The sequence below is a fragment of the Sphingopyxis sp. LK2115 genome, assembly GCF_014595975.1.
Lineage (GTDB): Bacteria > Pseudomonadota > Alphaproteobacteria > Sphingomonadales > Sphingomonadaceae > Sphingopyxis.
In genome coordinates, this window is sequence record NZ_JABWGQ010000051.1 from 1 (window position 1) to 57671 (window position 57671).

49 protein-coding genes and 1 pseudogene (1 of these 50 running past the window's edge) are annotated in these 57671 nt (G+C 66.1%); 33 read left to right on the forward strand and 17 right to left on the reverse strand.

Translation table 11 applies throughout. From position 1 onward, the window contains the following. A pseudogene (locus HUW43_RS11625) lies at positions 1–521 on the reverse strand (class I poly(R)-hydroxyalkanoic acid synthase); the annotation flags it as partial. Positions 522–637: 116 nt separating this feature from the next. On the opposite strand from HUW43_RS11625, the gene HUW43_RS11630 reads away from it, so the two are divergent. Genes HUW43_RS11630 through HUW43_RS11640 form a run of 3 tightly spaced genes read left to right on the forward strand, consistent with a single transcriptional unit; the run spans position 638 to position 2738 of the window. After that, positions 638–1846: an LL-diaminopimelate aminotransferase gene (locus tag HUW43_RS11630; protein ID WP_188237569.1), complete on the forward strand. Its 1209-nt coding sequence runs from the start codon at positions 638–640 to the stop codon at positions 1844–1846. Beyond that, the gene (locus tag HUW43_RS11635; protein WP_188237570.1) at positions 1846–2256 is read left to right on the forward strand and encodes a DUF4345 family protein; all 411 of its coding nucleotides are present in this window, start codon (positions 1846–1848) and stop codon (positions 2254–2256) included. The genes HUW43_RS11630 and HUW43_RS11635 overlap by 1 nt, the downstream gene beginning before the upstream one ends. Further along, positions 2253–2738 carry a DUF2721 domain-containing protein gene (locus tag HUW43_RS11640; protein ID WP_223181491.1) on the forward strand — a complete coding sequence of 162 codons (486 nt, stop codon included), beginning with the start codon at positions 2253–2255 and terminating at the stop codon, positions 2736–2738. The genes HUW43_RS11635 and HUW43_RS11640 overlap by 4 nt, the downstream gene beginning before the upstream one ends. A gap of 184 nt (positions 2739–2922) precedes the next feature. Here HUW43_RS11640 and HUW43_RS11645 read toward each other — a convergent pair whose 3' ends face one another. From HUW43_RS11645 to HUW43_RS11655, 3 genes are all read right to left on the reverse strand, one after another. Then, a complete protein-coding gene (locus HUW43_RS11645) occupies positions 2923–4425 on the reverse strand; it encodes an MFS transporter (RefSeq protein ID WP_188237571.1) in 1503 nt (500 codons plus the stop codon). A gap of 191 nt (positions 4426–4616) precedes the next feature. Continuing rightward, positions 4617–5651 (reverse strand): LacI family DNA-binding transcriptional regulator, encoded by a 1035-nt coding sequence (locus HUW43_RS11650; RefSeq protein ID WP_188237572.1) that lies wholly within the window; start codon positions 5649–5651, stop codon positions 4617–4619. A 191-nt stretch (positions 5652–5842) separates the two neighbouring features. Beyond that, positions 5843–6586 carry a class I SAM-dependent methyltransferase gene (locus HUW43_RS11655; RefSeq protein WP_188237573.1) on the reverse strand — a complete coding sequence of 248 codons (744 nt, stop codon included), beginning with the start codon at positions 6584–6586 and terminating at the stop codon, positions 5843–5845. A 123-nt stretch (positions 6587–6709) separates the two neighbouring features. Between HUW43_RS11655 and HUW43_RS11660 the strand changes: the two genes are divergently transcribed. Beyond that, on the forward strand, positions 6710–8449 hold the full coding sequence (locus HUW43_RS11660) for an N-acyl-D-amino-acid deacylase family protein (protein ID WP_188237574.1): 1740 nt from the start codon (positions 6710–6712) through the stop codon (positions 8447–8449). 121 nt (positions 8450–8570) lie between these two features. On the opposite strand, the gene HUW43_RS11665 is transcribed toward HUW43_RS11660, so the two are convergent. Next, complete coding sequence (locus HUW43_RS11665) at positions 8571–9899, reverse strand: hypothetical protein (protein WP_223181492.1); 1329 nt, start codon at positions 9897–9899, stop codon at positions 8571–8573. Between the two features lie 34 nt (positions 9900–9933). Beyond that, a complete protein-coding gene (gene nhaA / locus HUW43_RS11670; protein WP_188237576.1) occupies positions 9934–11208 on the reverse strand; it encodes a Na+/H+ antiporter NhaA in 1275 nt (424 codons plus the stop codon). Positions 11209–11316: 108 nt separating this feature from the next. Here nhaA and HUW43_RS11675 point away from each other — a divergent pair, with 108 nt between their 5' ends. From HUW43_RS11675 to HUW43_RS11695, 5 genes are all read left to right on the forward strand, one after another. Next, positions 11317–12771 carry a glycosyl transferase family protein gene (locus HUW43_RS11675; protein WP_188237577.1) on the forward strand — a complete coding sequence of 485 codons (1455 nt, stop codon included), beginning with the start codon at positions 11317–11319 and terminating at the stop codon, positions 12769–12771. Beyond that, on the forward strand, positions 12768–13895 hold the full coding sequence (locus HUW43_RS11680; RefSeq protein ID WP_188237578.1) for a hypothetical protein: 1128 nt from the start codon (positions 12768–12770) through the stop codon (positions 13893–13895). The genes HUW43_RS11675 and HUW43_RS11680 overlap by 4 nt, the downstream gene beginning before the upstream one ends. 108 nt (positions 13896–14003) lie before the next feature. Further along, positions 14004–14912, forward strand: coding sequence for a sulfite exporter TauE/SafE family protein (locus tag HUW43_RS11685; protein ID WP_188237579.1), 909 nt, complete (start codon positions 14004–14006; stop codon positions 14910–14912). Further along, entirely contained in the window at positions 14909–15682 is a 774-nt protein-coding gene (locus tag HUW43_RS11690) for a TIGR02186 family protein (RefSeq protein ID WP_188237580.1), read from the forward strand. Before HUW43_RS11685 ends, HUW43_RS11690 begins: the two co-directional genes overlap by 4 nt. A 72-nt stretch (positions 15683–15754) precedes the next feature. After that, positions 15755–17464: an ATP-binding protein gene (locus HUW43_RS11695; RefSeq protein ID WP_188237581.1), complete on the forward strand. Its 1710-nt coding sequence runs from the start codon at positions 15755–15757 to the stop codon at positions 17462–17464. 148 nt (positions 17465–17612) lie between these two features. Here HUW43_RS11695 and HUW43_RS11700 read toward each other — a convergent pair whose 3' ends face one another. The 4 genes from HUW43_RS11700 to HUW43_RS11715 form a co-directional block, all read right to left on the reverse strand. Further along, on the reverse strand, positions 17613–17999 hold the full coding sequence (locus HUW43_RS11700) for a VOC family protein (RefSeq protein WP_188237582.1): 387 nt from the start codon (positions 17997–17999) through the stop codon (positions 17613–17615). Positions 18000–18044: 45 nt separating this feature from the next. Then, positions 18045–19172, reverse strand: coding sequence for a cell wall hydrolase (locus HUW43_RS11705; RefSeq protein ID WP_188237583.1), 1128 nt, complete (start codon positions 19170–19172; stop codon positions 18045–18047). Positions 19173–19260: 88 nt separating this feature from the next. Beyond that, positions 19261–19746 (reverse strand): DUF1772 domain-containing protein, encoded by a 486-nt coding sequence (locus tag HUW43_RS11710; protein ID WP_188237584.1) that lies wholly within the window; start codon positions 19744–19746, stop codon positions 19261–19263. A 76-nt stretch (positions 19747–19822) separates the two neighbouring features. Then, positions 19823–20758: a right-handed parallel beta-helix repeat-containing protein gene (locus HUW43_RS11715; protein WP_188237585.1), complete on the reverse strand. Its 936-nt coding sequence runs from the start codon at positions 20756–20758 to the stop codon at positions 19823–19825. A gap of 358 nt (positions 20759–21116) precedes the next feature. Between HUW43_RS11715 and rimP the strand changes: the two genes are divergently transcribed. Genes rimP through HUW43_RS11745 form a run of 6 tightly spaced genes read left to right on the forward strand, consistent with a single transcriptional unit; the run spans position 21117 to position 27468 of the window. Continuing rightward, on the forward strand, positions 21117–21662 hold the full coding sequence (rimP, locus tag HUW43_RS11720; RefSeq protein ID WP_188237586.1) for a ribosome maturation protein RimP: 546 nt from the start codon (positions 21117–21119) through the stop codon (positions 21660–21662). Beyond that, positions 21662–23296, forward strand: coding sequence for a transcription termination factor NusA (nusA, locus tag HUW43_RS11725; protein ID WP_188237587.1), 1635 nt, complete (start codon positions 21662–21664; stop codon positions 23294–23296). The genes rimP and nusA overlap by 1 nt, the downstream gene beginning before the upstream one ends. Then, on the forward strand, positions 23277–24035 hold the full coding sequence (locus tag HUW43_RS11730) for a DUF448 domain-containing protein (protein WP_188237588.1): 759 nt from the start codon (positions 23277–23279) through the stop codon (positions 24033–24035). Before nusA ends, HUW43_RS11730 begins: the two co-directional genes overlap by 20 nt. A gap of 17 nt (positions 24036–24052) precedes the next feature. Then, positions 24053–26584, forward strand: coding sequence for a translation initiation factor IF-2 (gene infB, locus HUW43_RS11735; protein ID WP_188237589.1), 2532 nt, complete (start codon positions 24053–24055; stop codon positions 26582–26584). 51 nt (positions 26585–26635) lie between these two features. Next, positions 26636–27037, forward strand: a complete 402-nt coding sequence (rbfA, locus tag HUW43_RS11740; protein WP_188237590.1) for a 30S ribosome-binding factor RbfA — start codon at positions 26636–26638, stop codon at positions 27035–27037. Between the two features lie 53 nt (positions 27038–27090). Further along, on the forward strand, positions 27091–27468 hold the full coding sequence (locus HUW43_RS11745) for a DOPA 4,5-dioxygenase family protein (RefSeq protein WP_188237591.1): 378 nt from the start codon (positions 27091–27093) through the stop codon (positions 27466–27468). On the opposite strand, the gene HUW43_RS11750 is transcribed toward HUW43_RS11745, so the two are convergent. The 3 genes from HUW43_RS11750 to HUW43_RS11760 all read right to left on the reverse strand — a co-directional run bounded on the left by HUW43_RS11750 (position 27465) and on the right by HUW43_RS11760 (position 31467). Next, positions 27465–28577: an ATP phosphoribosyltransferase regulatory subunit gene (locus tag HUW43_RS11750; RefSeq protein WP_188237592.1), complete on the reverse strand. Its 1113-nt coding sequence runs from the start codon at positions 28575–28577 to the stop codon at positions 27465–27467. The genes HUW43_RS11745 and HUW43_RS11750 overlap by 4 nt on opposite strands. Positions 28578–28648: 71 nt before the next feature. Next, entirely contained in the window at positions 28649–30235 is a 1587-nt protein-coding gene (gene serA, locus HUW43_RS11755; protein ID WP_188237593.1) for a phosphoglycerate dehydrogenase, read from the reverse strand. A 107-nt stretch (positions 30236–30342) separates the two neighbouring features. Then, the gene (locus HUW43_RS11760) at positions 30343–31467 is read right to left on the reverse strand and encodes a phosphoserine transaminase (protein ID WP_188237594.1); all 1125 of its coding nucleotides are present in this window, start codon (positions 31465–31467) and stop codon (positions 30343–30345) included. Between the two features lie 171 nt (positions 31468–31638). Between HUW43_RS11760 and HUW43_RS11765 the strand changes: the two genes are divergently transcribed. Both HUW43_RS11765 and HUW43_RS11770 read left to right on the forward strand, forming a co-directional pair. Beyond that, positions 31639–32340 (forward strand): extensin family protein, encoded by a 702-nt coding sequence (locus HUW43_RS11765; RefSeq protein ID WP_188237595.1) that lies wholly within the window; start codon positions 31639–31641, stop codon positions 32338–32340. A 121-nt stretch (positions 32341–32461) separates the two neighbouring features. Then, positions 32462–34732 carry an FdhF/YdeP family oxidoreductase gene (locus HUW43_RS11770; RefSeq protein WP_188237596.1) on the forward strand — a complete coding sequence of 757 codons (2271 nt, stop codon included), beginning with the start codon at positions 32462–32464 and terminating at the stop codon, positions 34730–34732. 78 nt (positions 34733–34810) lie between these two features. Here HUW43_RS11770 and HUW43_RS11775 read toward each other — a convergent pair whose 3' ends face one another. Beyond that, complete coding sequence (locus HUW43_RS11775) at positions 34811–35323, reverse strand: molybdenum cofactor guanylyltransferase (protein WP_188237597.1); 513 nt, start codon at positions 35321–35323, stop codon at positions 34811–34813. Further along, positions 35320–36123 (reverse strand): formate dehydrogenase accessory sulfurtransferase FdhD, encoded by an 804-nt coding sequence (gene fdhD / locus HUW43_RS11780; protein WP_188237598.1) that lies wholly within the window; start codon positions 36121–36123, stop codon positions 35320–35322. The genes HUW43_RS11775 and fdhD overlap by 4 nt, the downstream gene beginning before the upstream one ends. An 83-nt stretch (positions 36124–36206) precedes the next feature. Between fdhD and HUW43_RS11785 the strand changes: the two genes are divergently transcribed. Next, positions 36207–36866: an MOSC domain-containing protein gene (locus HUW43_RS11785; protein ID WP_188237599.1), complete on the forward strand. Its 660-nt coding sequence runs from the start codon at positions 36207–36209 to the stop codon at positions 36864–36866. Here HUW43_RS11785 and glpD read toward each other — a convergent pair. Next, positions 36863–38362 (reverse strand): glycerol-3-phosphate dehydrogenase, encoded by a 1500-nt coding sequence (gene glpD / locus HUW43_RS11790; protein WP_188237600.1) that lies wholly within the window; start codon positions 38360–38362, stop codon positions 36863–36865. The two genes, HUW43_RS11785 and glpD, sit on opposite strands and share 4 nt — an antisense overlap. Positions 38363–38583: 221 nt before the next feature. On the opposite strand from glpD, the gene zwf reads away from it, so the two are divergent. The 11 genes from zwf to HUW43_RS11845 all read left to right on the forward strand — a co-directional run bounded on the left by zwf (position 38584) and on the right by HUW43_RS11845 (position 53533). Then, a complete protein-coding gene (gene zwf, locus HUW43_RS11795) occupies positions 38584–39987 on the forward strand; it encodes a glucose-6-phosphate dehydrogenase (protein WP_411157945.1) in 1404 nt (467 codons plus the stop codon). Positions 39988–40185: 198 nt separating this feature from the next. After that, complete coding sequence (edd, locus tag HUW43_RS11800) at positions 40186–42027, forward strand: phosphogluconate dehydratase (RefSeq protein ID WP_188237602.1); 1842 nt, start codon at positions 40186–40188, stop codon at positions 42025–42027. Between the two features lie 100 nt (positions 42028–42127). Further along, positions 42128–42748, forward strand: a complete 621-nt coding sequence (gene eda / locus HUW43_RS11805) for a bifunctional 4-hydroxy-2-oxoglutarate aldolase/2-dehydro-3-deoxy-phosphogluconate aldolase (RefSeq protein WP_188237603.1) — start codon at positions 42128–42130, stop codon at positions 42746–42748. Between the two features lie 128 nt (positions 42749–42876). Then, the gene (locus HUW43_RS11810; protein ID WP_188237604.1) at positions 42877–44436 is read left to right on the forward strand and encodes an HAD-IB family hydrolase; all 1560 of its coding nucleotides are present in this window, start codon (positions 42877–42879) and stop codon (positions 44434–44436) included. 122 nt (positions 44437–44558) lie between these two features. Beyond that, complete coding sequence (locus HUW43_RS11815) at positions 44559–46895, forward strand: glycerol-3-phosphate 1-O-acyltransferase (protein ID WP_188237605.1); 2337 nt, start codon at positions 44559–44561, stop codon at positions 46893–46895. 61 nt (positions 46896–46956) lie between these two features. Further along, on the forward strand, positions 46957–48483 hold the full coding sequence (locus HUW43_RS11820) for a wax ester/triacylglycerol synthase family O-acyltransferase (protein ID WP_188237606.1): 1527 nt from the start codon (positions 46957–46959) through the stop codon (positions 48481–48483). 56 nt (positions 48484–48539) lie between these two features. Beyond that, positions 48540–50024 (forward strand): DUF3336 domain-containing protein, encoded by a 1485-nt coding sequence (locus HUW43_RS11825; protein WP_223181495.1) that lies wholly within the window; start codon positions 48540–48542, stop codon positions 50022–50024. A gap of 2 nt (positions 50025–50026) precedes the next feature. Continuing rightward, entirely contained in the window at positions 50027–50881 is an 855-nt protein-coding gene (locus HUW43_RS11830; protein ID WP_188237607.1) for an alpha/beta hydrolase, read from the forward strand. Between the two features lie 142 nt (positions 50882–51023). After that, positions 51024–51959, forward strand: a complete 936-nt coding sequence (locus tag HUW43_RS11835; RefSeq protein WP_188237608.1) for an alpha/beta fold hydrolase — start codon at positions 51024–51026, stop codon at positions 51957–51959. A 100-nt stretch (positions 51960–52059) separates the two neighbouring features. After that, on the forward strand, positions 52060–53061 hold the full coding sequence (locus HUW43_RS11840) for an NAD(P)H-dependent glycerol-3-phosphate dehydrogenase (protein ID WP_188237609.1): 1002 nt from the start codon (positions 52060–52062) through the stop codon (positions 53059–53061). A 136-nt stretch (positions 53062–53197) separates the two neighbouring features. Beyond that, complete coding sequence (locus tag HUW43_RS11845; protein WP_188237610.1) at positions 53198–53533, forward strand: hypothetical protein; 336 nt, start codon at positions 53198–53200, stop codon at positions 53531–53533. Positions 53534–53732: 199 nt separating this feature from the next. On the opposite strand, the gene HUW43_RS11850 is transcribed toward HUW43_RS11845, so the two are convergent. Then, the gene (locus HUW43_RS11850; RefSeq protein ID WP_188237611.1) at positions 53733–54356 is read right to left on the reverse strand and encodes a TlpA family protein disulfide reductase; all 624 of its coding nucleotides are present in this window, start codon (positions 54354–54356) and stop codon (positions 53733–53735) included. Between HUW43_RS11850 and argH the strand changes: the two genes are divergently transcribed. The 4 genes from argH to HUW43_RS11870 form a co-directional block, all read left to right on the forward strand. Next, positions 54355–55731: an argininosuccinate lyase gene (gene argH / locus HUW43_RS11855; protein ID WP_188237681.1), complete on the forward strand. Its 1377-nt coding sequence runs from the start codon at positions 54355–54357 to the stop codon at positions 55729–55731. The two genes, HUW43_RS11850 and argH, sit on opposite strands and share 2 nt — an antisense overlap. Beyond that, the gene (locus HUW43_RS11860) at positions 55731–55982 is read left to right on the forward strand and encodes a hypothetical protein (protein WP_188237612.1); all 252 of its coding nucleotides are present in this window, start codon (positions 55731–55733) and stop codon (positions 55980–55982) included. Before argH ends, HUW43_RS11860 begins: the two co-directional genes overlap by 1 nt. Before the next feature lie 132 nt (positions 55983–56114). Further along, positions 56115–57374: a diaminopimelate decarboxylase gene (gene lysA, locus HUW43_RS11865; protein ID WP_188237613.1), complete on the forward strand. Its 1260-nt coding sequence runs from the start codon at positions 56115–56117 to the stop codon at positions 57372–57374. Between the two features lie 104 nt (positions 57375–57478). Then, positions 57479–57671, forward strand: partial view of a GNAT family N-acetyltransferase gene (locus HUW43_RS11870; protein WP_317450863.1) — the beginning only. The gene runs 308 nt beyond the window's last position; only the first 193 of its 501 coding nucleotides appear in the window; its start codon is at positions 57479–57481; the stop codon falls past the right edge of the window.

Consider the following 57671-nt stretch of genomic DNA (forward strand, 5'->3'; position numbering starts at 1 on the left):
TTGATCACCTCGGGATTGGTGATCGCAAGATTGGAAGGCGACAGCGCCTCGGCCATATTCTTCGCGGCGAACTCCAGCTTGGCGCGCGCCTGTTCGTCGATTCCCTGGATGTTGCGGGTGGTCGCCAGCAATTGTTCGGCGAGCAGGCCATAGGTCTGGCGGATCAGCGCGAAGACCGGGTTGGCCGTCCAGTCGGGGTCGGCGAATCGCTTGTCCCTGGGCGCATCGGCGTCGGGCGTCAGCGACGGCTGGAGCGTTGCGAGCGAGGCCCAGAAGGCCGCGCCCTGTTCCCACATCCTTGCCGATTGTTCGGCCCACAGCTGCGTCGTCGGATTCCGCAGCCAACCGGCGGGGTCGAACAGCGCCGCCGCGCTGTTTCCCTGATCCGCCTGGCCGAGCGCATAGTCGAGCATCATCTGCTGCGCCCGGCCCATCACGCTGGCCCAATGTTGGACGTCGTCGGGCGAAGGCATGAAGGGATTCGCCGCGTCGCTCGTCTTATCCTCGCCCATGTCGGTCATGCTGGTTCCTGCTGGTCAGTGCCGTGAGAATCCCTATAACAAGCCGCGTCGCGGCTGGCGAGGCGCCGTTCGCGGCCATTCAAAACGCTTATGTAAAGGAGTTGTTCTAGTTTCCCATGTCCGACGATGAATTCTATCGCATCAAGCGCCTGCCGCCCTATGTCATCGCCGAAGTCAATGCGATGCGAGCGGCCGCGCGGGCCGCGGGAGAGGACATCATCGACCTGGGGATGGGCAACCCCGACCTGCCGCCGCCCGACCATGTGATCGACAAATTGTGCGAAGTCGCGCGCAAGCCCGATGCGCACGGCTATTCGCAATCGAAAGGCATTCCGGGCCTCCGCCGCGCGCAGGCCAATTATTACGGTCGCCGCTTCAACGTCGATCTCGACCCCGAAAGCGAAGTGGTGGTCACCATGGGATCGAAGGAAGGGCTCGCGAGCCTCGCGACGGCGATCACCGGCCCCGGCGACGTCGTGCTGGCGCCGAACCCCAGCTATCCCATTCATACCTTCGGATTCATCATCGCCGGCGCGACGATCCGCAGCGTGCCGACGACGCCCGATGAAAATTACTGGCGCGCGCTCGACCGCGCGATGGCCTTCACCGTGCCGCGCCCTTCGATCCTGGTGGTCAATTATCCGTCGAACCCGACCGCCGAAGCCGTCGACCTGGCCTTCTACGAACGCCTGGTTGCGTGGGCGAGGGAGAATAAGGTCTGGGTGCTCAGCGACCTCGCCTATTCCGAGCTTTATTACGACGGCAATCCGACGCCTTCGATCCTGCAGGTGCCGGGCGCAAAGGATGTCGCGATCGAGTTCACCTCGATGTCGAAAACCTATTCGATGGCCGGCTGGCGCATGGGCTTTGCGGTCGGCAACAAGCGGCTGATCGCGGCGATGACGCGCGTGAAGTCTTACCTCGACTACGGGGCTTTCACGCCGATTCAGGCCGCGGCCTGTGCGGCGCTGAACGGTCCGCAGGACATCGTCGAAAGGAACCGGCTACTCTATCAAAAGCGCCGCGACGTCATGGTCGAAAGTTTTGGCCGCGCGGGATGGGACATTCCCAGCCCACCTGCGTCGATGTTCGCCTGGGCGCCGCTGCCGCCCGCGCTCAAGGACATGGGCAGCCTCGAGTTTTCCAAGCAGTTGCTGACGCACGCCGGGGTCGCGGTCGCCCCCGGCGTCGGCTATGGCGAGGATGGCGAAGGTTTTGTGCGCATCGCCATGGTCGAAAACGAGCAACGCATCCGCCAGGCGGCGCGCAACCTGCGCAAATATTTCGCCTCGATGGGCATGAACACGCCGGCGAAGGCCAGTTGATGACGCGCGCCGGGTTGGAACGCGCGGGCCGCATGCTGACCGCCCTGTTCGGGGTCGGCTTTCTGCTCCTTGGGCTGCGCTATTTTGCCGATCCCGGCGCGCTGACTGTCGAAACCGACGTGGCGATGCCCTCGATCAAGGCGGTGATGGAAATCCGCACCGTTTATGGCGGCATGTTCGTCGGCGTCGGTCTGGCGACGGCGCTGCTCGGCTGGCGCGACACGACGATGCGGGCCGCCTTGTGGGTGCTGGCGCTGGTGGCGGGAAGCGTCGCGCTCGCGCGGCTCGCCGCGATCGCGCTTGGACAGGCCCCCGACCCGCTGTTCGCGGCGCTGCTCGCGATCGAGATCGTCGGCGTCGCGCTGGCCGCCTGGGTCTTGCGCCGACTGGCGGCGGGAACGGACCCATGATGACGCCCGACGCCAACGCCATCGCGCAGACGATCCAGCTTTCGGTGACCCCGGTGTTCCTGCTGGTCGCAACGGGCAGCCTGCTCAACGTCTTTACCGGGCGGCTCGCGCGCGTGGTCGACCGTTCGCGCGTGCTGATCGAGCAATGGGGCACGACCGAAGGGCGCGAGCATGAGCGGCTCGTCGCCGAACTGCGCGTCGTCGACCGGCGGATGGACATCATCAACAATTCGATCGCCGCGGCCGTCGCGTGCGGAATCGTCGTTTGCCTGCTCGTCGCGCTGCTGTTTGCGCAGGCGTTCGTCGGTTTCAACCTCGGCGCCGCGGCGGCGTGGGTGTTCGCGCTGGCGATGCTGCTGCTGCTGGCCTCGTTGCTCCTCTTTCTCGTCGAGGTGCGGCTCGCGACGCGGACGATCCACGTCCCGCTCGAATTGCTCGAACTGGAAGAAATGGGCTGGCGCAAGCGGCAGGGCGGGCGCTAGAATCCCGGCGATCGTGGCGGACCTGCGTTGACCGGTATCGTTCCGGGGTTCGCAAGCGACGCGCGCCACCGGACGGCGACCCTTTGGGTTCCTGACCATGCACGACGACGAGGCGGATCGCTGCGCCATCCGGCAACGCCGCGTCGAACCGACGGCGGGCATCGCGGGCGACGATGCACCCGGTTCAGCCGCCTTGTCTGGCAAGCATCGGGACGATGCGCGCCATGGCGGCGATCGCGAGCAGCAGCGTCGTCGCCGCAAAGGCCATCGTATAAATGGGCTCGCCGGGGAAAAAGGCCTGCATCGCCGATCCCATCAGCGCTGCGACGAGCAGCTGCGGGATCACGATAAAGACGTTGAACAGGCCCATATAGATGCCAAGCTTTGCCTGCGGCAGGCTCGACGCGAGGATGGCATAAGGCATGGCGAGCACCGAGGCCCAGAAGATGCCGATGAAGATTTCGCTGACGATCAGCAGTGCGGGGTCGCGCAGCACCAAGAAGCTCGCAAAGCCGATCGCGCCGCTCGCCAGGCCGATCATGTGCGTCGGCGCCTGCCCCAGCCGCCGCGACAACCATGGCAGCAGCGTCAGCGCCGCCACTGCGGCGACGCCGTTATAGATGGCGAACAGCTGGCCGACCCAGTTCGCCGCCGCCTGATAGTCGGCGCTCGCGGCATCGACCGCGCCATAATGATATTGCGCGACGATCGGCGTTGTGTTGATCCACATGATGAACAGCGCCGACCAGCTGAAGAATTGCACAAGCGCGAGGCGCTTCATCAGCGGCGGCATTCCGGCGAAATCGCCGATGATGCTTGCCAGCATATTGGTGCGGTGCCCGCGCCGCGCGAGCAGGATGGCGGCGATGCTGGCGATGCCATAGGCGATGAGCAGCGCGCCGAGGAGCAGCACCTCGCGCAGCAGCGCGAAATGCTGCTGGATCGCGCAAACCGCTATGCCCGCGGCAATCCAGGCAAGTGCGCTGCCGGGCCCGCGCTTCGCAAGGTCGTGCGCAGCCGTCGGCGCCAATGCCGGTTCGCTCGCGGCAAAGCCCGCCATGGTTGCCGGGTCATATTCGCGCGTCGTCACGATCGTCCACAGCACCGACAGGAACAGCGCCGCGCCGCCGAACCAGAAGGCATATTTGACCGTGTCGGGAATCTGTCCCGGCGGCGCGACATTGGCGACCCCCATCGCCTCCATCGCCGCGGGAAACAGCGATCCGACGACCGCGCCCGCGCCGATGAAGGCGGTCTGCACCGCATAGCCCGCGCTATGCTGGTCCTTCCTCAGCATGTCGCCGACAAAGGCGCGAAACGGCTCCATCGAAATGTTGAGCGAGGCGTCGAGCAGCCAGAGCATCGCCGCCGCGAACCAGATGGCGGGGCTTTCGGGCATCGCGAACAAGGCGATCGCGGCAAGGATGGCGCCCGCCAGGAAATAGGGGCGGCGTCGGCCGAGGCGGCCGAGCCAGGTCCTGTCGCTCAGATGCCCGACGATCGGCTGGACGAGCAGCCCGGTCAGCGGCGCGGCGATCCACAGGCCGGGCAGTCGTTCGATATCCTCGCCAAGCGACTGGAAGATACGGCTCATGTTCGCATTTTGCAGCGCAAAGCCGATCTGGATGCCGAAAAAGCCGAAGCTGATGTTCCACAGGCCGGCAAAGCCCTGCCGCGGCTTGTCCATGCGTCTCTCCCCGTAGCGAGCCGCGCGGGCGGCTTCTGTCCCGCCGGTTTTGCAGCCTGGTGCGGGCAGGGCAAGCAGCTTGGCCGATTGCGTATACGAATACGTTGGGGGGCTGCGGGCCTGTCTGATCCATCCCCATCGGCTTGCGATGGGGCGGGTTATGGACGGCGCTTTTCAAAAACCGCCCCGCTTCAGACCGCCGTGCTCTGCCGTTTCACCAGCCGCGTCGGCAGCACCCGCCGTTCGGCTTGCGCCCCGTCGATTCGGCGGAGGAGCGCGTCGACGAGCAGTTCGCCCGCGCCCTTGATGTCCTGCATCACGGTCGTCAGCGTCGGCGAGGTCAGGTTGGCGGCGGGAATGTCGTCGAAGCCGATGATCGCAACGTCCTGCGGCATCGTCAGCCCGGCTTCGGCCAGCGCGCGCATCGCGCCGATCGCGATCAGGTCGCTTGCGGCAAAGATGGCGTCAAAGCGCGCGCCGCCCGCGAGCAGCGACGTCGCAGCGGCATAGCCCGACGCTTCGGACGAAACGGCGTCGCGTTGCAACGCGGGGTCGGGCGCGATCCCCGCGGCGCGCATCGCCCGGCAAAGCCCGCGATAGCGGTCGTGGAACTCGGGCGCATGGTCCGATGCTTCGCCGAGGAACGCGATGCGCCGCCGACCGATCTCGATCAGGTGCGCGCCCGCCTGTTCGCCCGCGCCGATATTGTCCGACCCGACGGTCAACCCGATGTCATCGTCCGACACCGATCCCCAGCGCACGAACTTGGTGTCCATTTCGACCAGATGTTCAAGCTTTTCGCGGTAAAGCTGATAGTCGCCATAGCCGAGAAGGATGATGCCGTCGGACCGGTGACTGTCCTGATAATCGACGTGCCAGTCATTGTGCATCTGCTGGAAACTGATGAGCAGGTCATAGCCGCGCCGCGCGCACTGCCGCGTGATCGACCCCAGCATCGACAGGAAAAAGGGGTTGATCATCGAATCGTCGGGGGTCGGATCCTCGAAAAAGAGCAAGGCGAGCGTGTGGGTGCGTTGCGACCGCAGGCTCGAGGCGTTTTTGTCGACGGTGTAATTCAGCTCGCGCGCGATGCGTTCGATATTGGCGCGCGTCGCGGCGCTCACCGACTTGCTGCCGCGCAGCGCGCGCGACACGGTGGGCTGCGACACCCCCGCCAGATAGGCGATGTCGAAGCTGGTCGGCTTGCCCGATGGCGGACGCCCCATGCTCCTCTCCTGCCGCGGCCACCCCCGTGGCGACGCGCTGTTCGGCGTCAAACTTAGCGGCTGGAGGAGGCGGCGCAATGCCCAGAGCCGTTGCCGGCGTCGCGAGGGCGATGCTTTGACATTTCGGCAACAGCGGTTCGCGCGTGCGGATTCGATGGCGGTCGCGCCGTCCGATCCGACGGCTCGCTCCGTCACCCCGGTTTGCGAAAGCGCAGCGCGAACTGGTCGGTCTTGCCGCGGATCGCCTCGTCAAAGACATTGGCGGTGCGCGGATCGTCGGCGCGCCGATAGAGGTGGCTTTCGGCCTCCAGCACGAAGCCCGCCCTGGTCAGCACCGCGATCACCGCCGCCTTGTCGATCCGGTGCAGGCTGTCCGCCGCCGCCGTGCCGCTGCCCTCGACGGCGCTATGGTCGACGACGACCAGCGTGCCGCCGGGCTTCAGCGCGGCGAACAGCGCCGCGCTGCCCTTGTCGCCGGTGCCTTCGGGGAAGGGTTTCAGATACAGGTCGTGGAAGTTCTGCACGGTGATGATCGTGTCGAGCGGTTCGGGAAAGGCGGGCGCTGCAAACGGTCCGGCGACCGCATCGACATTGTCATAGGCGGCGTCGACCGCCGCCTGATCGTCGCCATATTGTTTGCGAAACGCGATGAACTCGGCCGGCTGAAAGCCGTAGACCTTGCCCGCGGGACCGACCGCCGCTGCCAGCAGGCGCGTGACATAGCCGCTGCCCATGACGAAATCGCCGACCGTTTCACCAGCTTCGATCTGGGCGAAGGCAAGCAGCTCGGCGGGCTTGCGCGCGGTGTCGCGTTCGCGGTCGGCGACGGGGCGCGCCGGATCGGCGAGCGCCGCGGCATAGTCGGGGGCGGCCGCCCGTGCGGCGGCGGGCGGGCTCGCGGCGAGCAGGAGGGCAAGGGTCAGCAAACGGATCATGGCATCGACTCCCTTTGGTGTATCGCCCCGATATAACAGCATCGCATGGCTTGCGCCCGTTTATTTGCATCTCGCGATTTTGCTGATAAGTTTTTTCGTGAAACTAAAAATGGGGAGACGGACATGTATGATCTGGTGATTCGCGGCGGCACCGTCGTCGATGGATCGGGCGGCGCGCCCTTTGTCGCCGACGTTGCGATCGACGGCGACCGGATCGTCGCGGTGGGCGCGAATCTGGGCGCCGGGCGCGACGAAATCGACGCCGGCGGCAAGATTGTTACCCCCGGCTTCGTCGACATCCACACCCATTATGACGGACAGGCGACGTGGGACGCCGAAATGGCGCCGTCGAGCTGGCACGGCGTCACCACCGTCGTGATGGGCAATTGCGGCGTCGGCTTTGCCCCCGCACGGCCCGATCGCCACGACTGGCTGATTTCGTTGATGGAGGGGGTCGAGGACATCCCCGGCACGGCGCTCGCCGAGGGCATGACGTGGGACTGGGAAAGCTTCCCCGAATATATGGACGCGCTGGAAAAGCTGCCGCGCACGGTCGACGTCGCGTGTCACGTCCCGCACGGCGCGGTGCGCGCCTATGTGCTCGGCGACCGCGAAAAGCCCGGCGCGGTCCCCACCGAGGCCGACATTGCCGAAATGTCGCGGATCGTCGAGGAAGGCATCCGCGCGGGCGCGCTCGGTTTTTCGACAAGCCGCACCGTGCTGCACAAGTCGGTCGACGGCGAGCTCGTCCCCGGCACAACCGCGACCGCCGAGGAGCTGATCGCGATCGGCCGTGCGATGGGGCGTGTCGGTTATGGCGTGTTCGAAATGGCGAGCGACCTCAAGCGCGAGTGGAACGAGTTTCAGTGGATGGGCGATCTCAGCCGCGAAACCGGGCTGCCGGTGACCTTTGCGGCGCTGCAATCCATCGCCAAGGAATTGCCGCTGGAGGAGCAGATCGAGGAAATGCGACGCCAGAACGCCACCGGCGCGAACATCGTCGCGCAGATCGCGCTGCGCGGCAATGGCGTCATCATGGCGTGGCAGGGGACGGTGCATCCCTTCCGCTTCAAGCCCGCGTGGAACGAGATAGAAGGCCTGCCGTGGGAACAGCAGCTGGCGAAACTGCGCGACCCGGCGTTCAGGGCGCGGATGATCGGCGAAGAGAATGTCTGGCCCGACAGCGACATCCTCGACTTCCTGAAAATCGTCGCGCTCGGCTGGGCCGTGCAGTTCGAGATGGATCCCGATTTCAACTATGAGCCGAAGATGGACGAAAGCATCGCCGCGCGCGCTGCGGCGGCGGGGGTTTCGCCGGATGAATATGCCTATGATCTGCTGATGAAGGATGATGGCAAGGGTTTCATCTATTTCCCGATTCTCAATTATCGCGACGGCAACCTCGATTTCCTCGAGGATCTCCAGCACGCCGACGACACGGTGAACAGCCTGTCCGACGGCGGCGCGCATTGCGGCACGATCTGCGACGCGGCGTCGCCGACCTTCATGCTTCAGCATTGGGTGCGCGATCGCGCGGCGGGGCGCATCGCACTCGAACATGCGGTCAAGCGCCAGTGCCGCGACACCGCGATGCTTTATGGCCTCGAAGACCGGGGCCTGCTTGCGCCAGGCTATCTCGCCGACCTCAACGTCATCGACCTGCAAAGGCTGAAACTCGGCAAGCCCTGGCTGGCCTTCGACCTGCCCGCGGGCGGCAAGCGCCTGCTGCAAAAGGCCGATGGCTATGTTGCGACGGTGAAGTCGGGTCAGATCACCTTCCGCGACGGCGTGATGCAGGGCCCGACCCCCGGCGGCGTCATCCGCGGTCCGCAGCGGGTCGAAATGGCGATGGCGGCAGAGTAGGGAATCGCCTTTTTCCCGTTGGTGTCGGGCGAAGTCGAGACATGGTGAGGCCACATGCTGTCGCGGCGCATCTCGACTTCGCTCGATAGGAACGGAAAGTCGAACCGGAAAGGCGCGGGCCTTATTGCCCCTGCAAATCCGAAGGCAGGGTCGGCTCGCTGACGATCCGTTCCATGCGCCGCCACATTTCCGCGCGCGACGGTTTGCCGCGTTCGACATGCGCACGCACCATCGCTTCGCCAAGCCCATAGTTGATCACATAGCTGCGATATTGGTCGGTGAAGCGAACCGATTGTTCGGCACGCGGCTGCGAGACCAGCAGATATTTCTGTGTCAGCGCCACCGCGGCCCGCCGGTCGATTTCGCCGTCGAGATATTGCTGAGCGATCGTCAGCCGCGCCCCCGATGCGCGCTCGATCGCGGCGAGCAGTTGCCAGTAACGGTCGTCGGCGGGCGCCGCGATCCCGGCGATCGGCATCAGCACGTCGCGTTCGGTCGCGGCCTTGGCATCGCCGGGAAAGGCAAGGTCGATGCCGTAATTGGCGCTGCCCTCGGCGATCAGGCTTTGCGGGCTGTAGAGCGGATAGACGCTGAACTCGGTCCAGCCGCGCTCCTTTACCAGCTTCTCCTCCAGCTTCATGTTGAGCAGGTGGTGCCCCGGATAGCCTTCGTGACAGCCCAGATCGAGCGCGCGCGACAGGCGGATCGGCAGGTCGGTGTTGACCTGGATCAGGCTGTGATAGCCGCCCTGATAATAATTATAGCCGCTCCAGCTTTTGCCGGTGACGAACTCCAGGCGAAAGCTCTCGTCCGTCGGCATCGGGATATGCGCGAGGCTCCGTCCGCGGCAGCGTGCGATCGCCGCCTCGAAGGTCGGTTGCAGCCGGTCCCTGGGAATGGTGAAGGCGTCGAGATAGGCTTCGACCCGGTCGGCGAGCGGCCCTTCGCCGGGGACGAGTGCGTCGATCTTTGCCAGTTCGGTGTCATAGCTCGCGAGCGGTTTCAGCCGCGGGCGGACACCGAACAGGCGTTCGGCCTCGTCGACGAAGGCGAAGCGCGTGCCTTCCATCATCATCAGCCGCGTTTCGGCGGCGCGAAGCTGGGCGCGGAGGAATGCGGCGCGCCGCTTGGCGAGCGGGTCATCGAGCCGCCGCGCAGTGCGGTCGGTCTCGGCCATCAGTGCGCGTGTCGCGGCGAGCAGTGTCGGCTTGTCGCGTGGCGCCGCTTCGGCCGCGGCCTTGATCGCGGCCGGGCCGTAATAGGCGTCGATATAGCCCGGCTCGTGCGTGCCGATCTCCAGCGAGAGGCGAAGGTAGGAGGCGGCAATGGCGTCGAGGGCTGCGGCGTGCGCGTCCGCGCGGCGCACGTCGAGCGCCGCCACCTGTGGTTCGCCCGTCGGTGTTTTTGCGGGGCCGGCGGCGCACCCCGCGAGCAGGGCGGCAGCAGCCAAGGAAAAGAAGATCGGCTTTGGCATGAGGCCCAGCCTAGCGATCCGCCTCGGACGTGTCACGCACATCGCCGTCGGCGGCGATCTCTCCGTTCGATGCCAGTTCCACCGCACCATGTTCGGGGTGGAGCGGAGCGAAGCGCAGCACGGCAAAGCCGACGAGCGCTGCCGCGAGCGACCCCATGAGGATGCCGATCTTTGCTTCCCCGATCAGCAGTTCGTTGCCCGGAAAGGCCAGGCTGCCGATGAAAAGGCTCATCGTGAAGCCGATGCCGCAGAGCATCGCGACGCCGTAAACCTGAAGCCAGGTCGCGCCGCGCAGCCGTCCGGCGATGCCGAGCCTGACCGCCAGCCAGACGCTGCCGAAGATGCCGATCTGCTTGCCCAGGAACAGCCCTGCCGCGATGCCGAGCGGCAGGGGCGCAAAGAGCTGGTCAAGACCCAGCGCGCGCATGTCGACGCCCGCATTGGCGAAACCGAACAGCGGGACGATGGCGAATGCCACGGCCGGGTGCAGCGCATGTTCGAGCCGGTGGAGCGGCGAAGTCTGGCTGTCGGGCGCGCCGGGCGTGCGCTCGAAGGGGATCGTCATCGCCGCGAGTACCCCGGCGATCGTCGCATGGACGCCCGAAAGCAGCATCGCATACCAGAGCAGCAGGAAAAGGAGCATATAGACGAGCAGATTCTTTACCCCGCCGCGGTTGCACGCGAACATGACGCCCAGAATCGCCGCCGCGGCGCCAAGTGCCATCAGGTTGATCTTGGCGGTATAAAAGAGCGCGATGATCGCGACCGCGCCCATGTCGTCGACGATCGCGACGGTGACGAGGAACAGCTTGAGCGAGGTCGGCGCGCGCTTGCCGAGCAGCGCGAGCACGCCCATCGCAAAGGCGATGTCGGTCGCCGCCGGAATCGCCCAGCCTTGCGCCAGTCCCGGCTCGCCGCCGACGAAGGCCATATAAAGCGCGGCGGGCACCGCCATGCCGGCCGCCGCGGCGATAAAGGGCAGGCGCCGACGATCCCAGCTCGCCAGTCGGCCATCGACGAACTCGCGCTTGATCTCCAGCCCGACGAGCAGGAAAAATACCGCCATCAACCCGTCGTTGATCCACAAATGGACCGTCATCGGGCCGAGCTTGTCGGTCAGCACCGGTCCCGTCACCGCATGGATCAGGTCATGATACAGGCCCGACCATGGGGAATTGGCAACAATCATTGCCAAAATGGCTGCGAAAATAAGCAGCATCCCGCCCGCGCTTTCGCTTTCAAGAAAATTGCGCAACGCTGAAGGGGGCGGAAAACGGCGGGTCATGGGCGGATTATGTCCTTGTTTCGTCAACTGTTGCGACAATGCTTAGCCGTGGGGGCACCGCTTTACAAATGGGTGGGCTTGATTAGCAATCTTGCCACGGATGGCGCCATGTCATCGGTGGGGCGGGGCTGGCAAGTGGGGCTATCGACCGCGTGGCTGGAATGGCTGGTGCTGGGGGCCGGCCGCGAACTGATGCTGTTCGCGTCGGTGGGTATCCTGTTGATCGGGATCGACGATCTGTTGCTCGACGCGCTGTGGCTGGCCACGCGCGGGCGGGGCCGATGCGAAGCTGCAAGCGCACCGCCGGTCACGGGCGCCATCGCCGTGTTCGTGCCGGCGTGGGACGAAGCCGTTGCCCTGCCCGCGATGCTTCGCCGCACCCTTGCCGCGTGGGAGGGAGAGAACTTCCGGCTCTATATCGGATGCTATCCCAACGACATGGCCACGATAGCCGCCGTCTCGCCGCTGGTCGCCGACGATCGGCGCCTGCGCCTGGTGATCGGCGATTGCGAAGGACCAACGACCAAGGGCGACAATCTGAACCGGCTCTGGGCGGCGCTGTGCGCCGACGAACGGAAGGAAGGCATGCGTTTTGCCGCGATCGTGCTTCACGATGCCGAAGATCATGTCCACCGTCACGAAATCGCGCTCTATCGACAGCATCTGGCCCGGAATGCGATGGTGCAGATTCCGGTCGTGCCGATCATCGAGCGGCGCGCGCGCTGGATCGGCGGCCATTATGCGGACGAGTTTGCCGAAGCGCATGGCAAGGATCTGTTGGTGCGCTCGCGTCTCGGCCTGCCTCTCCCTTCGGCGGGCGTCGGTTGCGCATTGTCGCGCAGTGCGCTCGCCTTGCTCGCGATCGAGCGAAGGGGCCGGCCCTTCCGAGGCGACAGCCTGACCGAGGATTATGAGGTCGGCATGGTCATCGGCGCTTATGGTCTGGGTGCCTGCTTCGTCGACGCGGTGGACCCCGCGGGCGACCCTGTTGTGTCGCGCGGGGCGTTCCCCGGACGCATCGACACCGCTGTCCGGCAGAAGTCGCGCTGGATCGCCGGGATCGCGCTGGCGGGCTGGGATCATATCGGCTGGCCGGACTCCCGCCTCGATCACAAGCAGGGCGGGACCGGACGCGCTCTGCTCGCCCGGTGGATGCTCTGGCGCGACCGGCGAGCGCCGCTCGCCGCGCTCATCCTGCTTGCCGCCTATGCGGGGCTGGTGCTCGTGGCGGTCGGGGTGGCGGGGCAATTGATGCTGGGCTGGCAAGCGATCGAACCCGCTCCGGCGCTGCGATGGCTGCTCGTCGTCAATTCGCTGTTCCTCGGCTGGCGCTTGGCGCTCCGCATTTACTTCACCGCGCGCCGTCATGGAGGGCGCGAAGCCGCGTTTGCGATCCCGCGTGCCTTTGTAGCGAACATCATTGCCATGCTTGCGGCGCGGCGTTCCATCCTGCTGTACTGGCGGATGCTGCGCTCTGGCGAGGTGGTGTGGGACAAGACCGATCACAGCGAAAGCAGCGTTGCGGTCGCAGACATATCGGCGCGAGCGGCGCGGCGGCGATGATACGCCATGCCGATGCGAGGCGCGACGCCCCCGCGCTGCGCTTTTTGCTGGGATGCGTCGGGGGATGGATATTGCTGCGCATCATGACGCTCGGCAACCCGCTGCCCCCGCCGCCGCCCACAGCCGCGTCCACGCCGGAGGCGGCGACATCGCCGCTGGCCCGTGACGCCCGGCTTTCGACGGCGCTGCGAAATGACATGACCCCTTCCGCTTCGGTCGATCAGCGACGCGGCGCGGCGTCCGCGAATGTCGGAACCGTTCCGCCGCGCCGCCGGTTCGCCGCGATATTGCTGGCCGTTCGCGGGGCCGCGGCGCCCCATCGTTCCGACGGCGGGCCATTGGCGGCGCAACGCTTTTCGCTGCCCGCCGCGTCGGCGAGAAACATCGTGCCGCCGACGGACCATGACGAAACGCCCGGGCCATTTTCGGTCCGCCGCCCCGCCGCCGCACCGGACCGATCCGTCTGGACGGGGCGGCAAATGGGCGGATGGTCCGCGTCGGCCTGGCTCTATTTTCGCGACGGGTCGGGCGAAGCGCCGCGCGGCATCGGTGCGTCGAGCCAACTCGGCGGCAGCCAGGGCGGCGTGCGGATAGCCTATGGCTTTGGCGCGACGGGGCGACTGCGCGCCTATGCGCGGACGACGATCGCTTTCCAGCAGCCGCGCCAGCGCGACGCGGCTTTCGGTCTGGCCTTCGCGCCGATCGCCGATATGCCGGTCGATGTGGCGATCGAACAGCGCGTCGCCGCGGGGCGCGACGGCCGAACGGCGCTTGCGGCGATGGCCAGCGGCGGGGTCGCTGACGTTCGGCTTCCGGCTGGTTTCCGGCTGGATGCCTATGCGCAGGCGGGTATTGTCGGCGCGCACCGCCGCGACGCTTTTGCCGACGGGGCGGTCGTGATCGACCGCGGGCTGGCGGGCGAGGGCGCGTCGCTGCGCTTTGGCCTGCTGGCAGCGGGCGCGGCGCAGCCCGGCGCGGCGCGCGTCGATGTCGGGCCGCGGCTGACGCTGCGCCTGCCGGACGTGGGGCAGGGCAGCCGGATCGCGCTCGACTGGCGGCAGCGCGTTGCGGGTGATGCGCTGCCGACAAGCGGGCTGGCGCTGACGCTCGCGGCCGACTTCTGACCACAGCGAAAAATAGCCGCCGCAGCCGATTCCCCGCCGCGAAAAAATGCTCTAGTGTTGACGGACTCGGCGCAGTTTTGTGCCGCGGACGTATGTTTCGGGGCCTTCGTGGATCTTTACCTTCCAGTCGCCAATCTGTCGGTCAACGCGTTGGTCATCATTTTGCTCGGCGGCGGCGTAGGGTTTCTGTCGGGCATGTTCGGCGTCGGCGGCGGCTTTCTGACGACGCCGCTGCTGATCTTCTATGGCATCCCGCCGACGGTCGCGGCGGCATCGGCGGCAACGCAGGTGACGGGCGCCAGCGTGTCGGGCGCGCTGGCGCATCTGGAGCGCGGCGGGGTCGATCTGCGCATGGGGGGGGTGCTCGTCGTCGGCGGGCTTCTGGGGTCGCTGATCGGCGCGGGGCTGTTTGAACTGCTCACCGCCTGGGGCCAGATCGATACGGTGATCAACATGCTCTATGTGGCGTTGCTCGGCTCGGTCGGCAGCATCATGGCGCGCGAGGCATGGGGCGCCTTGCAGAACATGCGCGTCGGCCTGCCCGCGCCGGCGCGCAAGCGGCGCCATCATCCGATGGTCGCCAACCTGCCGCTGCGCTGGCGCTTCTATCGCTCGGGCCTCTATATCTCGCCGCTCGCGCCGCTGATCCTCGGCATGTTGGTGGGCATTTTGACGATGCTGCTGGGCGTCGGCGGCGGCTTCATCATGGTCCCCGCAATGCTCTTTCTGCTGGGCATGGGCACGCAGGTCGTCGTCGGAACCTCGCTGTTCCAGATATTGTTCGTGACGATCGCGACGACGATGGTTCACGCGCTGACGACCGGCGCGGTCGACATCGTGCTTGCGGGGCTGCTGCTGCTCGGCAGCGTGACGGGCGCACAGATCGGCGCGCGCTTTGCGCAGAGCGTCAAGCCCGAATATCTGCGTATGGCGCTGGCGGTGATCGTCCTGCTCGTCGCGGCGCGCATGGCGGTCGACCTCTTCATCCGCCCCGACGAAATCTACACCGTGCAATGACCGTGGTGCGCGCCCTGATCGCATTGTTGGCGCTGGCGCTGCTTCCGCTCACGGCAACGCGCGCGGCCGATCCACGGCTCGTTCCCGACGTGTCGAGCCGCGCAATCGACATCCAGTACAGCTTCACCGGCGAGGAATTGCTGTTGTTCGGGGCGATTCTTTATCCCGGCCAGCGCCTGCCCGATGACCGCGCCGACATCGTCGTCGTGCTGAAAGGGCCGGTGCGGCCGATCGTGCTTCGCGAAAAGCGGCGCGTCGCGGGCATATGGGTCAACGCCAGCAGCATTCGCTTGCGCACCGCGCCCAGCTTTTACGCCATCGGTTCGTCGCGCCCGATCAACAAGCTGGTCGACGAACGCACGGCGGCGATCTTCGAGCTCGGGCTTGCCAATCTGTCGATGTCGCCGACCGGATTTTCTGAAGCGAAAACGCTCGAGCGCTTCGAGGCGGGGCTCATCGACCTATATAAGCGCGCCGGGCTGTTCTTCGAAAATCCCTCGGCGGTCGAGATTACCGAAGGCGTGCTCTATCGTGCGCGCATCCCTGTGCCCGCGCGCGTTCCGGTGGGCACCTATCGCGCCGAAACCTATCTGATCAGCCGCGGCCGCGTGCTCGCGGTCGCATCGCGCGATGTCCAGATCCGCAAGACCGGCTTCGAGCGCTTCGTCGCGCTGGCCGCCGAGGAGCACGGTTTTCTCTACGGCCTGTCGGCGGTGCTGATGTCGCTCGGTCTCGGCTATGCCGCATCGGCCGTCTTTCGTCGTCGCTGAGCCATCTAAGCGCTTTATTTACCCTCCTCTGCGATAGCCGACGGCGCGATCACAAAGGCGGGGGCTTGGTTTATGGACATGCAGGGCGGTTTCGGCGCCGGAGACTCGACAGCGGTGCAGCATCTGCGCCTCGCCGGGGGCGGCGTGGCGGCTGCGGTGACACCGGGCACCACGCATCACCGCGATGACCTGCTGATCGGCGAAGTCGTCGACATTTCGGGTTCGGCATCGCGCGTGCTGCTCGACGCGGCGACGATCGGCACCCTGTCGTCGTCGGGCGACGCTGCGGTGGCGATGGCCGGACAGGTTGGCGCGCAGGTAAAGGTGCGCGTCGGCAATATCTGGCTCGTCGCCAGCATCCGCGACCAGCAATTGCACGAACGCGGCGAAGGGTTGATCGTCGCAACGATCGACTTCCTCGGCGAAGGCGAAGAGGAAAAGATCACCGGGCGCATCCACAATTTCCGTCGCGGGGTGACACGCTACCCCGTGCCGGGCAGCCCGGTTTTCGCCGCGACCAGCGCCGACCTCAAACAGATTTACGCCGCCGATGAACGCGCGCATGTCGAGATAGGCACGGTGCATCCGACAAAGGATGTCCGCGGTTCGCTCTATGTCGACGCGATGCTGGGCAAGCATTTCGCGCTGCTCGGTTCGACGGGTACGGGTAAATCGACCAGCGCCGCGCTCATCCTCCACAAGATTTGCGAGCTCGCGCCGCAGGGTCATATCGTGATGATCGACCCGCACGGCGAATATTCGGCGGCCTTCAAGGGCACGGGGGCGCTGTTCGACGTCGACAATCTGGCAATGCCCTATTGGTTGATGAACTTTGAGGAACATTGCGAGGTGTTCGTCACCGCCGAGGGGCGCGACCGCCAGGCGGACTGCGACGTGCTCGCGCGCTGCCTGCTTCAGGCGCGGACCAAGAACCGGCTTGCCGAGGGCATGACCAAGATCACGGTCGATTCGCCGATTCCCTATCTGCTTTCCGACCTGCTCAACATCCTCACGAACGAAATGGGCAAGCTCGACAAGGCGACATCCACCGCGCCCTTCATGCGCATCAAGGGCAAGATCGAGGAAATGCGCGCCGACCCGCGCTATAATTTCATGTTTTCGGGCATGCTTGTCGCCGACACGATGGCGAATTTCCTCGGCAAGATTTTCCGCCTGCCGTCGGACGGCCGACCGATTTCGATCATCGACGTGTCGGGGGTGCCCAGCGACATCACCGGGGTCGTCGTCGCCGTGCTGTCGCGCCTGACCTTCGACTATGCGATCTGGTCGCGCGGCGAACCGCAGCGCCCGATCCTGCTCGTCTGCGAGGAAGCGCATCGCTACATCCCCTCGAAGGATATTGGCCAGGGGCAGGCCGTGCGCAAAATCCTTGAACGGATCGCCAAGGAAGGCCGCAAATATGGCGTGTCGCTGGGCCTTATCACCCAGCGTCCGTCGGACCTTGCCGAAGGCGTGCTGTCGCAGTGCGGCACCATCATCTCGATGCGCCTCAACAACGAACGCGACCAGCATTTCGTGAAAGCGGCGATGCCCGAAGGCGCGCGCGGCTTCATCGATTCGATCCCCGCCCTGCGCAACCGCGAATGTATCGTCTGCGGCGAGGGCGTGTCGATCCCGATCCGCGTCTATCTCGACACGCTTGAGGAAGAAAAGCGGCCGGCGTCGAGCGATCCGCTCTTCTCGAAACTGTGGCGCGAAACCGGCGGCGAGGCAGAGATCATCGAGCGCGTGGTGAAACGCTGGCGCAGCCAGGGGCGGTAGGCGCCCCTTTCGCAGCTTCGCGTCCGCTGAATGGCGGCTTTGGGGTGGCAAGCGGATTTGGCGCGAATAAGCCCCTCTCCTTCAAGGGGGGGGAGGGCATTTTGGCAGCAACCGGTCGCCCCCAGACATTCCAAACCTGCCCACGCTGTCAACTCTTGGGTGGCTCCCACAATTCGATCGGATTGCCCTCGGGATCGTGGACCCGCGCAAAGCGGCCGATCGCCGGATCGTCCCACTCTTCCCTGGTGACGATCTCCTCGCCCGCCTCGCGAAACGGGGCGAGCACGGCGTCGAGGTCGTCGACGCGCAGGTTGATCATGAACTGGCGGTCGGCGGCGAAATAGCCGGTGTCGGCCTTGAACGCCGAAAAGACGAGCGGCCCCGCCGCCGTCATCCACGACCATTGGTCGACCGGCCCGTTGTCGTCGGCGTTGCATCCGGCGCCGACGCCCAGCCGCTCGCGATACCAGGCGTTGAGCGGATCCGGGTCGTGCGCGCGGAAGAACAGCCCGCCGATGCCTTTGACATGTCCCATGGCCACCTGGCTCCTTTGATCAGGGGACAGCCTAGACCGCCTGGCTCAGCGTTTCCACTCTCCGCTTTTCGCAAACTCCTCGCGGATTTGTCCCGACTGATTGAGCCGCGGGTCGGCGTAGCTTGGCGGGGCGGGCACCGCGGCGGGCGGGGCGCCGGGGGTTGCGGGTGGCAGCGCACCGGGCAGCGGCGCGGGCGCGGCGTCGGGGAGCGGTGCGGCGGCGCCGGTAAGGGCGGGGACGGGCCCGACGCCGGGCGCGATACCCTGTCCCTTCAGTATCGCCAGCTGCTGCGCGACGGGCAGATAGGGGCCGGGCACCGGCTCGCGGCCCAGATAGGGGGCGCGAAAGGCGTCGGGCATCCCCCAGCGGCCGCGCCAGCGGTGAAAGATATGCGCGCCCACGATGTTGGTCATCACCAGGCTTTTGCCCCAGCGCGGCCAGATCGCCTGCGTATGATAATGGGTCGCCAGCCCGACCTTGGCAAAGACCTGTCCGCCGAGCGCGGCCGAAGCGATGCGGCTGGCGCGCAGCCAGTTGGCGCGGCCGGGGGGGCGAGCCATCGCGCCGTCGCAGGCAAAGGTGAACTGGCACACGCCCGCGCGCTGCGACCCCTGAAAGACGACGCCGCATATGGTGTTGGGGAAGCTCGGGTGGCGCACACGGTTGATCACCGTCTGCGCGACGCCGCGCATCCCGTCGTCGCTTTCGGATGCGGCTTCGTAATAGATGGCGGCCGTCAGGCAATAATGGGCGCGTTCGCGGTCGAGCGCGGTAACCCCGCGAAAGACATAGGGCTTGGCCGCGGGTCCGACGAACGCCTCCTCGCGCAGCGCGGCCGGGTCGGCGGGCGGCAGCGCGGCCGCGTCGGCAAAATCGATGCTGCGCGGGTCGGGCAGCGTCGGGTCGATCTTCAGTGCTGCCTCATAATCCCCGGCGGTCATGATCGCCCAGCGTTCGGGGTCATAGGGCCTGAAATCGAGCGGCACCGATACGCTGTAAGGCCCGAACATCGTCGGCGCGCGAAACTGCCCGCCCGACAGCACGAAGGCGAGGCAGGCGACCACCGACACTGCGCCGATCGCCGCCCAAAAGGCGCGCCCCGGCCCCGCCGGCCTTTCAGGCGGCGGGTCGCGCCACGTCGAACGGGCGGTCAGCGACAGTTCGGGCTTCATCGGGGCGGCATCATTCCTTGCGCTGCGCCCGCGGGATGCCGACGCAGCGGGACACCCTATACATGAAAACGCCAATAAAGCGTTGCCGCTAACGCATGTCGAGCGCGACGACGAACAGGATCAGCGCCGCGGTCGACGCCAGCGTGCGGACGTGATTCCACGCGGTCCATTCCTTGCGATAGCGCGCCCATAGCGCCTGCCCCGCCGCGCTTTGCGGCTCGCTCGCGTCGAGCGCATTGTTGCGCGGGACGTTGAAGAACATCGTCACCATGAACATGCCGATGAAATAGATTACGCCTCCCGCAAATGCCGCGCACGCCCCTGCCTGACCCCTGTGCACCGCGCCGGCGATCGCAAGCGCGAGGCTCGACAGGCTGGAGCCGAAGAACAGGGGCATGAACAGCGAGCGCTGGATGACGCGGTTGATGCTGGTCATCGCGGCGACCCCGGCGGGTGCGCCGGTGCGCGCAAAGGCCGTCATCGCGAAGGCCGAAAAGGTGAAATAGACGCCCGCAAGAAGGCCGCAGGCGACGATCGAGAACCACAGCAGGGCGGTGACGAGCGGCGCGGTCATGGGCGACTCCGGTTCCTTGTCTGCCGTTTCCTGGCCCATTTATATCGCGGTGGGAATATCGGTTCGCGCTTGCGGGTCAGGGCGGCGGAATGGCGACCGCCTCTCCACTGTCGTCGCGAACATTGCCGCTGGCCGCGACAATGTCGCCGGGCGCCGAATTGTTGAGGATCAGCCCATAGCGCTCGTCGCGGCCGAAGCGATTGTCGACGATGCGCTGGTCGCGGCCGGGTGCGAGGCGCAGCACATGGCCCGCGCCGTTCAGATAATTGCCGATGATGCGGATCTGGCTGTTGCCGCCGTTCGCATTTTCGAAAAAGATTGCGGCATTCAGCACGTCGTCGCCGCACATCTGGCGCCATGGTCCCATGTCGATCGCATTGTTTTCCAGCGTCAGATTCTCGACCCCGCGCACCTGGATGCCGTCGGCGTGCGCGCCGCATGCGGGTTCGGGGCTATGCAGAAAATTATTGCGGATCATCAGGTTGCGGATGCGTCCGGTGTCGGATGTGACGTGGATGAGATCGCTTGTCGAACCATGGACATTATTGCCTTCGAGCACGACATCCGCGGCGCCCGATATCGAGATGCCGCCGTGGATGTCGCACCGTTCGATCCGCGACCGCGGCCCCGACAACAGAATGCTCACCTGCGCGCGGCAGTGGCGCAGGATGACGTCGGCGCCCGCGAAATGATAAAAGCTGCCCCCCGGCGGTTTCGGAAGATCATAGCCGTCGATCACGAGGTTTGATCGTCCGTCATAGGCGGGCCCCGACCAGCTGCGCAGCGTTACGCCCGCGGGCACGCCCGTGTTGGTGGCATCGGGGCGCGGACTGGCGACGGGCGGCGGGGTTGGGGCCGGGGCCGGCGCCGGTGCGGGCGCCGGAGTCGGCGATGGGGCGGGCGCGGGCAATTGCACCGGTGGCGGCCCTTCGTCGCCGGTCCCGCCGCCACATCCGGCGAGCGTCAGCACGGCGAGCAACGCGGTGCGGTGCTGGAACCGGCTTTTGAGCATGATCTGTCTCTCCGGCGGCGCGAACGGCTGACCGCGGCCGTCGGTATCCGACCAGATGACAGGGGTTCAACTATCTCACAGGTTATAATTGACTGTAATATAAAGAAAAGATGGATAATTCGGCTTAACCATCCGGCGGTGTCTGCTGCGTTTCCTCTCCTTGTCCTGCCCTGGCTTTGGCTGACCTTTGCCCCGCGGCAAGGCCGGATGCCGAACCGCTTTCCCTCTTGCCGACGCCGACGCATCGGCCTATATGCGCATCACTTCTTGACATGGTTAGCCAGTTGGGACGTCGGGGCCGCGGGCCGCGGCGGCTATAGCTGCATGGCTTTCCGGTCATCCGAACTGGAATGATGACTTGGTCGATTTCGACGCCCTCCATGCGATCATCGCGCCCGAAGTCGAGGCGATGGGCCTCGCGCTCGTGCGCGTCGCCTTCTTTGGCGGCGACAGCGATCCGACCCTGCAGGTGATGGCCGAGCGACCCGACACGCGCCAGCTGACGATCGACGATTGCGCCGACCTGTCGCGCCGCATTTCGGATCGGCTCGACGCGCTCGAGGAAGCGGGCAAAGACCCGATCGACGTCGCCTATCGGCTCGAGGTTTCGTCGCCCGGCATCGACCGGCCGCTGACGCGCCCTGCCGATTTCGCCGACTGGGCGGGGCATGAGGCGAAGGTGGCGCTTAAGCAAAAGCTGGACGGGCGCCAGCGTTTCAACGGCATCCTCGTCGGTATCGACGGCGATGTCGTGACGATTTCGGATAAGGAAGGGGTGCAGCATCATCTGCCGTTCGAGGCAATCGACACGGCAAAGCTGGTCCTTACCGACAAATTGATTGCCGCAACCGTCCCGCTCTCGGCCGAGGGCGCGGACGAAATGGAAGAAGAAGGACAGGACTGATGGCCACTGCCATTTCCGCCAACAAGGCCGAGCTGCTTGCGATCGCCAACGCCGTCGCCAGCGAGAAGATGATCGACAAGGGCATCGTCATCGAGGCGATCGAGGAAGCGATCCAGCGCGCCGCGCGCGCGCGCTATGGCGCCGAAAATGACATTCGCGCGAAGCTCGACCCGCAGACCGGCGACCTGCGCCTGTGGCGCGTCGTCGAGGTCGTCGAGACGGTCGAGGATTATTTCAAGCAGGTCGATCTCGCCGCCGCGCAGAAGCTCCAGAAGGATGCCAGGATCGGCGACTTCATCGTCGACCCGCTGCCCGCGGTCGATCTTGGCCGCATCGACGCGCAGTCGGCGAAGCAGGTGATCTTTCAGAAGGTCCGCGAAGCCGATCGCCAGCGCCAATATGAAGAGTTCAAGGACCGCGTCGGCGAGATCATCACCGGTGTCGTGAAATCGGTCGAGTTCGGCCACATCGTCGTCAACCTCGGCCGCGCCGAGGGCGTGATCCGCCGCGATCAGCAGATCCCGCGCGAACTGATGCGCGTCGGCGATCGCGTCCGCGCGCTGATCCTGTCGGTGCGCAGCGAAACGCGCGGACCGCAGATTTTCCTGAGCCGCGCGCACCCCGATTTCATGAAAAAGCTGTTCGCGCAGGAAGTGCCCGAAATCTACGACGGCATCATCGAAATCAAGGCCGCCGCGCGCGATCCGGGCAGCCGCGCGAAGATCGGCGTCATCAGCTATGACGGCAGCATCGACCCGGTCGGTGCGTGCGTCGGCATGAAGGGCAGCCGGGTGCAGGCGGTCGTCCAGGAAATGCAGGGCGAAAAGATCGACATCATTCCCTGGTCCGAAGATACGGCGACCTTCGTTGTCAACGCGCTTCAGCCTGCCACGGTCCAGCGCGTCGTCATCGATGAGGATGATGGCCGCATCGAAGTCGTCGTCCCCGACGATCAGCTCAGCCTCGCGATCGGCCGGCGCGGCCAGAATGTCCGTCTGGCCAGCCAGCTTACCGGCAAACAGATCGACATCATGACCGAAGCTGATGCGAGCGAGAAGCGCCAGCGCGAATTCGTCGAACGATCGACGATGTTCCAGGAAGAACTCGACGTCGACGAAACGCTCGCGCAGCTCCTCGTCGCCGAAGGTTTCGGCGAACTCGAGGAAGTCGCTTATGTCCCGCTCGAAGAGCTTGCGAGCATCGAGGGCTTCGATGAAGAACTCGCGCAGGAGCTGCAGAGCCGTGCCGCCGAAGGACTCGATCGCCGCGAGGAAGCCGCGAGACAGGAGCGTCGGGCCCTTGGTGTCGAGGATGCGCTCGCCGAGATTCCGCACCTGACCGAAGCGATGCTCGTCACGCTCGGCAAGGCGGGGATCAAGACGCTCGACGATCTCGCCGACCTTGCGACCGACGAGTTGATTGCGAAGAAGCGCACCGACAACCGCCGCGGCCCGGCGCGCGGTGAGCGCGCCGAGGACAAGGGCGGCGTGCTGGGGGATTACGGCCTCAGCGAAGAACAGGGCAACGAGATCATCATGGCGGCACGCGCGCACTGGTTCGACGACGAACCGGAAGCGAAGTCCGAGGCGGCGACGCAAACCGGGGAGGCCGCCGATGCGGACCCCGCGCAATGATCAGCTGAGCCAAACCGACCGCGCAAAGGCGCGCGGCAACCACGTGCCCGAGCGGCGCTGCGTCGTCACCGGAGAGGTGTTTCCGGCGGAGCGACTCGTGCGCCTCGCGCTTGGTCCCGATGGCGCCATCGCGCCCGACGTCCACGGCAAGGCGCCGGGGCGGGGCGCATGGATCGGTGTCGACCGGGCGACGCTCGAGGCGGCGCAGGCCAGGGGCAAGCTCAGGAGCGGCCTTGCGCGTGCGCTGCACGAGAGCGGCTTCGCGATCCCCGACGATCTCGGCGAGCGGATCGAGGCCCAGCTCGCCCGCGCGACGCTTGACCGGCTCGGTCTCGAATCGCGCGCGGGCATGCTTATCAGCGGCAATGACAAGGTCGAACAGGCGGCGCGCCGCGGGCAGGTTCGCCTGCTCCTCCACGCCAGCGATGCGGGCGAGGATGGTCGCAAGAAGCTGGCGCAGGCGTGGCGTGTCGGCGAGGATGCGGAAGGGTCGGGCCGCGAGGGACTGGTCTTGCCGGTAGACCGCGGCACCCTATCTGTGGCATTGGGACGCGAGAACGCGGTGCATCTGGCGATTGTCGACGCCCGCGCCGCTGACCGGGTGCTGGCGCATTTGAGCCGCTGGCAGTTTTTCACCGGATGGAGTAGGGACGCGGCCAATCGCGTTTCGGATACGGATTCCCGCGCGCCGGGAACAGGGGATACGTCCGCGGCTTCCGCCGTTTCGGGCGCGTTTTGAAGGAATGATGGTTTTCGATGAGTGACGAACAGGACAAGCCGACCCTTAGCCGCAAGCCCCTGGGCCTGAAGCGGACGGTCGAGGCCGGACAGGTGCAGCAGCAGTTCAGCCATGGCCGCCGCAATACGGTGGTGGTCGAGGTGAAGCGTCGCCGCGTGCTGGGTCGGCCGGGCGAGGCCGCACCGGCACCTGAGGCCGAAGAGGCAAAGGCCGCGCCCGCCCCTGCGCCTGCACCCGTCGCACCCAAGCCCGCGGCGCCGAAGCCTGCCGCGACGGACAGCCTGTTGACGCGGCAGGAGCGGCAGGCGCAGTTGCTGCGCGAGGCCGAGGAAGCGCGCATGGCGGCGCTCGAAGAGAATCGTCGCCGCGAGGAAGCGGCGCGCGCGCGGGCGGCCGAGGAAGAACGGGCGCGCGCCGAAAAACGCGAAGAGCAGGCCGCGGCAAAGGCCACCGAGCCAGCGCCGTCGCCTCCGGCACCGTCGCCGGATGCCCCTGCCGACGTCCCGGTCGCCGAGCGTCCGGCCGAAACCGCCGCGCGTCCTGCGACGGCGAGCGCGGCCCCGGCGCCACGCCGCTTTACGCCCGTCGAGCCGCCAAAACGCCCCGAGCCCAAGCGCCCCGAACCCAAGGCCAGCCGCGGCGGCGAAAATCGCCGCCAATCGGGCAAGCTGACCGTCACGCGCGCGCTCAACGAGGATGAAGGTGCGCGTGCGCGCAGCCTCGCCGCGCTGAAGCGCGCCCGCGAAAAAGAAAAGCGTTCGCACATGACCGCGTCGGGCCCGCGCGAAAAGCAGGTCCGCGAAGTCGTCGTGCCCGACACGATCACGGTGCAGGAACTTGCCAACCGCATGGCCGAAAAGGGTGCCGACCTGGTCAAGGCGCTGTTCAAGATGGGGATGCCCGTCACCGTCAACCAGACGATCGACCAGGACACTGCCGAACTGCTCGTCACCGAATTCGGGCATGAGATCAAACGCGTCAGCGAAGCCGACATCGACATCCGCCACGACGAGGATGTCGACGACGCCGCAGCGCTCAAGCCGCGCGCGCCGGTCGTGACGATCATGGGCCATGTCGACCATGGCAAGACTAGCCTGCTCGACGCGCTGCGCGGCGCCAATGTGCAGGCGGGCGAGGCCGGCGGCATCACCCAGCATATCGGGGCCTATCAGGTGAAGGCGAAGGACGGCAGCGTCATCACCTTCCTCGATACGCCGGGCCACGAAGCCTTTACCGACATGCGCGCCCGCGGAGCGAATGTCACCGACATCGCGATCCTGGTGGTTGCGGCTGACGACGGCATAAAGCCGCAGACGGTCGAATCGATCAATCACGCCAAGGCGGCCGGCGTCCCGATCATCGTCGCGATCAACAAGATCGACAAGGATGGCGCCAACCCGCAGCGCGTCCGCGAGCGCCTGCTCGAGCATGAGATCATCGTCGAGGCCATGGGCGGCGAGGTGCAGGACGTTGAAGTTTCGGCGCTCAAGAAACAGAATCTTGACAAGCTGCTCGACGCGATCGCGCTGCAGGCCGAAATCATGGAACTGAAAGCCAACCCCGACCGCGCCGCCGAAGGCACGGTCATCGAGGCAAAGCTCGACAAGGGACGCGGGCCCGTTGCGACCATCCTGGTTCGCCGCGGGACGCTGAAGGTCGGCGACATCTTTGTCTGCGGCGCCGAAAGCGGCCGCGTCCGCGCGCTCATCGACGATCATGGCAAGCAGGTCAAACAGGCGACGCCGTCGATGCCGGTCGAGGTGCTTGGGCTCGGCGGGGTGCCGATGGCGGGCGATACGCTGACCGTCGTGGAAAATGAGGCGCGCGCCCGCGAGGTCGCGGCCTATCGCCAGGAACAGGCGCTCAAGAAGCGGACGGCGCAGGCGCCCGTCAGCCTTGAAGGCATGTTCTCGGCGCTTGCCGACAAGGCGAATGTCATCGAATATCCGGTGGTCGTGAAGGGCGACGTGCAAGGCAGCGTCGAGGCGATCGTCAACGCATTGAACAAGTTGTCGACCGACGAGATCCGCGTCCGCGTGCTCCATGCGGGCGCCGGGGCGATCACCGAAAGCGATGTGACGCTGGCCGCGTCGACCAAGGCGCCGATCATCGGCTTCAACGTCCGCCCCAACGCCAAGGCGCGCGAGATTGCGAACCGCGAAAAAGTGCGCTTCATGTATTATGATGTCATCTATCACCTGACCGCCGACGTCGCGAAGGAGATGGCGGGCGAGCTTGGCCCCGAACGCATCGAAAATGTCGTCGGCCGCGCCGAGGTCAAGGAAGTGTTCCCGGCGGGCAAGCGCGACAAGGCCGCGGGTCTGCTCGTGCTCGAAGGCTCGATCCGCAAGGGGCTTCACGCGCGTCTTACCCGCGCGGACGTCATTGTCTCTGCAACGACGATCGCGTCGCTGCGCCGCTTCAAGGACGATGTCGCCGAGGTGCGCGCGGGGCTCGAATGCGGTGTCGTGCTCGCCGATACCAACGACATCAAGCCGGGCGATCACCTCGAAGTGTTCGAGGTCGAGCTGCGCGAACGCACGCTGTAACGAACCAGCCCTGCACCCTCGTTGGCGCGAGGGTGCAGGAGGAAAAAAGCCATGCGTCACAAGGACCAATCCGAAGGCCCCTCCGTCCGCGTGCTGCGCGTGGGCGAACAGATACGCCATGTGCTGAGCGAAATCCTTGCGCGCGGCGACGTGCATGACGATATCCTCGCGACGCATCCGGTCAGCGTGACCGAGGTGCGCATGTCGCCGGACCTGCGCCATGCTACCGTCTTTGTGAAGCCCCTGCTGGGCAGGGATGAGGAAGCGGTGCTGAAGTCGCTGAGGACGAACACGGCCTATCTCCAGCGCGAGGTCGCGCATCGCATCCGGATGAAATATGCGGCGAAGCTGAAGTTTCTGGCCGACGAAAGCTTTGACGAGGCAAGTCATATCGATCGGCTGCTGCGCGATCCGAAAGTGGCGCGCGACCTGCACGGCGACAAGCTCGATTGACTTTCGTCCCATGTTCCGGCTTGCATCGTTTCGAGCAAGCAGGCACGACGCCGATGACCGACCCACAAGCCCCCTATCACGCCCACATTTATTACGATCCCGCCGAGCGGCCCGCAGCCGCGGCGCTGCGCGAAGCGTTCGGCCGCGATCCCGCGATCCTGTTCGTCGGGGCCATGTGCGATGGCCCCGCGGGTCCGCATCCGATCGCGCAATATGAGGTGCATTTCCTCGCGCGCTCGCGCGATGCGGTCGTGGCGGCGATCGAGGCGACAGGGCTGCGCGCGCTCGTCCATCCGCTGACCGATGACGATCTGGCCGATCACACGAGCCTTGCACATTGGGTCGGCGCGCCGGTCGATCTCGACGTGACCGTGCTGGATCCACCGGGCGTGAATCAGGGGATTCCGCGCTTCGGCGTGTCGGATTTCTAGGCTTCGACCGGCCCGTCGACGCCCAGTCGCCATCCGCATCCGAGCCGAGCGGGATCGTCGGCGTCGGTGAGCGCCGCGACGGTGCGCCAGCCGTCGGCGCGCAGGCTTGCCGCAACCGCTGCGTCGTGACCGAGCGGCAGGAAGATGCGCCGCTCGCCCATGTCTTCGGCTCCCAGCCCGGCGTCGATCAGCGGATCGGGATAGAGCGAAAAACCGACCGCGGCCTCCTCCGCCTCGCCGACGGGAATCGCATAGGCCCCTCCGCGACCGACCGCATCGCCCTGTCCGGGGACGAAGACCTGGAAACCGAACCAGCTTTGATAGGCGAAACCGTGGCGCTCGGTCGGATCGAGCGTCAGCGTCACGCGGTCGCGGATCGGTGCGGCGATGGCTTCCAATGCGTCGATGCGCGCGCCCAGCACGCCGCTGGTATCGAAGGCTCGCAGGTCGGCGATCGCCCGGTCGAATGGCCCGGTGGCGCGGAGCAGCGGCAGATAGGCCTCGGCGCCGAGTTGCGCGAGCGCGCCGGCGTCCTTGGCGTCGAGCTCGTCGCGAAGCTGCTGAAGGTCGGCGGCCACGGGCAGCGGACCGCTCGAAAGCAGGTCGACGACGTCGGGAAGGGTGAAGTCGATGGTGACGGGGCCGATGCCCGCGGCTTCGAGTGCGTCGATCGCGACCATCACGATCTCGCGCGCCGCGGCGACGCTGTCGCTGCCGATCAACTCGGCGCCGACCTGCAACATCTCGCGCGCGGGGCGGAGCTGGCTGGCACGCAGTTTCACCACCTGTCCGGCGTAGCAGAGGCGCAGCGGGCGCGGCGATGCAGCGAGGAGCGAGGTCGCGATCCGCCCGACCTGGCGTGTGATGTCGGGGCGCAGCGCCAGCGTGCGCTGTGACACCGGATCGGTGAAGCGGAGAAGATCGCGGCCCGACCGGTCGTCGTCGCTGCCCAGCGTCTCGCGAAACTCGGCGAGCGGCGGCGACACCCGGCCATAGCCGTGCGCGCGCATCGCGTCGACCAGCGCGCGCGTGACGCGCGATGCCGCCTCGGCCTGTTGGGGGAGGCGATCGCGGAGGCCTTCGGGCAGCAGGGCAGGGATGCGAGGCATGGTCGGGCTCTCCTACGCGGTGCGTGCCGCAAGTGAAAGCCCCTCCCCTTGAGGGGAGGGTGTTTGGTCAGTCAGAACTTCAACCCCTTCACCGTCTTTACGCCGGGAAGCTGGCAGATCTGCCACAGCAGCGGTTCGGGCATCGGCGAGTCGATCGAGAGTAGCAGGATCGCCTCTCCCCCCGCTTCGCGGCGGCCGAGGTGGAAGGTGCCGATGTTCAGTCCCGCGTCGCCCAGCGTGGTGCCGATGCGGCCGATAAAGCCCGGCGCATCTTCGTTGACGATATAGAGCATGTCGCCGTCGAGGTCGGCCTCGACCTTGATGCCGAACATTTCGACCAGGCGTGGTTCATTGTTGCCGAACAGCGTGCCCGCGACCGAACGGTCGCCCGTTTCGGTCGCGACGGTGACGCGGACGAGCGTATGATAATCGCCCTCGCGGTCGTGGCGCACCTCGCGCACGTCGAGCCCGCGTTCGCGTGCGAGGTGCGGCGCGTTGACCATGTTCACGCTGTCCGAATAGCGGCGCATCAGCCCGGTAAGCACCGCCGCAACGATCGGCTTCAGGTTGAGTTCGGCCGCCGCACCCTCGACCTCGACCGAAATATGGGTGAGATTATCGTGCGCAAGCTGACCGACAAGACTGCCAAGCTTTTCGGCAAGGCTCATATAGGGACGCAGCTTCGGCGCTTCCTCGGCCGACAGGCTGGGCACGTTGAGCGCGTTGGTGATGCCGCCGGTCAGCAGGTAATCGCTGATCTGCTCGGCCACCTGGATCGCGACATTGACCTGCGCCTCATCGGTCGACGCGCCGAGGTGAGGGGTGCAGATGAAGTTGGGAGCGTTGAACAGCGGGTGGTCGGCGGGCGGCGGCTCCTGCGCGAACACGTCGAGCGCGGCACCCGCGACATGGCCGCTTTCGAGCGCATCCTTCAATGCTTCTTCGTCGATCAGCCCGCCGCGCGCGCAGTTGATGATGCGCACGCCTTTCTTGGTCCGCGCAAGATTTTCCCGCGACAGGATATTGCGTGTCTGGTCGGTCAGCGGTGTGTGCAGCGTGATGAAATCGGCGCGCGCGAGCAAGGTTGCAAGATCGGCCTTTTCGACGCCGAGTTCGATCGCGCGCTCGGGGGTCAGGAAGGGGTCGAAGGCGACGACCTTCATCTTGAGGCCCAGCGCGCGTTCGGCCACGATGCTGCCGATGTTGCCGCAGCCGATCAGGCCCAGCGTCTTCGACGTCAGCTCCACCCCCATGAAGTCGTTCTTCGGCCATTTGCCCGCCTGCGTTCCGGCATTCGCCTCCGGGATCTGGCGCGCGAGCGCGAACATCATCGCGATCGCGTGTTCGGCGGTGGTGATCGAATTGCCGAACGGGGTATTCATCACGACGACGCCCTTTTTCGATGCCGCCGCTATGTCGATATTGTCGACGCCGATCCCGGCGCGGCCGACCACCTTCAGCCTGGTCGCGGCGGCGAGAACGTCGGCGGTGACTTTGGTGGCCGAACGGATCGCAAGGCCGTCATAGTCGCCGATCATCGCGATCAGTTCGTCCCTGGTCTTGCCGGTGATGACGTCAACGTCGATGCCGCGCTCCTTGAAGATCGCGGCGGCCTTGGGGTCCATCTTGTCGCTGATGAGGACTTTGGGTTGGGTCATGGAACTAACCTTCCGTGTGCTTGCGCGAAGGCGGGAGCCGAGCTCCCGATGCTTGCGCAATGAAATGGCAGGAGATGGGTCCCCGCCTTCGCGGGGACGCACAGAAACTAACGGAGCGAGGCGTAAGCCCAGTCGAGCCACGGGCCGAGCGCTTCGATATCGGCGGTATCGACGGTCGCGCCGCACCAGATGCGCAGCCCCGGCGGCGCATCGCGATAGCCGGCGATGTCGTAAGCCGCGCCCTGCTTTTCGAGCAGCCCGGCGAACCTCTTGATGAAGTCCGCATCGGCGCCTGCAACCGACAGGCAGACCGAGGTTTTCGAGCGGCTGGCGGGATCGGCGGCAAGGTGGCTGAGCCAGTCGCGTTCCGCGACAATTTTGTCGAGCGCCGCGGCATTGGCGTCGCTGCGGGCTTTCAGGCCGTCGAGACCGCCGAGCGACTTGGCCCATTCGAGCGCGAAGATCGCATCCTCCACCGCGAGCATCGAAGGGGTGTTGATCGTCTCGCCCTTGAATACGCCCTCGGCGAGCGCGCCCTTGCTGACAAGGCGGAACAGCTTGGGCAGCGGCCAGGCGGGAGTATAGGTTTCAAGCCGTTCGACCGCGCGCGGACCCAGGATCAGCACGCCGTGCCCGCCTTCGCCGCCAAGCACTTTCTGCCAGCTGAAGGTCGCGACGTCGATCTTGTCCCACGGCAGGTCGTAAGCGAATACCGCGCTGGTCGCATCGGCAAAGCTCAGCCCCTCGCGGTCGGCGGCGATCCAGTCGCCGTTCGGAACGCGCACGCCGCTGGTCGTGCCGTTCCAGGTGAAGAGCACGTCGTTCGACCAGTCCACTTGGCCAAGGTCGGGAAGCTGGCCGTAATCGGCGCGGATGATTGTGGGATCGAGCTTCAGCTGCTTTGCCGCATCGGTAACCCAGCCCTCGCCAAAGCTTTCCCACGCAAGGGCGGTGACCGGACGCGCACCCAGCATCGTCCACATCGCCATTTCAAAGGCGCCGGTGTCGCTGCCCGGCACGATGCCGATGCGGTGCGTGTCGGGAAGCTGCAGCATCTCGCGCATCAGGTCGATGCAATAAGCGAGGCGCGCCTTGCCGATCTTTGCGCGATGCGAACGGCCAAGCGATTCGGTAGCGAGTTTGTCGGGGGACCAGACCGGCGGCTTGGCGCAGGGTCCGGACGAAAAATAGGGGCGCTGAGGGCGCACCTCAGGCGTCGTCACTTCACTCATTCAGTCTCTCCTTGCAGAGAGCGCGCGCGGCGTTGGGACCGCGTGGCCCGGAGCCGCGTTTAGGCTGCGCGCGCCGCCTGTCAAATAAATTGCACCCCTCGCGCGAATTTTTCCGACGATTGGCGCGAGGGTATACCGCTTGTTCACCATTTCGTCGGTATTTTGACACCCATGTTCTTCGCGCCGCTTCTGAAGCCCCGGACGCTCATCGCCGCCGCCGCCGCGCTGACCCTGTCGGCCTGTTTCGGTGCGCCCGACGTGATGAAAAAGGGGGGTGGAAACCGGACCATGGCCGCCAAACCGACGCGGCCGCAACCCGTTGCCGCCCCTTCCTTCACCAGCGTCGAGGCGCAGCAATGCGCGTTCGATCTCAAACAGGCCGGCGTGCGTTTCACGCCGCTTCCCGATCAGGACCATGGCGGCGGCTGTTCGTCGATCGATTCGGTGAAGCTTCTCGATGTCGGCGTTCCCGTATCGGGCCTGGGGCCGATGACCTGTCCGCTTGCGCGCAATTTTGCGGCCTGGGCGCAATATGCCGTGAAGCCCGCCGCGCGCCGCTACTTCGGCACCGAGGTCGTGAAGATCGAAACCTTTGGAACATACAGCTGCCGTAACATCTATGGCGGCCGGTCGGGCCGCTTGTCGCAGCACGCCTATTCCAACGCGATCGATGTGTCGGGCTTTGTGCTTGCCGACGGGCGCCGCATCCTGCTCAGCGGCGGATGGAGGGGCGATGTGGCATCGCAGGATTTCCTTCGCGCGCTCCACAAATCGGCGTGTCGCCGCTTCGGCACTGTGCTTGGCCCCGATTATAACGCCGCCCATCACGATCATTTCCACTTCGACATGAGCGGCAACGGATATTGCCGCTGACCATGATCGTCATTCCGGCCTTGGGCGGAATGACGAGGTTGTGGAGGCTGATCGTTTGCGTGATGCACCCCACGCGTAAAGAGCGGTGGCCAGCCGCCGGGTGATGTGCTTGAATGCGCCCATGGCTGGCGATCGCCCCCGCTATAAACGCTATGATCGCCCCGCCGGCGGCTGGGGCGCGGCGGCGGCGACGGCCAAGGTGCTGCTCGAACAGAGCGTCGTGACCAAGGGATCGCGGGCGCTGTTGTCGATGAACCAGCCCGGCGGGTTCAAATGCCCCAGTTGCGCCTTTCCCGACGCCAGCTGCACCAAGAAGCTCGACTTCTGCGAAAATGGCGCCAAGGCGCTCGCGCACGAAGCGACCAAGTTTCGCGTCACGAGCGACTTTTTCGCGCAGCACAGCGTCGCCGAGCTGATGGCGCAGTCCGATTACTGGCTTGAGATGCAGGGCCGGCTGACCGAGCCGATGCGTTACGACGCCGCGACCGATCATTATGTTCCGGTCGGCTGGGACGAAGCCTTTGCGCTGATCGGCCGCCATTTGCGCGCGCTGGACAGTCCGCACCGCGCCGAATTCTATACGTCGGGCCGCACGTCGAACGAGGCCGCCTTTCTCTATGCGATTTTCGCGCGCGAGTTTGGCACGAACAATTTTCCCGATTGCTCGAACATGTGCCATGAACCGACGAGCCGCGGCCTGCCGCCGTCGATCGGCATCGGCAAGGGCACGGTGATCCTCGACGATTTCGATCAGGCGCAGGCGATTTTCCTGATCGGCCACAATGCGGGGACGAACGCGCCGCGGATGATGACCCCGCTCGTCGAGGCGCGCCGACGCGGGGTGCCGATCGTCGCGGTCAATCCGATGCCCGAACGCGCGCTCATCCGCTTCACCGAGCCGCAGGATGTGGTCCAGATGGCGACCTTCGGCTCGACCGAAATCAGCAGCGAGTTCGTGCACATCAGGATCGGCGGCGACCTGGCGCTGCTCAAGGGCATGATGAAAATCCTGTTCGAGCGCGACGCCGCGGGCGAGGCGGTGCTCGACCATGATTTCATCGCCGAACATACCGACGGCCTTGCGGCGCTGCGCGCCGATGTCGAGGCGCTATCCTGGGACGCGATCACCGCCGCGGCGGGGATCGACGCGGCGCAGATCCGCCGCTGCGCCGACATCTATATCCGCTCGAACGCGACGATCATCTGCTACGGCATGGGCGTCACCCAGCACCAGCGCGGGTGCGAACTGGTGCAGCAAATCGCCAACCTGCTTCTCCTGCGCGGCAATTTCGGCAAGCCCGGCGCGGGCATCTCGCCGATCCGCGGCCATTCGAACGTGCAGGGCGACCGCACCGTCGGCATCGACGAACGGCCGTCCCCGGCCTATCTCGACCGCGTCCGCGATGTTTTCGGTTTCGATCCGCCGCGCGAGCACGGCCATCACAGCGTCGCGGCGGTCGAAGCAATGCTGTCGGGCAAGGCCAGGGTCTTCATCGGCCTCGGCGGCAATTTCGTCCGCGCGGTCCCCGATACCGAGCGTGCCTATGCCGCGATGCGGCAGCTCGACCTTAGTGTCGGCATCGCGACCAAGCTCAATCGCGGCCACCTCGGCCACGGCCGCGACGCGCTGATCCTGCCGGTGATCGCGCGCTCCGAGCGGATCGAAACCGCGGCGGGCGAACAGTTCGTGACGATCGAGGATTCGATGTCGAACGTCACCGCGTCGCGCGGCGTGCTCGACCCCGCGAGCGAGCATCTTTTGTCCGAGGTCGAGATCGTCTGTCGCATCGCGATGGCGACGCTGCCGGACAGCAAGGTGGATTGGGCCAGCTATATCGACGATTACGGCCTGATCCGCGACAAGATCGCCGACGTCTATCCTGCCATCTACGAAGGCTTTTCGGATCGTATCAGGGCGCCGGCGGGCTTTCACCTCGACATCCCTCCGCGTCGCCGCGTGTGGGCGACGCCGAACGGAAAGGCCAATTTCCTTGTCCTGCCGGGCCTGGCCGTGGATGCGGCGGTCGACGATCCCGCGATGCTGCGGCTCGCGACGGTGCGCTCGCACGACCAGTTCAACACGACGATCTACAGCTATAACGACCGCTATCGCGGCGTTTACGGCGACCGGATGGTGCTGTTCATGAACGCCGACGACAGGGCCGAGCGCGGCCTGCCCGAAGGCGCGCGCGTCGCGCTCGAAACGATCACGGCCGACGGCGTCGTGCGGCGTGTCGAGGGGCTGGCGCTGATCGACTATCCGATGTCGCGGGGGTCGGTCGCGGGCTATTATCCCGAACTCAACCCGCTGCTCCCGCTCGCCTTCCACGACCGCGTGAGCGGCTGCCCCGCCGCCAAGGCGATTCCCGTGCGGGTGGTTGCGTCGGGTTAGGGCGACCCCGGTTCAAAACGCCACCTCTCCAATGCCCTTCGCTCGACACGAACGGCAAAATGGGCCGGAATCTCCAGGTCAGCCCTTCGCCAGCCGTTCGAGATCCGCCACGCTGTTGATATTGGGCGGGTCGAAATCGCACCGCACCGCACGCGCGCCGATGCGGCGGGCAAAGGCGCGCACCGCCAGGTCGCCGGCTTCCCCCAGCATCGCTTTCACCTCGCCCAGCGCCGTGACGGGCCACAGCCCGATTACCGGCTGGCTGTCGAGGAAAGCGGGGGCGGGGGACAGTATCGCGGCAAGGTCGGCGGGCAGGCGGACGCAATCGACCGGCGCGCTCAGCAGCTGGTCGAACCCCTGGCCCGCCGCATGACCCAGCGCGCCCGCAATCGCGCCGAGCGGCCCCATGCCGGGGCGTGGCCAGTCGGCGATGCCGTCCGCGCGCCCGACGACGACGACCGCGTCGCAATGGGGGGCGAGCGCGGCGCGCGCATGATCGAGCAGCGTGCGCCCGCCCAGCATCGCCAACGCCTTGTCCGACCCGAAGCGGCGCGAAGCCCCGCCGGCGAGGATCGCGCCCAATGTCCTCATGCGATCATGCCTTGCCGATCGGCGATCACCAGCGCCGCGTCGGGCCTCGCCAGCGCCACCAGCGTCAGCCCCGCCGCCGCCGCGCGCGCCGCGGCGAGGCTTGTCGGCGCCGAGATGGTGACGAGCATCGGGCAACCCGCGCGCACCGTCTTTTCGACCAGTTCATAGCTGCACCGCGCCGACAGCAGGATGAAACCGTCGCCCGCGTCGATCCCCGCCCGCGCCAGCGCACCGATCAGCTTGTCGAGCGCATTGTGCCGCCCGACATCCTCACGCGCCAGCCGGATCGCGCCCGCGGGCGAGCAGAAGGCGGCGGCGTGGGCGGCACCCGTTGCGCGGCCGAGCGGCTGGTGTTCCTCGATCGCTGCAAGGGCGGCGGCAATGGCCGTGCGGTCGGTCATAATGCGCGCGGTCACCGGCGGCAGCGGGCGCAGCACCTCCTCGACATTCGCAATTCCGCACAGGCCGCAGCTGCTTTCGCTCACCCGCGTCCGCGCGCGTTCGAGCGCCGCGGCGTTGCGCTCGGCCGTCAGCCACAGCCGCAGCGCCCAGCCGTTCTCGATCGGCTGCACGTCGATCCGCCGGATGTCGGCGGGCGCCGCGATCAGCCCTTCGCCCAGCGCAAAGCCGACGGCATAATCCTCCAGGTTCGCGGGCGTCGCCATCATCACCGCATAGGCGATGCCGCCGACCTCGACCGACACCGGCGCCTCGACGGCGATGCAGCGCTCGATCGCGGCATCGCCGGGCGCGCCGAGTCCCAGCCGGTCGACGAGGAGTTGGGTCGTCGCATCGTTCATCGCCGCTTCCTAACCGATCCGCGGTGCGCTGTCGCGGGCGTCGGTGATTGCCATTTGCGCGGCATGTCCTATGCCGACGCATCATGGACGTTCCGATTCAGGCAGTGCTCGTCGGCAAGGCGCGCCCCTTTCGCGGCGACGAGGCTTCGGCCATTGCAAAAACACCCGCCGCGGGTGCGGTCGTGGTCGGCCCGCTCGGCCTGGCGGGCGACGAGCAGGCCGATCGCAGCGTCCATGGCGGCATCGACAAGGCGATCCACCATTATCCCGCCGATCATTATCCGCACTGGCGTTCTCGCCTCGGCGACGCGCCGCTGCTCGATACGGCGGGCGCGTTCGGCGAGAATATCGCGACCACAGGGCTTGACGAGCACAATATTTGCCTCGGCGACCGCTTCCGCCTCGGCACCGCGCTTGTCGAGGTGAGCCAGGCGCGCCAGCCATGCTGGAAACTCGACCATCGTTTCGGGGTGAAAGGCGTGATGGCAGAGGTCGTCGCGAGCCGTCGGACGGGCTGGTATTATCGCGTGCTCGAACCGGGGACGGTGCAGACGGGGGACAGGCTGAACCTTGTCGACCGGCGGTGGCCAAACTGGCCGCTGGCATCGCTCTTCGGCCTCCTGATCGGCGGCGAAGCGAAGGCGCGCCTCGCCGACCTCAGCGCGCTCCGCACCGTCCCCGCGCTGGCCGAAACCTGGAAACTGCGCCGCGCCAAGCTCGCCGCGCAGTTCGGCGTCGATTAGCGCAGCTCGCGCAGCACCGCCATCAGCCGCGCCTTTTCCTCGTCGCTGAAGAGCAACCCCAGCTTGCTTCGCCGCCACAAAATATCCTCGGCGGTGCGCGCCCATTCCTGTTCGGTCATCCAGCGAACCTCGGCGACGCTGAGCCCGTGCGCGATCTCGCCGCCGAGCGCGTTCCAGTCGCCGGCATCGCCAAGCCAGCGCCGCGCCTCGGTGCCATAGGCGCGCGCGATGCGCTGGGCGGTGGCCGCGGAAAGGAAAGGGTGGGCGAGCCGATATTCGGCCGCGAGCGCCGTGGCGCCCGTTATCGGAAAATCGCCGCCGGGCAGCGCCGCCTTCGCCGTCCAGTGCTTGCCCGTCAGCGCGGGCACGTGGCGCGCCAGCGCGTCGACCGCCTCTTCGGCAACATGGCGATAGCTGGTGATCTTGCCGCCATAGATGGTGAGCAGCGGCGCGCCTTCGGCGAGATCGAGGTCAATTCGGTATCCGCGGGTCGCCGCCTCGGGCCGCTCCGACCCCTCCTCGACAAGCGGGCGGACACCCGAATAGGTCCACACGACGTCGGCAGGCGTGACGGGCGCGCGGAAATAGAGGCTTGCGCCCTCGCACAGATAGGCGATCTCCGCGTCGCTGGCCTGCGCCTCGTTCGCCGGCCCGTCGTGATCCACGTCGGTCGTGCCGATCAGCGTGAAGTCCTGTTCATAAGGAATGGCGAAAAAGATGCGCCCGTCGGGAAGCTGGAAAAAATAGGCATAATCATGGTCGAACAGGCGGCGCACGACGATATGCGACCCGCGCACAAGGCGCATTTGATGGTCGGGCTCGGCATCGGCGCGTTTCAAGAGGTCGAGCACCGCCGGCCCTGCGGCGTTCACTACGCTGCGCCCCGTAAAGCGATAGTGATGCCCCTGGTCGTCCGCCGCCTCGACCACCCACTGTCCCTCCTCGCAGCGCAGCATTTCGGCGCGCGTGCGCGTGCGGACCCGCGCCCCGCGGTCGGCGGCGTCGCGTGCGTTGAGCAGCACCAGCCGCGCGTCGTCGACCCAGCCGTCCGAATATTCAAAGCCATGGACATAATGCGGCTGCAACGGCGCGCCCGCGGCATGGCGCCGAAGGTCGACCGAACGTGTTGCGGGCAGTTTCCTGCGCCCGCCGATATGGTCATAGAGGAACAGCCCCAATCGCAGCAGCCAGCGCGGGCGCAGCCCGTCGCGATAGGGCAGGACAAAGCGCATCGGGCGGATGATGTGCGGCGCGATGCGCCACAGCGTCTCGCGTTCCTTCAGCGCCTCGCGCACCAGGCCGAACTCATAATGTTCAAGGTAGCGCAGCCCGCCGTGGATCAGCTTGGTCGATTTCGACGAGGTGCCTTCGGCCAGATCATTCGCTTCCAGCAGCAGCACGCGCGCCCCGCGCCCCGCGGCATCGCGTGCGACGCCCGCGCCATTCACCCCGCCGCCGACGACGATGACATCATAGGGTTGGGGCGGTTCGGTCATGGGACCGGGTCTTAGAATCCTTTGCGACGAAAAGGAATCCGTGCCGCGTCAATGATCATCCCCGCAAAGGCCGGGATGACGACGATATGCGGCTTACGTATGCGCGTTGCATTCGCGGGGCGCATCCTCCACTTCTCTCATTGCTATCCAAGGGGACGAATGTGAGCGTCAAAGTCGAAACATTGGTGTTGTTCGGGGCGACGGGCGACCTTGCGCAGCGCATGCTTTTCCCCTCGCTCTACAATCTTCACATGGACGGCCTGCTTGCCGATACGCTGACGATCGTCGGGTCGGGGCGTTCGGCGATGGACCGCGACGCCTTTCGCGCGCAGGTCCGCGCCGCCTTGACCGAGCATCTGTCCGCCGACCGCGTCGACGCCGCGACCGTCGACGGCTTCCTCGCGCGCATCGATTATTGCGCGATCGATGCCGGCGCGGGCGCTGGCTATGGCGACCTCGCGGCCTTGCTCGGCGATCGCATGAATCGACCCATTGGCGTCTATCTTTCAACCCCGCCGTCGATGTTCGGCCCGATCGCGCAGGGGTTGAAGGCCGCGAATATCGCGTGCGCCGAATGCCGCATCGCGATGGAAAAGCCGATCGGTCACGACCTCGCCTCGTCGCGTGAGGTGAATGCCCAGGTCGGCGACGCCTTTGCCGAGGACCGGGTGTTCCGCATCGACCATTATCTCGGCAAGGAAACGGTGCAGAACCTGCTCGCGCTGCGCTTTGCCAACATGTTGTTCGAACCGCTGTGGAACGCGCAGGCGATCGACCATGTCCAGATCACCGTTGCCGAAACCGTCGGCCTCGAAGGCCGCGTTTCCTATTATGACGGCGTCGGCGCGCTGAAGGACATGGTCCAGAACCATATGCTGCAACTGCTCGCGATCATCGCGATGGAGCCGCCCGCGAGCGTCAGCGCGACGGCGGTGCGCGACGAAAAGGTCAAGCTGCTGCTCAGCTTGCGCAAGATGCGCGCCGAGGATGTGAAGGCGCACAGCGTCAAGGGGCAATACAGCAGCGGCGCGGTGAACGGCGCCGCGGTCGCGGGCTATGCCGACGAGCTGGGCCAGCCGTCGAACACCGAAACCTTCGTCGCCTTGAAGGCCTTTATCGACAATTGGCGGTGGAAGGGCGTGCCCTTTTACCTGCGCACCGGCAAACGGATGCCGCAGCGCAAGTCCGAAGTGCTGATCCAGTTCAAACCCGTTCCGCACAACATTTTTGCCCGCGTCGGCGCGGGCAAGCTCGACGCCAATATGATGATCATCAACTTGCAGCCCGAGGAGAATATTCGCGTCAAGGTGATGGCAAAGCAGCCGGGGCTCGACCGCGACGGGGTGAAGCTCAAGGAAGTGACGATGGACGTCTCGCTCTCGCACAGCTTTGCCGGCGAACGCCGCCGCATCGCCTACGAGCGGCTGCTGCTCGATTTCATCGAGGGCGACCAGACGCTGTTCGTGCGCCGCGACGAGGTCGAGGCGCAATGGGAGTGGATCGACGCGATCCGCGATGCCTGGGATCAGGTCGACATGGCGCCGCAGAGTTACACCGCGGGCAGTTGGGGGCCATCGAGCGCGATCGCGCTGATCGAGCGAGATGGGGCGAGCTGGCATGATTGATTTTGCCGAACTCCTTCACCCGTTGAGGGAGAGGGATATGAAGCCTTGTCGCATGGCGACCGGGGCGCAGTTGGTTGAGGGGTTTCACCGCCGCTTTCGCACGCCACGTCCGAACCTCTCACCCGGCTTCGACCAGTCGGCAAGCTGGCAACTCTGCGCAACCCTGTCTCCCAAGGGGAGAGGGGACTGGATTTTCTTATGACCGACATCCACCCCATTATCGCCGCCGTCACCGACCGCATCATCGCGCGCAGCGCTCCCCGCCGCGCCGCCTATCTCGACCTCATGGAGCGCCAACGCGACGCAGGGACCAACCGTGGCAACCTGTCCTGCGGCAACCTCGCGCACGGCTTCGCCGCGGCGGGGGACGACAAGGCGGTCATCCGCGCCGGCGCGGCAATGAACATCGGCATCGTTACCGCCTATAACGACATGCTTTCGGCGCATCAGCCCTATGGCCGCTACCCCGAACAGATCAAACTCTTCGCGCGTGAAGTCGGCGTCACCGCGCAGGTCGCGGGCGGCGTTCCGGCAATGTGCGACGGCGTGACTCAGGGGCAGGCGGGGATGGACCTGTCGCTGTTCAGCCGCGACAATATCGCGCAGGGAACCGCCATCGCGCTCAGCCATGCGATGTTCGAGGGCGCGCTTTTGCTGGGCATCTGCGACAAGATCGTGCCGGGCCTGCTCATCGGTGCGCTGCGCTTTGGCCATCTGCCGCAGATTCTGGTCCCCGCCGGGCCAATGCCGTCGGGCCTCGCGAACAAGGAAAAGCAGCGTGTCCGCCAGCTTTATGCCGAGGGCAAGGCGACGCGCGATGAGCTGCTCGAAGCCGAGGCGGCGAGCTATCACGGCGCGGGCACGTGCACCTTCTACGGCACCGCGAACTCGAACCAGATGATGATGGAGTTGATGGGCCTGCACATCCCCGGCGCCGCCTTTACCAACCCCGGCACCAGGTTGCGGCAGGAACTCACGCGCGCCGCGACGCACCGCATTGCGCAGATCGGGTGGGACGGCGACGATTACCGCCCGCTGGCCCGCTGTATCGACGAAAAGGCGATCGTCAACGCCGCGATCGGGCTGCTCGCGACGGGAGGGTCGACCAATCACGCGATCCATCTGCCAGCGATTGCGCGCGCGGCGGGGATCGTCATCGACTGGCAGGATTTCGACGAGCTGAGCCATGCGGTGCCACTGCTTGCGCGCGTCTATCCGAACGGCGCGGGCGACGTGAACCATTTCCACGCGGCGGGCGGGATCGGTTTCGTCGTGCGCGAACTGCTGGGGGCCGGATTGCTGCACGGCGATGTCCTGACGGTCGGCGGGACGATGGCCGATTATGCCAACGAACCGTTGCTGGTCGATGAAATGCTGAAATGGCAGGCCGCACCTGCGGCAAGCCGGGACGATACGATGCTGCGCCCCGTTTCGGCGCCTTTCTCGCCCGACGGCGGGATGCGGCTGCTGACAGGCAATCTCGGCCGCGCGATCATCAAGACGAGCGCCGTTGCCGAGGATCGCTGGACGATCGAGGCGCCTGTGCGGATCTTCGACGACCAGAATCAGGTGCTGACCGCGTTCAAGGCGGGCGAACTCGATCGCGACGTCGTCGTCGTCGTCCGCTTTCAGGGACCGCGCGCCAACGGTATGCCCGAACTGCACAAGCTGACGCCTGCCTTGGGCGTGTTGCAGGACAAGGGGTATCGCGTCGCCTTGCTGACCGACGGCCGCATGTCGGGCGCCAGCGGCAAGGTGCCCGCGGTGATCCACCTGTCGCCCGAAGCGCTGCCCGGACCCGACGGGGTCAGCGGTCCGCTCGCCTATCTTCGGGACGGCGATGTCGTGCGGGTCTGCGCGGTGAAGGGCGAAATCGCGGCGCTGGTGGACGAGGCCGAATGGGCCGCGCGCGCTCCCGCCGCCGCCCCGCCGCCCGCGCTTGGCGTCGGCCGCGAATTGTTCGCGCTTTTTCGCCACCATGCCGACGAGGCGGAGAAGGGCGGATCGGCGGTCCTGGCGGCGATGGAGCAAGTCGTTTAGCGTGCCCGTCATCCGGGCGAGGGCCGGAATTTCGACAGCGCGCCATGACGATAGGGTCAGATCCCGGCTGTCGCCGGGACGAGCATGAAAGTGAGATGGAATGTCCGACAGCGGTATCGAGCAGATCATGGCCCTCGCGCCGGTAATCCCGGTGATTGTCATCGACCGCGTCGAGGACGCCGTGCCGATGGCCGAAGCGCTCGTCGCGGGCGGGCTCAAGGTGCTCGAAGTGACGATGCGCACCCCCGCCGCGCTCGACGCGATCCGCGCGATGAAGGCGGTGCCCGGCGCCGTCGTCGGCGCGGGGACGGTGCTTGATCCCCGGATGCTCAGGGATGCGCTGGACGCCGGTGCCCAATTCATCGTTTCGCCCGGCCTCACCGACAGCCTCGGCGACGCCGCGGTGGCGAGCGGCATCCCCTTCCTGCCCGGCGTTGCCAATGCGTCGAACATCATGATGGGGCTCGACATGGGGCTGGACAGCTTCAAATTCTTCCCTGCGGCGACAAGCGGCGGCATCCCGGCACTCAAAGCGCTCGCGGGCCCATTCGGCGGCGTCAATTTCTGCCCTACCGGCGGGATCAGCGCCGCGACCGCGCCCGAATGGCTTGCACTCGAACCCGTGCGCTGCGTCGGCGGCAGCTGGGTCGTGCCCGCCGGGCCGCTCGATCCGGTGCGGATCGAGGCGCTGGCGCGCGAGGCCGCGGCGCTTCGCCGTTAGGGCCGAATGTTCGCCCATTTGCCCCTCACCCATAATGCGGCAAGGTCCGCTCTTTCGCGCCATTGATTAACCCCATCTTACCTGCCATCGTGCAGCGTTGAAGCGGTAACAAAACCGCCTGTGGGGAGATGTGCGTGCCAAGACCGCAGCCGCATCTGGACGAAGTGCTCGCATCCGAGCCTGGATCGCATATCGCTGCGCTTTTCGATTTCGACGGCACGATCATCGCCGGCTATTCGGCGACGGCGATGCTGCGCGAAAAGTTCCAGCGCCGCGAAATGTCGGTCGAGGAGATTGCCGAAACCGCGCAGGTGATCGCGCAGCACAGCCTGGGGCAGATCGGCTTTTCGGGGCTGATGACCGCCGCCGCCAAGTTCATGAAGGGCGTCGACGAGCAAAGCTTTATCGACTTTGGCGAAGAGCTTTACCGCAAACATATCGCGCGCAAGATTTACCCCGAAACGCGCGCGATCATCGAAGCGCATCAAGCCAAGGGCCATCGCGTCGCGATCATCTCGTCGGCGACGATTTACCAGATCGAATCGACCGCGCGCGACCTTGGCATCACCGACATCAAATGTTCGGCCTATGAGATCGAGGATGGCGTCTTCACCGGCGAGATCGTACGGCCGCTGTGCTTCGGCGAAGGCAAGGTGCTCGCGGCCGAGGAGCTTGCCGCCGAATATGGCCTCGACCTCGACCAGAGCTTTTTCTATTCGGACAGCGACGACGACATCGCGCTTCTGGAGCGTGTCGGCAAGCCGCGCCCGCTCAACCCGAACATGAAACTGAAAGCCATCGCCGACGAACGGAACTGGCCGGTGCAGCGCTTCGCCAGCCGCGGCACGCCGTCGTGGATCGACTATACGCGCACCATCTATGCCACCGGTTCGCTGGTTGGCGCCTTCGCCGCGGGACTGCCGATCTGGGCGCTGACCCGTTCGCAGCGCGAGGCGGTCAATTTTTCGATGGGGCTGTTCGGCGATTTCGCGACCGCGATCACCGGCGTCGAGCTGGACGTCGAGGGCGAGCGCCACCTCTGGTCGTCGCGCCCTTGCGTCTTCATCTTCAACCATCAGAGCAAGGCCGATGTGATGATCCTCGCCAAGCTCATCCGCCGCGACATGGGCGGCGTGGGGAAGAAGGAGATCAGGGACATCCCCATCCTCGGCAAGCTGATGGAATGGGGCGGCACCGTTTTCGTCGACCGCGCCGACGGCAAGAGCGCGATCAAGGCGATGGAGCCGCTGATCGACGCGATCCGCGAAGATGGCAAGTCGATCTGCATCGCCCCCGAAGGCACGCGCAGCCTGACGCCGAAACTCGAACCCTTCAAAAAGGGTGCGTTCCACCTGGCGATGCAGGCGGGTGTTCCGATCGTCCCCATCGTGATCCACAACGCCGCCGACGTCGCGCCGAAGAACGAGTTTGTGATGCGCCCCGCGACGGTGCGCGTCACCGTGCTGCCGCCGGTCGACACGTCGGGGTGGAGCGCGAAAACGGTCAACGCGCACGTCCGCGATGTGCGGAACATGTTTCTGCGCACGCTGGGGCAGGCGGAGGAAAGCGTCGCGGAATCGGTGGCGGGGCCGGCGGCCGGGGCAAAGGGGGAAAAGGTCGCAAGGAAGACCGCCACCAAAAGGACCGCGCCGAAAAAGAAGGCAACCGGCAAGGGCGCCAGGGCATGACCGCACATCGCTTTCCCGTTCGCGTCGAGCAAAGTCGGGATGCCCATCGGCCGGGCGCGTGCCGTCGGGGTGTCTCGACTTTGCTCGACGCGAGCGGGGATGAGGTGGGGGCTCGCTAGAAGGTGCCCGACGGTTCGCACCGCACCCCGATCGTGACGGACGCGGCGGCCGACCGGCTCTACATCATCGACGCGCGCAATGGGGTCGAACGCCGTATCCTGCTCGACTGGATCCATTCGACGAGCGGTGACGACGAGCCCGCCTGGGCCAGCCTCGACATCGAGGACGGCGACCATGCCTTGCCTGTCGAGGCGTTGCAGGCGCGGCTCGGCGCCACGCCGTCGCGGCTTGTCGTGCCGCTGCGCGTCGCCTGGCGTATCCCCGGCTTTGAGAAGGACCGCGCGCTCAAGTTTCGCCACCTGATATTCGGCGACCCGCGCCATCCGGGATCTTTGCGCGCGCGGTTGATCCTGCTGCGCGACCGGCGGCGCGCGCAGATTCTGGTCGGGCAGGCGGCGACGCTCGATGCGTTGCGCATCCGTTTCTGCGCCCAGACCGGCGGCGGCGACGGCGAGCGCGCCGACAGCCCCGAGTTCGCGCGCTTCGTCGCGCGACAGGCGGCGCTGGCGCTCGACGTCGCCGAGCGCGGCGTTCGCGGAACGCGCTACAAGGTGCCGCGCTTCGTCGCTGACAGTCTGCGCACCAACCCCAAGTTCCGCGCCGCGCTCGCCGGGCTCGCCGAAACCACCGGCCGTCCGGTTGCCGATCTCTACCGCGAGGCGCGCCCGCTGATGAAGGAGTTGATCGCACGGCCCAGCGCGCTTTTCCTCGACCTGCGCGCCCGGCTCGACCGCATGATGTTCGGTGGCTACGCGCCCGAAATGGAGATTGACGCGGCGGAACTCGCGCGACTCCGCAACATGCTGCGCGAACATCCGACCTGCATCCTTTTCACCCACAAGACCTATATCGACGGCGCGACGCCCAGCCGCCTCGCCTATGAAAACGACCTGCCGATGCTGCACAGCTTTGGCGGCGCCAATCTCGACTTCGCGATCATGGGCGAATTTTTTCGCCGTTCGGGGATGATCTTCATCCGCCGCAGTTTCCAGGACCAGCCGGTCTACAAGCTCGTGCTGCGCCACTATATCGCCTGGTTGCTCGCCAAGCGTTTCCCGCTGAGCTGGGCGTTCGAGGGGACGCGCTCGCGCCTCGGCAAGCTGATGCCGCCCAAATATGGCCTGATGAAATATGTCCTCGACGCGGCGCACGCGACGGGGACGCGCGGCGTCCATTTCGTCCCCTTCGTCACCAGTTTCGACCTGATCCGCGATGTCGAGGAATATGCCGCCGAACAGACGGGCCGAAACAAGAAGCCCGAAAGCCTGTCGTGGTTCATCGGTTACATGAAAAGCCTGAAGGAACCGTCGGGGCGCATCCGGCTCGACATCGGCGATCCCGTCGTGATCGACGCCGCGCCCGGCCCCGATGACAAGCGCGCGCTTGAAAAAATCGCCTTTGCGGTCGCGGTCGAGGCGAACCGCGTCACGCCGCTCACCGTCACGTCGGTGATGTGCCTGATCCTGCTCGGCATGGCGCCGCGCGGCGCGACCTCTGCCGAACTGCTCGGCGCGATCGGCGCGGTGACCGCCTGGGCGCGGGCGCGGGGAATCCGGCTGAGCAAGGAGCTGGAAAGCGGCGACGCCGGGCTGTCGGCGACCGTCGACACGCTCGTCGCCAGCGGGCTGCTCGCGCGCTATGAAGCGGGAAGCGAGACCATCTATTCGATCGACCCCGTCAAGCATCCGATGGCGAGCTATTACCGCAACATCATTGCGCATCATTTCCTCGATCGCGCGATGATCGAGCTTGCGCTGTTCGCGCTGCGCGACACCGACAGCGGCGATGCGACCGCCGCCTTCTGGGGCAGGATCGACCGTTTACGCGACCTGTTCAAGTTCGAGTTTTTCTATCCGCCGCGCGAGCAGCATCGCGCGGCGATCGAAGCCGAGCTTGCCCGCATCGACCCCGTGTGGGACCGCCGCCTCGCCAGCGGTGACCGCGGCATTGCGCAGCTCATCCGTCGCTGCCAGCCTGTCGTCGGCCACGCGATCCTGCTGCCCTTTGCAGAGGCCTATTCGGTGGTCGCCGACCTGCTCGCCCGCGCAAGACCTGGCGAACCGGTCGATGAAAAGGCGTTGCTCGACGCCGCGCTGACCGAGGGCAAGCAGGCCTATCTGCTGCGCCGGATCAGCAGCGAGGCGGCGATCGGAAAATTGCTGTTCGCCAACGGCTTGTCGCTGACGCGCCATATGGGACTCGCCGAAACGGCAACGCCCGATATTCTGGCCCGGCGCCGCGCGCTGCTGGCGGAACTGCGCGGGCTGGCGAATGTGATGGAAACGATGCGGCTGTCGACGGTGGCGCTCGCGGACCGGCTGGCGGGGGTTGGAGAGTGAGGCCGCTCGTCATTCCGGCCTTCGCCGGGATAACCACAGGTTGGATGTTGGTGGAGGAATAATGCTCAAACAGCTCAGCGCGCAGGACGCCCAGTTCCTCTACACCCAGACCGCGAACAATCTGACGCACATCATGGGGGTCTATATCTACGACCCCTCGACCGCGCCGGGCGGCTTCGTGCGCTTCAAGGACATCATCGCCCACGTCGAAAGCCGCGTTCACACATCACCGCTGTTCAAGCGCCGTCTCCACCGTCTGCCGTTCGACATCGACCATCCTTATTGGGTCGAGGACGAGCATTTCGACATCGAGGCGCATATGAGCCACGCGCGCCTGCCCGAACCCGGCGACTGGCGGCAATTCTGCATCGCGGTCGCGCGCTGGTTTTCGAAGCCGATGGATATGAACCGCCCGCTATGGGACATTTATATCATCGAGGGGCTGGACCGTATCCCCGGCATTCCGAAGGGCAGTTTCGCGATGCTCCACCGCGTCCATCATGCGGCGGTCGACGGTGCATCGGGCGCGCATGCCTTCATCGCGATGAGCGACATCGACGCAAAAGGCACCCCGGCGATTTCCGAACCGCCGCCCGTCGAGGCGCTGGGCGATCCGCCGTCGAGCGCCGAAATCATCTCGCGTGCCTGGGCGGCCTCGCTGCAATCGCCGGTCAAGTTCATGAACGCGCTGATGAAAATGTCGCCAGCGATCATTTCGTCCGCACGCAGGGCGATCGAGGGCGGGATGACCGCGGGTGTCCCCGAAACACGCTTCAATGTTCCCGTCGGCCCGCACAAGATGTTCGACGGCACATCGGTCGCGCTCGCCGACGTCGCGCTGATCCGCAAGAAAGTGCCCGGTGCGACGGTCAACGACGTCGTGCTTACCACCGTAGGCGGGGCGCTGCGCAAATATCTTTTGAAACACAAGGAATTGCCCAAGGAGAGCCTGGTTGCGGTCGCGCCCGTCAATCTGCGCGGAAAGGGCGGCAAAGCATCGACGCCGGGCAACCAGGTATCGGCGATGAGCGTGCCGATCCGCACCGACATTGCCGATCCGCTCGCGCGGCTCGCGGCGGTCCGCGACTATACGGTCGAGGCCAAGGAGGCCAAGGCAGGCGTCAGCGCGCGGATCATGACCGACCTGTCGCAGCATATCCCCGGCGCGACGATGGCAGCCGTTGCGCGGCTCGTCACCAGCGAGCGCTTTGCGGTGCGCGGCACCAACCTCTTCATCTCCAACGTTCCCGGCGCGCAGGTGCCGCTCTATCTCGCGGGGGCCAAGCTCGTGATGCAGCATGGCATGGCGCCGCTTGCGAACAATATGGGGCTGTTCGTCGCGACCCCCAGCTATAATGGCCGCATCGCCTTTTCGATCATATCGGAACGCGCGATCATGCCCGACATCGCTTTTTTCCGGACATGTATCGACGAAAGCTTTGCCGATCTGATGAAGGCGGCGCCGAAGCCGGAGAAGCCCAAAGCCGATACGGCCAAACCGAAAGGGATTCCGAAATCCAGGACGAAAGCGGCGGCCAAAGCGGAAAGGAAAAACGCCTCTTCGTCATCCCGGCGCAGGCCGGGATGACGGGCAGGCGCCAACGCCGTCAAAACAGTTGCTAAAGCGAACGCAACCGGCAAGACTTGGAAAAACAGACCATGCTCTCGCAGGATTACCCAATGCTCTTCACCCCGACGCTCAGCGCCGACCGCGATCTTGTGACCGCGCCCGATTATGCCGCCTGGGCCAAAGCGGCGCGCGACCACGACCGGAAATCGGGGATGCAGGCGTGGCGCGACGCCGACGAGAGCAAGCATTTCGACTATAGGGCGATCCGCGCCCGCCTCGAAAAATTGCGCGGGCTGTCGGCGGCGGGCGACGTCAAAGGGCTGCTCTTTGTCCTCAACGAGGGCATTCACGGCAACATCGACGGCATGGGGCACGAACGGCTTTACACAAAGGCACGTTTCGGCACCAAGAAGCTGGTCGAGGATTATGTGGCGGAGGTTGTCGCCTCGCTGCACAAGATCGCCGCCGCGCGCAGCATCGGCCGCGAGGAAAAGCGCGACTTCTTTCGCCGCGCCCAGCATTGTTATGGCCGCTCGGCGCTGCTGCTCTCGGGTTCGGGCAGCTTCCTCTTCTTCCACATCGGCGTCGTCAAGGCGCTCTGGTCCGAAGGCGTGTTGCCCGCGATCATGTCGGGTGCCAGCGGCGGGTCGATCGTCGCTGCGATCGTGTGCACGCGCAAGGACGCCGATGTCGGCGCCTTCCTTGAAAGCGGCCGCCTCGCCAACCCCGACCGCGCCCCCGACGGCCGCCGCCTTGCCTCCGACGAAGTGCGCGAACGGCTTGCGGGCCTGATCCCCGACCTTACCTTCCAGCAAGCCTATGAAGTCAGCGGCCGCCACCTCAATGTTTCGGTTGCGCCTGCCGAAAAGCACCAGAACGGGCGCCTGCTCAACGCGATCACCGCGCCCAATGTGCTGATCCGCGAGGCGGTGCTGGCGTCGTGCGCAGTGCCCGGCGTCTTTCCGCCGGTGATGCTGATGGCGCGGGGCGACGATGGCGCGCGCATTCCCTATCAGCCCGACCGGCGCTGGGTCGACGGGTCGGTGACGCACGACATCCCGACCAAGCGGCTCGAACGGCTTTACGGCGTCAACCATCATATCGTCAGCCAGGCGAACCCGATCGCGCTGCCCTTTGCGACCGACACGCGCAAGCAGATGGCGCCGATCGAAGCGATCCAGCACGCGTCGATGACGACCTTCAAGGCGTGGCTCAACGCGAACATGGTGATCTTCCAGAAACCGCTTGAGCTGATCCCGCCCTTGAACAGCATCGCGAACATGGCGCGTTCGGTGATCAACCAGGAATATACCGGCGACATCAACATCATCCGCCCGCCGAAGTTCTGGTCGCCCGCGAAGATATTGTCGGATCTGGGGCAGGAGGACATCGACGAGCTGATCGACACGGGGATGCGCACCGCCTGGCCCAAGATCGAGATGGTCCGCACCCAGACCGCGATCAGCCGCGCGCTGGAAGGCATTCTGGCGCGGATCGACAAGGCGGGCGACGACGGCCCCGGCCACCGCAGCGCCGCGCTCAGGAAAGCGGTGCGCTGAACATGGCGACCGGTGCGGTAATCCTGCCCGCCGGGTCGGCGGGCGCGGGGGCAAGGCTCCACGTCACCCGCTGGCTTACTGATGGCTTGCCCAAAGCGATCGTGCTGCTGGCTCATGGCTATGCCGAACATGCGGGGCGCTATACCCATGTCGCACGGCGGCTGACCGACGCGGGCTATGCGGTCTACGCCGTCGATCATTGGGGACACGGCCGCTCGGACGGCGAGGGCGGTTATGTTCCGCGCTTCTCCGCCTATCTCGACGGTATGGCCGAACTGCTGACGCTGGTCGAGATCAACCATGGTGACACCCCGCGCCTGCTCCTGGGGCACAGCATGGGCGGGCTGATCGCGGCACTGTTCCTGATCGAGCGCCAGCAGGCTTTCGTTGCCGCCGCGCTCTCCGGCCCCGCAATCCTGCCTGCCGAGCCGCCGTCGCGGCTCACCGTCTGGATCAGCCGTTTCCTCGCGCGCTTTTTTCCGCGCCTTGGCGTCCTCTCGCTCGATGCGAACGGCGTCAGCCGCGACCCCGCGGTCGTCGAGGCCTACAAGGCCGATCCGCTCGTATACGACGGCAAGATCGGCGCGCGACTGGGCAGGGAGTTCATGGACGCGATGGCCGCGGCGCAGACGGGGGCGCCGAAGATCCGCCTGCCGCTGCTGATCCAGCATGGCGCGGCCGACCGCCTGACCGCTCCCGCAGGTTCGCGATACCTGTTCGACCATATCGCATCGGCCGACAAGCGCCTCGAAATCTATCCCGGCCTGTTCCACGAGATTTACAATGAGCCCGAACGCGACACGGTGCTGGACGACCTGATCGACTGGTTCGATGCGCATGTGGCGCGGGTGCAATAGACCCCTCTCCATCCGGCGAGGGGCAGTGCGACTTGCGAACTTGTTCGCTCGTCGCAGCGGGGTGGGAGCCATCGGCCGCACGCCGCCTCGATAGTCGTCACCCCAACCCCTCCGCTGAGGGGAGAGGCATTAGGGAGCCCGCATGAAAATCCTCCTTACCCTGATCTTCGCGCCGCTGATCGCCCTCGCGCTGCTCTATTTTCTTTTCCCCGCGCAGCTGGTGCAGCTGATGCGCGCGCTGATGCGCCGCCGCGCGCGGCTGGTGCGCAAGAGCATCGCCGTCGACGGCCGGATCTGGCCCTATCTTGAGGGCGGCGACCCGTCGAAACCCGCCCTCGTGATGGTCCACGGTTTCGGCGCCGACAAGGATCACTGGACCTTCTACGCGCCGTGGATGACGCGCGATTATCGCCTGATCGCGCCCGACCTGCCCGGCTTCGGCGAGAATGATCGCGACGGCGACCTGCCCTTCGACGTCGCGAGCCAGGCGGCGCGGCTCAAAGGCTTTCTCGATGCGCTCGGCATCGACCGCCCGCACCTCGGCGGCAACAGCATGGGCGGCTGGATCGCGCTGCGTTTCGCCATTGACTATCCCGATCGCTTGCGAACGCTGACCTTGATGAACAATGCGGGCGTCGTCGGCGCGAACGAAAGCGAGTTGCAGAAACTCGCTGCGACACGCGACTACAACCCCCTTGTCCTTGCCAATCTGGAGGATGCCGACCGCCTGATCGCCTTTGTCGTGCGCAAGCCGCCCTTTGTGCCGGCGCGGTTGAAGCCCGCCATATATGCCGACGCGCTGCGCCACCGCGACCTGCTTGACCGGATTTTCTGGATCATCGCCGACGAGATGGAGCAGGCACCGCTCAACGACGATCTGGGCAAGGTGCAGGTGCCGACGCTGATCCTCTGGGGCCGCCATGACAAGCTGATCGATGTCAGCTGCGTCGCGGTGCTCGAAAAGGGCATTGCGAACAGCCGCGCTCACATCTTCGAGCATGTCGCACATGTCCCGATGATCGAGGACCCCAAGGCGACGGCCGAAATCCAGCGCGCCTTCCTCGCCGACCATCGCTGAACCTCGTCATCGCGGCGAAGGCCGGGTTGACGGGCGAGTGCCATCTTGCCAACCCCCCGATCGCGCGCCACTCTTCCCGTAAAACAGGGGGGAGAGACATATGCGCCTCAAAGTGGGTCTGCTCGGCGGGGGCAGCTGGGGGACGACGGTGGCGTCGCTGGTGTCGCGTAACGCGCCGATCACGCTCTGGGCGCGCGACGCCGAAACGGTCGCGGGAATCAACCGCGATCACGCGAACCATAAATATCTGCCCGGCATCCGGCTTCCTGCGGCGCTTCGCGCGACCGGCGACATGGCAGAGGCCGTCGCGGGCGCCGACGTGCTCGTCATGGCCGTCCCCTCGCACAGCTTTCGCGGCGTATTGGAAGAGGCCCGCGATCACCTCCGCCCGTGGGTGCCCGTCATCAGCCTGACCAAAGGGCTCGAACTATCGTCGGGCAAGCGCATGACCGAACTGATCGAGGAAGTGCTGCCCGGCCACCCGGTCGGCGTGCTCACCGGCCCCAATCTCGCGCGCGAGATCATGGCGGGCCAGGCGGCGGCGAGCGTATTGTCGATGGAGGATGAGATCGTCGTTCGCGCGCTCCAGCCGCTGTTTCATTCGGGCCTCTTCCGCGTCTATACCAATACCGACCTTCTGGGCTGCGAGCTTGGCGGCGTGCTCAAGAATATCATCGCGATCGCCGTCGGCATGGGCGACGGGCTGGGGGCAGGCGACAATACGCGCGCGGGGCTGATGACGCGCGGCCTGGCGGAGATCACGCGGCTGGGCGTTGCGATGGGCGGGCGACCGGAAACCTTTGCCGGATTGACCGGCATGGGCGACCTCATCGCCACCTGCACCAGTCCCTTGTCGCGCAACCGCCATGTCGGGGTCGAACTTGGCAAGGGGCGCCCGATCGACGCGATCATCGCGGGCATGAACATGGTCGCGGAGGGCGTCAAAAGCGCGCCCACCGTGATGGCGCTCGCTGACCGTCACGGCATCGCCATGCCGATTGCGCGCGACGTGTTCGACGTGACGCAGGGCCGGCGCACCGCGCTCGACGTCTTTCGCGGGCTCCTCAAATCGAGCGTCGGAGATGAGGCGCATCCGGGTTGATTGTTTTTCTTCATTGCGAGCGGGCAGCGACGAAGCCATCCGCTGCGATCCGTTCCTTTTTGCCGACCAGCCGGGAAGAAAAGCCGCCGCTGCTGCGTTGTCCTGCTGTCCGACCGGACCACGAAGGAGACGGATAATGAAAAAATGGGCGATTCTCGCCGCGCTCGCGGCGCTTCCCGCCACTGCCGCCGTGGCAGCGGTCCCCTATGACCGGATGCCGCCGGGCTTCAGGGCGCCGCCGATCCGCACCGCGCCGATCGCGGGGGTCGAGAACCAATATTGGTTCAACTATCAGGCCGATATTCTCGAAGCGGAAAAGGAATTGCTCAGCGACCTGCGCCGCGCGACCGATCGCGAAGATCGCCTCGATGCGTGGGATGAATGGGAAACCGAGGTGATCGACGCCGACAAGGATTATGTGAAGGCAATGCGGGGGAAAGGCTATCGCGTCGGCCGCGTGACGGTGGGCTGAGCAGGCAAGGTTTCCGGGCGCTGCCAGGGTTGCAGGAAAGGGCGGGGGTCATTCGGCGCCCGCCCTTTCTTGTCCTGGCTGCCTTTTCGGCGGCGTTTTTTTTTCCTGTTTTCCCGCCAGGGCGGGGATCCGTCTCCGGGCGGTCCATCACCGCGCGGAACGGTGATCGGCTCCCGCCTTCGCGGGATCGCAATGCTGGCTAAACCCCGCCTTCGGCCAGCAACGCCTTCGCCTCCTCTCCCTGCCAGTCGATCGCGCCGATCACGCGCCAGATTTCGCGCCCGTCAGCGTCATAATAGATGCTCGTCGGCAACGCGCTGTTCACCGCGTCGAGCAAGCCGTTTTCGGGGTCGATATAGGGCTGGAGCGCCTTCAGCCCCGCCTTCTGAAACCAGGGATCGACGACCTCGGCGCCCTGCAAGTCCTGCGCGACCGCGATGACATTCATCGTTTCCCCCCGCGCGGCCGCCAGGGCATCGAGCGTGGGCATTTCGGCAACGCAAGGCGCGCACCAGGTCGCCCACAGATTGACGAGCAACGGGCGCCCGCGAAAGTCCGCCAGCGTCACCGGCGCATCGTCGGGGCCGGCGAAGCGCGCCGTCGGCGCCGCTTCGCCCTTGTGGCTGCGGTCGATCATATATTCGAACGCGCCGACGCCCTGCGCTTGGCCTGCCGAAACATTTGCTTGGCCTTGCGCGGCTTGCCCGCCGAGCGCCTTTTCCCTATCGCAGCCCGCGACCGATCCGGCCAGCAACAGGCCGAGAATCAACAGCGACGGATTTGGAACGCGGCGGATGGCGAATACTCCGGACAAGAGCAGCATGTGGGGCGGCCGCTTCGGTGGCGGGCCTGCGGCAATCATGCAAGAGATTAACGCCTCGATCCCGATCGACAAGCGGCTTTGGGAAGAGGATATCGCCGCCAGCCGCGCGCACGCCGCGATGCTGGGCGCCCGCCAGATTATCGCGGCGGATGACGCCCAGGCCATCGATCGCGGCCTTGCCCAGATCGCCGAAGAGTTCGCCGCGAACGGCGTTCCCGTCGACCTCGGCCTCGAGGACATCCACATGACCGTCGAGGCGCGGCTGAAGGAGCTGATCGGCGAAGCCGCCGGGCGGCTCCACACCGCCCGCTCGCGCAACGACCAGGTTGCGACCGATTTCCGCCTGTGGACACGCGCTGCCTGCGATCGCATCGGCGCGGGGCTTGCCGCGCTCCAGTCGGCCTTGCTCGTGCGCGCCGACGAGCACGCCGACAGTATCATGCCCGGCTTCACGCATCTTCAGGTCGCGCAGCCGGTGACGCTCGGCCACCATCTGCTCGCTTATGTCGAGATGTTCGGCCGCGACCGCTCGCGCTTCGCCGACGCGCGCCGCCGTCTCAACGAATCGCCGCTCGGCGCCGCGGCGCTCGCGGGGACCAGCTTCCCCGTCGATCGCCATGCCACCGCCGCGGCGCTCGGCTTCGACCGCCCGATGGCGAACAGCATCGACGCCGTGTCCGACCGCGACTTCGCGCTTGAGTTCTGCGCCGCCGCGTCGATCGCCGCACTGCACCTGTCGCGTCTCGCCGAAGAGATCGTCATCTGGGCCAGTCAGCCTTTCGGCTTCGTCGCGCTGCCCGATGCCTGGTCGACGGGCAGTTCGATCATGCCGCAAAAGCGCAATCCCGATGCCGCCGAACTGGTGCGCGGGCGCGCCGGCCTGCTGCTCGGCGCCTTCCAGCGGCTGTCGGTCATCGTAAAGGGCCTGCCGCTTACCTATTCCAAGGATTTGCAGGACGACAAGGAAACGCTCTTCGGCGCGTTCGATGCGCTCGCGCTGTCGCTCGCGGCGATGACCGGCATGGTCGAATCCTTGACCTTTCGTACCGACCGGATGCGCGCGCTCGCCGCGTCGGGCTATTCGACCGCGACCGACCTCGCCGACTGGCTGGTGCGCGAGGCGGGGCTTCCCTTCCGCGAGGCGCATCATGTCGTCGGCGCCTGCGTCAAGCGCGCCGAGGAACTCGGCGTCGACCTGCCCGCGCTGCCCGCCGCCGATGCCGCCGCCATCCACGCTGCGGTGACGCCCGACGTGCTCGCCGCGCTGACGGTCGAGGCGTCGGTCGCCAGCCGCACCAGCTATGGCGGAACCGCACCCGAACGGGTAAGGCAGGCCATCGCCGCGGCGCGCGCCGCACTCGAAGGACAGGGTTGATGCCGCACCACCCCCGCATCGCCGCCACGCTCGCTGCCGCCGCGCTGCTCGGCGCGTGCGGGGCAAAGGAAGATCTGAAGCCGCCGGCGAACCAGCCGGCGCCCGTCGTTCCCATCGGCGCCAACCGCGCCCCGACCACCGAGGAGCTTACGACGCCCGACGCGCAGGCCCGGCCCGCGCGCAGCGACGAACTTCTCAAACGGTCCGAACAGCGCGAACCCGACGATTTCGACCTGCCGCCTCCGGGCTGAGTCCGAAAACTGCCTCCTGTTTCCGTTCGTGCCGAGCATGTCGAAGCACCGTTCCCTTTTTGAACGCGGAAAAGAAGGACGACCCTTCGACAAGCTCAGGGCGGGCGGTCTTTAACGACTAGGATCTGACCCATGGACCATTTTGAACTGCGTAACGGCGTCCTCCACGCCGAAGACATCCCGCTGCCGCAAATTGCCGAGGAGATCGGCACCCCCGTCTATGTCTATTCACGCGCGACGCTCGAACGCCATGCACAGGTGTTCGCCGACGCGCTCAAGGATATTCCGAAAAAGCACATCGCCTTTGCGATCAAGTGCAATCCCAATCTCGGCGTGCTGCGCGTGCTCGCGCGGCAGGGTTATGGCGCTGACGTCGTTTCGGGCGGCGAGCTTGAACGCGCGCTCGCCGCGGGCATGGCGGCCGAGGACATCGTCTTTTCGGGCGTCGGCAAGACGCGCGCCGAGCTCGCGCTCGGCCTCGACCGCGGCATCGGCCAGTTCAATATCGAGCATGAACCCGAAGGCGTCGCCCTGTCCGAAATCGCGGTGGGGAAGGAAACGACCGCGCGCGCGGTTCTGCGCGTCAATCCCGACGTTGACGCCGGGACGCACGCCAAGATTTCGACCGGCAAGGCCGAAAACAAGTTCGGCGTCGGCATCGACGCCGCGCCCGCGATCTTTGACCGGCTGTCGGCGCTGCCGGGGCTCACGATGCGTGGGGTGGCGCTCCATATCGGCAGTCAGCTCACCAGCCTCGATCCGCTCGAGGCCGCGTTCGAGCGCGTCGGCCGCCTCGTCGCGGACCTGCGCGCCGCGGGGCACAGCATCACCCATGTCGACCTTGGCGGCGGGCTCGGCGTGCCCTATCGGCCCGACGATAATCCCCCGACCCCGGCCGAATATGGCGCGATGGTCGCGCGGGTGACAAAGGATTGGGACGTCACCCTGATGTTCGAGCCCGGCCGCGTCATCGCGGGCAACACCGGGGTGCTCTTGACCGAAGTGCTGTGGGTCAAGCCGGGCGCGGCAAACCCCTTTGTCATCGTCGACGCCGCGATGAACGATCTCGCGCGCCCCGCGCTCTACGATGCATATCACGACTTCGTCGCGGTCCGGCCCACGGGCGAAAAAATGACCGCGTCGATCGTCGGCCCGGTGTGCGAGACGGGCGATACCTTCGCGCGCGACCGGGTGATCGACAAGGTGGAGGCGGGCGATCTGGCCGTCTTCCGCACCGCGGGCGCCTATGGCGCCACGATGGCGTCGACCTACAACAGCCGCAGCCTCGTTCCCGAAGTGCTCGTCGACGGCGGCCGATACATCACGGTCGCCGACCGCATCGCCGCAGGCACGATCATGGCGGCGGAGCGGGTGCCGGATTGGATTGAATGAGTCATCAAAGGCCCGGGTGTCCAAACCCGCCGAATGTTGAAAATGTCGGATCGGTCAGCGAGAGAGGGACTATGGCGACGACCGATCCGATAGAGATAAGCCAAGTGGAGGATTTTCCGACCGCCGAACTCGCGGCGTGCGACTTTTCGTTCGACATTTCGCAGGTCATCGCCTTTCCATATGACGATCCGTACCGGCTCCATCCGGTCCCGCCTCGGCGCAAGGATTATGGCTGGGACCCTGCCGATTGGGATGGCGCAGAAACGGAAAAAAAGGCCGTCTTCATCGCTCGGTCGG

Coding starts and splice junctions, on each gene's coding strand:
- HUW43_RS11630 (WP_188237569.1), top strand. CDS start 638: ATGTCCGACGATGAATTCTATCGCATCAAGCGCCTGCCGCCCTATGTC.
- HUW43_RS11635 (WP_188237570.1), top strand. CDS start 1,846: ATGACGCGCGCCGGGTTGGAACGCGCGGGCCGCATGCTGACCGCCCTG.
- HUW43_RS11640 (WP_223181491.1), top strand. CDS start 2,253: ATGATGACGCCCGACGCCAACGCCATCGCGCAGACGATCCAGCTTTCG.
- HUW43_RS11645 (WP_188237571.1), bottom strand. CDS start 4,425: ATGGACAAGCCGCGGCAGGGCTTTGCCGGCCTGTGGAACATCAGCTTC.
- HUW43_RS11650 (WP_188237572.1), bottom strand. CDS start 5,651: ATGGGGCGTCCGCCATCGGGCAAGCCGACCAGCTTCGACATCGCCTAT.
- HUW43_RS11655 (WP_188237573.1), bottom strand. CDS start 6,586: ATGATCCGTTTGCTGACCCTTGCCCTCCTGCTCGCCGCGAGCCCGCCC.
- HUW43_RS11660 (WP_188237574.1), top strand. CDS start 6,710: ATGTATGATCTGGTGATTCGCGGCGGCACCGTCGTCGATGGATCGGGC.
- nhaA (WP_188237576.1), bottom strand. CDS start 11,208: ATGACCCGCCGTTTTCCGCCCCCTTCAGCGTTGCGCAATTTTCTTGAA.
- HUW43_RS11675 (WP_188237577.1), top strand. CDS start 11,317: ATGTCATCGGTGGGGCGGGGCTGGCAAGTGGGGCTATCGACCGCGTGG.
- HUW43_RS11680 (WP_188237578.1), top strand. CDS start 12,768: ATGATACGCCATGCCGATGCGAGGCGCGACGCCCCCGCGCTGCGCTTT.
- HUW43_RS11690 (WP_188237580.1), top strand. CDS start 14,909: ATGACCGTGGTGCGCGCCCTGATCGCATTGTTGGCGCTGGCGCTGCTT.
- HUW43_RS11695 (WP_188237581.1), top strand. CDS start 15,755: ATGGACATGCAGGGCGGTTTCGGCGCCGGAGACTCGACAGCGGTGCAG.
- HUW43_RS11700 (WP_188237582.1), bottom strand. CDS start 17,999: ATGGGACATGTCAAAGGCATCGGCGGGCTGTTCTTCCGCGCGCACGAC.
- HUW43_RS11705 (WP_188237583.1), bottom strand. CDS start 19,172: ATGAAGCCCGAACTGTCGCTGACCGCCCGTTCGACGTGGCGCGACCCG.
- HUW43_RS11710 (WP_188237584.1), bottom strand. CDS start 19,746: ATGACCGCGCCGCTCGTCACCGCCCTGCTGTGGTTCTCGATCGTCGCC.
- HUW43_RS11715 (WP_188237585.1), bottom strand. CDS start 20,758: ATGCTCAAAAGCCGGTTCCAGCACCGCACCGCGTTGCTCGCCGTGCTG.
- nusA (WP_188237587.1), top strand. CDS start 21,662: ATGGCCACTGCCATTTCCGCCAACAAGGCCGAGCTGCTTGCGATCGCC.
- HUW43_RS11730 (WP_188237588.1), top strand. CDS start 23,277: ATGCGGACCCCGCGCAATGATCAGCTGAGCCAAACCGACCGCGCAAAG.
- infB (WP_188237589.1), top strand. CDS start 24,053: ATGAGTGACGAACAGGACAAGCCGACCCTTAGCCGCAAGCCCCTGGGC.
- rbfA (WP_188237590.1), top strand. CDS start 26,636: ATGCGTCACAAGGACCAATCCGAAGGCCCCTCCGTCCGCGTGCTGCGC.
- HUW43_RS11745 (WP_188237591.1), top strand. CDS start 27,091: ATGACCGACCCACAAGCCCCCTATCACGCCCACATTTATTACGATCCC.
- HUW43_RS11750 (WP_188237592.1), bottom strand. CDS start 28,577: ATGCCTCGCATCCCTGCCCTGCTGCCCGAAGGCCTCCGCGATCGCCTC.
- serA (WP_188237593.1), bottom strand. CDS start 30,235: ATGACCCAACCCAAAGTCCTCATCAGCGACAAGATGGACCCCAAGGCC.
- HUW43_RS11760 (WP_188237594.1), bottom strand. CDS start 31,467: ATGAGTGAAGTGACGACGCCTGAGGTGCGCCCTCAGCGCCCCTATTTT.
- HUW43_RS11765 (WP_188237595.1), top strand. CDS start 31,639: ATGTTCTTCGCGCCGCTTCTGAAGCCCCGGACGCTCATCGCCGCCGCC.
- HUW43_RS11770 (WP_188237596.1), top strand. CDS start 32,462: ATGGCTGGCGATCGCCCCCGCTATAAACGCTATGATCGCCCCGCCGGC.
- HUW43_RS11775 (WP_188237597.1), bottom strand. CDS start 35,323: ATGAGGACATTGGGCGCGATCCTCGCCGGCGGGGCTTCGCGCCGCTTC.
- fdhD (WP_188237598.1), bottom strand. CDS start 36,123: ATGAACGATGCGACGACCCAACTCCTCGTCGACCGGCTGGGACTCGGC.
- HUW43_RS11785 (WP_188237599.1), top strand. CDS start 36,207: ATGGACGTTCCGATTCAGGCAGTGCTCGTCGGCAAGGCGCGCCCCTTT.
- glpD (WP_188237600.1), bottom strand. CDS start 38,362: ATGACCGAACCGCCCCAACCCTATGATGTCATCGTCGTCGGCGGCGGG.
- zwf (WP_411157945.1), top strand. CDS start 38,584: ATGCTTTTCCCCTCGCTCTACAATCTTCACATGGACGGCCTGCTTGCC.
- edd (WP_188237602.1), top strand. CDS start 40,186: ATGACCGACATCCACCCCATTATCGCCGCCGTCACCGACCGCATCATC.
- eda (WP_188237603.1), top strand. CDS start 42,128: ATGTCCGACAGCGGTATCGAGCAGATCATGGCCCTCGCGCCGGTAATC.
- HUW43_RS11810 (WP_188237604.1), top strand. CDS start 42,877: ATGTGCGTGCCAAGACCGCAGCCGCATCTGGACGAAGTGCTCGCATCC.
- HUW43_RS11820 (WP_188237606.1), top strand. CDS start 46,957: ATGCTCAAACAGCTCAGCGCGCAGGACGCCCAGTTCCTCTACACCCAG.
- HUW43_RS11830 (WP_188237607.1), top strand. CDS start 50,027: ATGGCGACCGGTGCGGTAATCCTGCCCGCCGGGTCGGCGGGCGCGGGG.
- HUW43_RS11835 (WP_188237608.1), top strand. CDS start 51,024: ATGAAAATCCTCCTTACCCTGATCTTCGCGCCGCTGATCGCCCTCGCG.
- HUW43_RS11840 (WP_188237609.1), top strand. CDS start 52,060: ATGCGCCTCAAAGTGGGTCTGCTCGGCGGGGGCAGCTGGGGGACGACG.
- HUW43_RS11845 (WP_188237610.1), top strand. CDS start 53,198: ATGAAAAAATGGGCGATTCTCGCCGCGCTCGCGGCGCTTCCCGCCACT.
- argH (WP_188237681.1), top strand. CDS start 54,355: ATGTGGGGCGGCCGCTTCGGTGGCGGGCCTGCGGCAATCATGCAAGAG.
- HUW43_RS11850 (WP_188237611.1), bottom strand. CDS start 54,356: ATGCTGCTCTTGTCCGGAGTATTCGCCATCCGCCGCGTTCCAAATCCG.
- HUW43_RS11860 (WP_188237612.1), top strand. CDS start 55,731: ATGCCGCACCACCCCCGCATCGCCGCCACGCTCGCTGCCGCCGCGCTG.
- lysA (WP_188237613.1), top strand. CDS start 56,115: ATGGACCATTTTGAACTGCGTAACGGCGTCCTCCACGCCGAAGACATC.